This is a genomic window from Stenotrophomonas sp. GD03930 (assembly GCF_029839665.1).
GTDB lineage: Bacteria > Pseudomonadota > Gammaproteobacteria > Xanthomonadales > Xanthomonadaceae > Stenotrophomonas > Stenotrophomonas forensis.
Genome location: NZ_JAOCAV010000004.1, coordinates 1 through 57671 on the forward strand (window position 1 = coordinate 1; position 57671 = coordinate 57671).

Below are 57671 nucleotides of genomic sequence, written 5' to 3' on the forward strand. Positions count from 1 at the left end.
CAGGCAGCGCCCGCGGCCGCCGCCGCAAAGGAAACCCCTTAGATCTTCTTCGCCAGCGACTCAGCCAGGCCGGTGTAGCTGCCCGGAGTCATCTCCAGTAGGCGCTGCTTCGCATCCGCCGGCAGCTCCAGCCCCTGCACGAACGCCCGCATCGACTCGGCGGTGATGCCCTGGCCACGGGTCAGCGCCTTCAGCTGCTCGTACGGGTTCGGCAGGCCGTGGCGACGCATCACCGTCTGCACGGCCTCGGCCAGCACTTCCCAGGCCGCGTCCAGATCGGCGTCCAGGCGCTGCGGGTTCACTTCCAGCTTGCCCAGGCCCTTGGCCAGCGAATCCAGCGCCACCTGGCTGTGGCCGAACGCGGTGCCCAGCGCACGCAGCACGGTGGAGTCGGTCAGGTCACGCTGCCAGCGGCTGATCGGCAGCTTCGCGCTGAAGTGCTCGAACAGCGCGTTGGCGATGCCGAAGTTGCCTTCGGCGTTCTCGAAATCGATCGGGTTGACCTTGTGCGGCATCGTCGACGAGCCGACTTCGCCTTCCTTCAGGCGCTGCTTGAAGTAGCCCAGCGAGATGTAGCCCCAGATGTCGCGGGCCAGGTCGATCAGGATGATGTTGGCGCGGCGCGCGGCATCGCCGATCTCGGCGACGTTGTCGTGCGGCTCGATCTGCGTGGTGTACGGGTTGAACACCAGGCCCAGGCCGGTCACGAAGCGCTCGGCGAAGGCCGGCCAGTCCACGTCCGGGTAGCTGGCCACGTGCGCGTTGTAGTTGCCGACCGCGCCGTTGATCTTGCCGGTCAGTTCGACTGCGGCAATCTGCCTGCGCTGGCGTTCCAGGCGCGCGACCACGTTGGCCAGCTCCTTGCCCAGGGTGGTCGGCGACGCGGTCTGGCCATGGGTGCGCGACAGCATCGGCTGGCCGGCCTGGGCGTGGGCCAGGGTGCGCAGGGAGGCGGCGATGCCGTCCAGGGTCGGCAGCAGCACTTCGCGGCGGGCCTGTTCCAGCATCAGGCCGTAGCTGAGGTTGTTGATGTCTTCGCTGGTGCAGGCGAAATGCACGAATTCCAGCGCCGGAGCCAGCTCGGCGTCGTCCTTCAGCTGTTCCTTGATGAAGTACTCCACCGCCTTGACGTCGTGGTTGGTGGTGCGCTCGATCTCCTTCACGCGCGCGGCCTGGGCCGGGCTGAAGTTGGCGGCCAGCGCGCGCAGGCGGGCGACGGCGGCGTCGGAGAACGGGGCCAGTTCGACGATGCCCGGCTCGGCGGCCAGGGCCAGCAGCCATTCCACCTCGACCACGATGCGGGCCTTGATCAGGCCATATTCGGAGAAGATCGGGCGCAGGGCGTCGACCTTGCCGGCGTAACGGCCATCAAGCGGGGACAGGGCGAGCAGGGCGGAATCGGACATGTCGGCAGGGCGGGGACGAGCGGCGGGGGCCATATTCTACGACGTGCCGGCGTGGTGGTGCCGGCCGCCGGCCGGCAATCACGCCCGGCCAGCGATTCCATGCGCTGCCGGCCAGCGGCCGGCACTACCCTGGAGCGTGCAGAACGGCCGTGCAGGCGGAACGATCTGGCCCGCCCTCGTCATCCCACGCTGCAGGCAAGGGAGTATCGTTGTCGCAGCCGCCAGCCCGGGAAGCGACACCCTGCCAGCCGCCGCTTCCCTTTCCCCAACTGAAGTAGTGCGGAGTTGATGCAATGAGCAAAGCTGCAAGCAAGGGTGCCACCCCGGGATTCCGGATCGAACATGACAGCATGGGCGAGCTGCAGGTGCCTGCCGATGCCCTCTGGGGCGCGCAGACCCAGCGCGCCGTACAGAACTTCCCGGTCTCGGGCCAGCGCATGCCGCGTGGTTTCATCCGCGCGCTGGGCCTGGTCAAGGGCGCTGCCGCCGGCGTCAACGCCGAGCTGGGCCACCTGCCCAAGACCGTGGCCAAGGCGATCCAGATCGCGGCCGCCGAAGTGGCCGCCGGTGACTGGGACGCGCATTTCCCGATCGACGTCTACCAGACCGGTTCGGGCACGTCCTCGAACATGAATGCCAACGAGGTCATCGCCACCCTGGCCAACCGCGCCGGCAAGGCGGGCAAGACCACGGTGCATCCCAACGACCACGTCAACCAGGGGCAGAGCTCCAACGACGTGATCCCGACCGCGCTGCGCGTGTCGGCGGTGCTGGCGGCGCATGAACAGCTGCTGCCGGCGCTGGTGCACCTGCGCAAGACCCTGGACAAGAAGGGCCGCAGCCTGCGCAAGGTGGTCAAGACCGGGCGCACCCACCTGATGGATGCGATGCCGCTGACCTTCGAGCAGGAGTTCGGCGCGTGGTCGGCGCAGCTCGCCTCGGCGCAGGAACGCATCGAGGACAGCCTCAAGCGCGTGCGCCGCCTGCCGCTGGGCGGTACCGCGATCGGCACCGGCATCAATGCCGACCCGCGCTTCGGCGCGCAGGTGGCCAAGGCACTGAAGCAGCAGACGTCGGTCAAGTTCGACAGCGCCGAGAACAAGTTCGAGGGCCTGGCCGCGCAGGACGATGCGGTTGAACTGTCCGGCCAGCTCAATGCGCTGGCGGTGGCACTGATCAAGATCGCCAATGACCTGCGCTGGATGAACGCCGGTCCGCTGGCCGGGCTGGGCGAGATCGAACTGCCGGCGTTGCAGCCGGGCAGCTCGATCATGCCGGGCAAGGTCAATCCGGTGATTCCGGAGGCGACGGTGATGGCCTGCGCACAGGTGATCGGCCACCACACCGCGATCACCGTGGCCGGGCAGACCGGCAACTTCCAGCTCAACGTCACCCTGCCGTTGGTCGCGGTGAACCTGCTCGATGGCATCGGTCTGCTGGCCAATGTGTCCACGCTGCTGGCCGACAGCGCCATCGCCGGCCTGAAGGTGCGCGAGGACCGTGTGGCCGAGGCGCTGGCGCGCAACCCGATCCTGGTCACCGCGTTGAACCCGATCATCGGCTACGAGAAGGCCGCGGCGATCGCCAAGCGCGCCTACAAGGAACAGCGCCCGGTGCTGGACGTGGCGCTGGAGGACAGCGGCCTGGACGAGGCCGAGCTGCGTCGCCTGCTGGACCCGACCGCGCTGACTGCCGGCGGCATCCAGGCCGGGGGCGGTGGCGCCGGCGGTTGATCGAACGGCGTGCGGACCACGGTCCGCACCCACCACGCGCACGAACGCCGCCCTCGGGCGGCGTTTTTCTTCAGCGGCGGTCGGCGACGATGTTGCCGAAGGTGTCGGTGTAGTCCTTGAATTCGGGGATGCGCTGGATCAGGTCTGCCGGAATCACCTCCATGCCCTCCGGCGGCTGGATCTTCACCGGCTGCATGTTCGGGTCGGCCGGCGCGGCGACCAGGGTGTTCTGGCGCAGCACCTGCAGCTTGCCGAACATGGTCTGCAGCATCTGCTTCTGTCCGTCGTCCAGCGGGATCTGGATCTCGTCCACCTTCATCGTGCCATCGCCGAGGATGATGATGTTCGGTGCCGGCGGGCGACGCACGGTGACCATGCCTTCGCTGACGGAAATCTTCGGCTTGCCGCGCTCGGCGCGGTGGTTGCGGTAATCCTTGTCACAGCCGACCAGGCCCAGGCAGAGCAGGGCGGCCAGCAGCAGGAACAACTTCTTCATGGCATTCGGTTCGGGGGCGTCCGGGGCCGCCATTGTAAGCCCGCCAGCGCAGCCCGGCCGACCGTGGAATGCCAGGGGCGGCCGGGTGCGCTGATTTGTCTCACTTCGAGAACGTGACCGAGTTGTTCTTGCCGCAGTCGTCCACGTCGCTCTGGTCCATGGTTGCGTACGGCTTGAAGGCCGGCAGTTCACGCGCCAGTGCCTGCTGGCTGGCCAGCATCGCCGGCAGGCGTTCGCAGATGCGCTTGGCCTGGGCCTCGATCTTTGCGGCTTCGGCGTTGATGCGCTTCTCCACGCCTTCGCTGTCGCCGCTGAAGATGCCCTTCAGTGCTTCACCGGCCGCATTGGCTCCCAGCTTGGCGCCGGCCAGGCCGACATCCATGCCGTCCATCGCGATGGCCACAACGTGGCCACGGTATTCCTGCAGGTGGCGGCGCTGGGTGTCATTGGCGGTGATTTCCTTGCCCGCGATCAGCAGGCGGCCATCCGGGGTGATTTCAGCGCGTGGCTGCTGGTCGGCGGAGATCTTGATGTTGCCCTCGATGATCTCCTTATGGGCATCTTCAATGGCCTGCTTGACCGTATCGCCGACACCGCTGGTGGCTTCGGCGACGCTCTTGCCGACGGTCTTGTCGGATGGGGAGGAGGTGCCACCGCAGGCGATCAGCGGCAGGCACAGCAGGGTGGCAGGCAACAGGCGCAACAGCTTCATGGTGATCCCCTGGACGTGTCTGGAAGAGATTACTTGCCGCGCGGCAGGGTGACCCTGCCACTGACATTGCGGTGCTCGACGTCGCCGCTGCCGCTGTGGTCGACGGTCAGGCTGCCACGCACGCCGTCGACCTGGATGTCGCCCGAACCGTGGCTGCGGACATGCACATCGCCACCGATGTCGGCCAGGTCGACGCCACCGGAGCCGACCACGCCGACTTCAACGCTGCCCTGCACGCGCTTGAACTCGATATCGCCCGAACCGACGGTATCCAGCCGGGCATTGCCGCGCACATCGCTGATCTTCAGGTCGCCGGAGCCGACCGTACCGGTGCTGGCGTTACCGCTGATGTTGCGCACGTTGACGTCGCCGGAGCCCAGCGACAGCAGGTTCAGCGAACCACCGCCATCGATGTTGAGGTCGCCCGAGCCCACTGCCGCATGGATGTCGCCGCGGGTGCCGCGGGCCACCGCATCACCGGAGCCGACATCCACGCTGAGCGACTGTGCGTTCTCCACGCTGGCGTCGCCGGAGCCGACCTTGAGCTGCAGCGGCAGGTTGTCCGGCACGCTGCCGCGGATATCCAGCCAGGCGTAGCTGTTGCCGAGGCTGATGCCGCTGTTGCGGCCCTCGCGGCGCAGGCTCACCACCAGCTTGTCGCCCACCTTGCGCTGGTCCAGCACCAGCTGATCAAGCCACTCCTGGCTGGAGGCACAGGCACGACCGTCAAGCTGGCCGCCGCCCTTGCTGGCGACGATCTTCAGGTCATGCTGGTTGACTTCGAACACCACCGCCCGGGCACCGCCCACATCCAGCTTCAACGTGCGCGCGGCAGTGAACTTGCAGTTCGGGGCATCGGCGGCGAGTGCCGACAGCGGCAACAGCAACAACGCGGAACAGGCGAGCAGGGAACGCATGGGTGGTGCCTCCAGGTGGATGGAATCAGATCTCGCCGGCGCGCTTGCGCAGGCGGATGGCGAGGAAGATGAACACTGCACCGACGGCGGCACCGATCCACAGTTCCGGCATCGCCAGGGATTGCAGCTGTGCTCCGGGGCCAAGCAGTGAGGCGATGGACTTCAGGTCGCTGTGCGAATTGTTCACACCGACGCGGTACACCAGGTCCATGCCCGGAACGGCACCCAGCAGCAGGCGGCCGACGATGTTCTGCCAGAACCAGCCGGTGGTCAGGCCGATCAGCGGCATGACCTTGGTGGTGCTGATGATGACGCCGGCGAACAGTGGCAGCATCACCGCCCACAGGAACGGCTTGGTGCGTGCCCAGGCCGAGCACAACAGCAGCCAGCCGGCGGTGGGCAGCGCCCACAGGGCGTAGACCGGGATCCAGGCCAGATGGCCGGCGACCAGGGTCAGCGGGCTGGCCGGCCCCCAGATCAGCGTCATCGGGCTGCCGCCGTGGGCCAGCGCAACGAGGCTGATCACCAGCATGAAGCCGAACATGGTGATGATGCCGGCAATCACCGCGATCAGCGGTGCGACGACCAGTGCACTGATCACCTTGGACAGCACGGTCTGGGTGTCCGACAGCGGCAGCGACTTCCAGAACAGGATGCTGCGGTCGCGACGGTCGTCGTAGAGCGCGCCCAGGCAGTAGAAGAACACCACGAAGGCCAGCACCAGGAACGGCCAGGCCGAGCTGAGCACCAGGGTCAGGTCGAGGCCGTTGCCAAGGTCGGCCAGGTCCTTGCCATTGATGTTGCGGGTGAGCAGTGCCAGGTCCAGGCCATTGACGTTGACGCTTTCGCCATCGACGTGCAGCCCGCCACTGCGTGCCGCGCGGTTCAGCGCGAACAGGCCGAAGGCGATGCCGATGCTGCTCATCACCAGCGAGATGAGGCCGGCGATCAGCGGCGCGTAGAGGAAGCCGCCGCGGTTTTCCCAGTACTCGCGCTTGAGCAGCCAGCGCAGGGTGCCCAGCGGACTGACGGGGTGGTTGACGGCATTCATGCGTAGGTCCCCTTCATGATGGCGACGAACAGGTCGGCCAGGCCCGGGATGCGGGTCTCGCCAAGGGTTGAAAGCTGGTCGCGTGGTACGCCATCGAACAGCATCACGGTCTTGCCGAACGCCAGGCTGCGCTCGTCGATCGGCTTCAGCGCGCGGGCGGTTTCCAGCTGGTCGGCATTGACCAGCAGCTCGGTGTAACGCTGGCCGACGTCGTCCATTTCCGCATCGAGCACGATGCGGCCATCGCGGATGAACATCACGTCGCTGAGGATGTGCTCGATCTCTTCCACCTGGTGGGTGGTGACGATGATGGTCTTCTGCTCGTCGAAGTAGTCTTCCAGCAGGCGCTGGTAGAACTCCTTGCGGTACAGGATGTCCAGGCCCAGGGTGGGTTCGTCCAGCACCAGGATGCGGGCATCGATGGCCATCACCAGTGCCAGGTGCAGCTGCACGATCATGCCCTTGGACAGTTCGCGCACGCGCTGCTTGGGCTGCAGCTTGGTGTTGGCCAGGAAGCGCTCGCAGCGGGCGCGGTCGAAGCGCGGGTGGACGCCGGCCACGAAATCGATCGCCTCGCGCACCTTCAGCCAGCGCGGCAGCACGGCAACGTCGGCGATGAAGCAGATGTCGTTCATCAGCTCGTCGCGGTGCAGCCGCGGGTCGCGGCCGAGCACGTTGAGTTCGCCTTCCACCGAGGTCAGGCCGAGGATGGCCTTCAACGCGGTGGTCTTGCCCGCGCCGTTGGGGCCGATCAGGCCGATGATGCGCCCGCTCGGAATGCTGAAACTGGCATCGTCGAGGGCGACCGTGGTCTTGTAGGCCTTGCGCAGGCCTCGGGCGGTGATGACCGATTCACTTGTAGTGCTATTCATCAGACTTTCCCCTGGGGCAGCAATTCGTCGAGGCTCAGGCCCAGGCGCTGGATGCGCTCCAGCACCGCCGGCCATTCTTCGTTGAGGAAGCGGTCCCGCTCACTGCTGCGCAGCTGCGTGGCCGCCTGCTCGGTCATGAACATGCCCAGGCCGCGGCGCTTCTCGACCAGGCCTTCATCGGCCAGTTCCTGGTAAGCGCGCGAAACGGTGATGGGGTTGAGTTGATAGTCGGCGGCCACCTGGCGCACCGAAGGCAGGGCATCGCCCGGCTTGAGGATTCCGTCGAGCATCATGGCGATCACACGCTCCTTCAACTGACGGTAGATGGGAGCGCCGTCGCTCCACTGGATGTCGCTCATATTCAGCTCCGTGGGGTCAGCGGCTGGGCGAACGAGAAATACGGCATGGACAGGGAGCTGTGCAGCCGACGCGGGGGAGGGGGGGAGGAGTCGGCGTTCCCTGCCGGCGAAGCGGTTGTGTCCTGTGCACTGCCGGAGGGCAGTGCGGTGGCGGGAGAGGCGGGCACGGCCAGCCAGGTGAGCACGAGCAGGGTGGAAACTGCAGTGACCGCAGGCGCGGTGAGCGTGCGACGCATCCGGGTGTTCATGGCTTCCCCCTGTCTCAGGTGACTGGTGTTGTATGCAACTATAACACCGGCACGCCGCCGTGCAAGTCCTTGCCGGCCCCAACTGATGGCAGGGGTGGTCATATCGCCGAAATATCCCATCAAGCAGTTGATTCTAAAGAGAAATAAATCTGTTGTGCGGCGAGGGGGCGATCGGGCTTCCATTCAGTGATGTCCATGCCATGTCATCACTGCGGTGCGCCGGCAGGCTGGGCCAGGCAAACGCCATGCCGCGCAAAGCCATCCGGGGCCTGTGCCATCAGGGCGGCAGGGGCCCGGTGCTATAGTTCGGCCGATTCCCGGCCGGTAGCGGCCGGGCCCTGTGAATGGCTACCGCGGACTGTTCCTGATGCCTCTGTCGACCGTTTCCCCGCGCCGCATGCGCGGCCTGTCCCTGCTGGTCCTGATCGTGGCTGGTGTCGCTGGTTCGGCCAGTGCCCTGGCGGCCGATCTGCTCGACCTCGAGTACCGGCCGCTGGCCAGCAAGCAGCAAGTCAACCTGCAGCAGCGCTACCACGGGCAGGTGCTGCTGGTGGTCAACACCGCCAGCAAATGTGGCTACACGCCGCAGTACGAAGGCCTGGAGGCGCTGCAGAAGCGCTATGCCGGCCGCGGCTTCGCCGTGCTCGGGTTCCCGTCCAATGATTTCAAGGGCCAGGAGCCGGGTGACGAAAAGCAGATCCAGGATTTCTGCACGCTTACCTATGGCGTCAAGTTCCCGATGTTCGAGAAGGTACACGTGGTCGGGACCGAGGCCACGCCGCTGTACCAGCGGCTGACCGCTGCAACCGGCGTCGCGCCGGGCTGGAACTTCCACAAATATCTGGTCGGCCGCGATGGCAAGGTCATCGCCCAGTTTGCCAGCAAGGTCACGCCGGACGATCCGCAGCTGACCGCGGCCATCGACAAGGCCCTGGCCGCAGCGGCCACGCATTGATATCCGCCACGCATGCCTCGACATCTCCGGCATGCGTGCGACAATGTTTCTTTTCGCGCCGACGTCGGCGCCCAGACACTTCCAGGAATGCAGCGAATGAAGATGGGAATGCGCGGCGCCGCGGCGTCGGTTCTGATTCTGGCGATGGGCACTTCGGGTGTCGCTCTGTCGCAACAACCGGCTGCCCCCGCAGCCGCCAAGGAGACCGCAACCTTGAATTCCCCCAAGCAGAAGCTCGGCTATGCCATCGGCCTGGACGTGGCCAAGTCGTTCACCCCGATTGCCGATGAGATCGACGTTGCCGCCCTGCGTACCGCGGTGGAGCGTTCGTTCGAAGGCCTGCAGCCGCAGATCACCCAGGAACAGGCCAAGGCCACCGATGCTGCCCTGCGCCAGGTCGTGATGGCCCGCAGTGGCCAGCAGGTACCGGGCGTTGCGCCGGGTTCGCAGCCGCCGAAGGTCGATCGCGTCAAGGTGTCGCAGATGATCGGTTCGTACTCGGTCGGTCCGTCGCTGGCGCAGCTGAAGGACGACATCGACGTCGCCTCGCTGTTTGACGCGATCAGCACCGGTCTGAACAAGGGCCAGCCCAAGATGACGGAAGCTGACGCGACCGCCACCATCCAGGCCTTCATGGGCAGCAAGCAGGCTGAAATGCAGGCCAAGGCCGCCGCCGCCGCCCAGACCAACCGCGAAGAAGGCAATGCCTTCCTGGCCAAGAACAAGACCCAGCCGGGCGTGGTGACCACCGCGTCGGGCCTGCAGTACCAGGTCATCCGCCCGGGTAGCGGCGAGCGTCCGCTGCCGAGCAGCAAGGTGCGCGTGAACTACGAAGGCAAGCTGCTCAACGGCACCGTGTTCGACAGCTCCTACGGCCGCCAGCCGGCCGAGTTCGGCCTGGACCAGGTGATCAAGGGCTGGACCGAAGGCGTCGCGCTGATGCCGGTGGGCTCGAAGTACCGCTTCTGGATTCCGGGCAACCTGGCCTACGGCGAAAACGGCACCCCGGGTGGCCCGATCGGCCCGAACGCAACTCTGACGTTCGACGTCGAGCTGCTGGGCGTCCTGCCGTAAGCGACCACGGAGCCTGCACGGACATGCGCGTTGCGATTTTCGGTACCGGTTATGTAGGGCTGGTGACCGGCACCTGCCTGGCCGACGTTGGTCATCAGGTGGTCTGCGTCGACATCGACCAGGCCAAGGTCGATGGCCTCAACCGGGGCATCATCCCGATCTATGAGCCGGGCCTGGAGCCGATGGTGAAGGCCAACCATGCCGCGTCGCGGCTGGCGTTCACCACCGATGCCGCGGCCGCCATCGAGCATGGCCAGGTGGTGTTCATCGCGGTGGGCACGCCGCCGGACGAGGATGGCAGCGCGGACCTGCAGTACGTGCTGGCCGTGGCCCGTACCATCGGCCGGCACATGAGTGTGCCGACCGTGGTGGTCAACAAGTCGACGGTGCCGGTCGGCACGGCCGACAAGGTGCGTGCCGCCATCGCCGAGGAACTGGCCGCACGTGGCGCGGACATCGCCTTCGACGTGGTGTCCAATCCGGAATTCCTGAAGGAAGGCGACGCGGTCGCCGACTGCATGCGCCCGGATCGCATCATCATCGGTGCGACCAGCGAAGAGTCGGTGGCGGTGATGCGCCGCCTGTATGCGCCGTTCAACCGCAACCACGACCGCGTTGTGGAAATGGACGTGCGTTCGGCCGAGCTGACCAAGTACGCGGCCAACGCGATGCTGGCGACCAAGATTTCGTTCATGAACGAAATCGCCAACATCGCCGAACGCGTCGGTGCCGACGTCGAGCAGGTCCGCCAGGGCATTGGCTCGGACCCGCGCATCGGCTGGCACTTCATCTACCCGGGTGCCGGCTACGGCGGCTCGTGCTTCCCGAAGGACGTGCAGGCACTGGCCCGCACCGCCCAGCAGCATGGCCTGGAGCCGAAGCTGCTGAACGCGGTGGAGGCGGTCAACGAATCGCAGAAGGGGCATCTGTTCGCCCTCATCCAGCGTCACTACGACCGGGGCGAGGATGAAGGCGTGCGCGGCAAGACCTTTGCCGTGTGGGGCCTCGCATTCAAGCCGAATACCGACGACATGCGCGAGGCATCCAGCCGTCGCCTGCTGGCACAGCTCTGGGAAGGGGGCGCCACCGTGCGTGCCTACGACCCTGAAGCCATGCATGAATCGCAGCGGATCTTCGGCGAGCGCGACGACCTGGTGTTCTGCAGCAGTGCCGATGACGCGCTGCAGGGGGCCGACGCGCTGGTGGTGGTGACCGAGTGGAAGCAGTTCCGCAGCCCCGATTTCCAGAAGCTGCGCGAGCAGCTGAAGGACGCGGCGGTGTTCGACGGGCGCAACCTGTATGACCCGGCTGAAGTGGAAGCGGCAGGCCTGGCCTACTACGGCATCGGCCGGGGGCGCTCGCTGCATGTCTGATCTGCTGCCGACCGAACGTGAGCAGGCGCTGGAAGCGCGCCTGGTCGAGCTGGAAATGCGCGTGTCCTTCCAGGAACAGGCGCTGGCCGAACTGAGCGATGCGCTGGCCGATGCCCGCATGCAGGGCATGCGCAACGCCGATGTGTTGCGCGTGCTGCTGGAAGACCTGGGCAAGGTCCGCAACGCACTGAACTCTTCCGATCCGGCGAGCGAACCGCCGCCGCCGCACTACTGATCCGAACCCTATGAGCGATACCCTCCGCGACCAGCTGATGGGCCTGGGCTTCAAGCCCGCCCCCAAGCCCGAGCGCAAGAATGATGGCCCCCGCCGCGATGGCCGCCCGCAGGGCAAGGGTGGCAATGGCAATGGAAAGCCGCAGGGCGCTGGCAAGGGCGAACACAAGCCCGGCGAGCGTCGTGGCCATGGTCATGGCGGCGCCGGCAAGCCCGGCCCGTCGCGTGGCCCCGGCCAGCAAGGCCCGCGCAAGCCGCGCAGCGCCGAAGAGATGGACCTGGCCAAGGCCTACGCCATCCGTGCGCAGAAGGAAAAGGAAGAGCGCATCGAGACCGAGCGCCTGAAGCAGGAAGAAGCACGCGTCCGCCGCGAGGCGAAGGCAAAGCTGGAAGAACTGCTGAAGGACAAGAGCCTCAATGCCGAAGCGGCGGACATTGCCCGCCACTTCCCGTATGGCGGCAAGATCAAGCGCATCTACGTCACCGCCGAACAGCTGACCGCACTCAATGCCGGTGAACTGGGCGTGGTGCAGCTCAATGGCCGTTACCTGCTGGTGACCGCCGAGGTGCTGGCACAGTCCGAAGCGGTGTTCGCCGCGTCGGTCGCGCTGAAGGTCGACCCGAATGCGCCCGCCGAGGAAGATCCGTACGCGGATCCGCAATACCACGTGCCGGACGACCTGGTCTGGTAAGCGGAACTGCAGGATGAGGAAAACGCCGGGCATTGCCCGGCGTTTTCGTTACGGGGCGTGCACGGCGCTGCGGCGCGCGCGGATCAGCGGCAGGCTCAGCGCGAAGAAGCACAGCAGCGCACCGACCAGAGCGAAGCCACTGCCGGCCAGGAATGCGGTGCGGCCATCATCGATTTTCCACAGCTGGCCGGCGATGAGTGCGCCCAGCACGCCGCCGACACCGGACGAAAAGCCGTACAGCAGGCCCTGGCCATGGCCATTGAGGCGGCCGGGGAAGTAGGTTGCCAGCATCTGCATCGCGGCCGCGAAGAAGGCAGCAAAGCCCAGCGCATGTGCGCTTTGGGCGACCAGCATCACCGGCAGATTTTCCGGGAACAGCGCGGTGACGGCCCAGCGCAGGCAGGAACTGACCAGGGCGATCAGCAGCATCCAGCTGGCGTCATAGCGGCGGAAGAAGCGGCCGATGATGAAGAACACGCCGACTTCGAACACCACGCCGACGGTCCACAGCAGGCCGAGCGTGGACGTGCGGTAGCCGTGATGGTCCATGTAGACCGAGAAGAACGTGTAATACGGGCCGAATGACAGCTGCTCCATGAACGCGGCCAGGAAGAACGCCAGCACCGGCGGGCGCCGCACGATCTGCCAGAAGCCGCTGGCATCGCCATCGGCCTTGCCGATGCCGCGCGCATACTGGTTGCTGAAGGCCGACGCCACCAGCAGGACGAACAGCGGCAGCATCATCCAGGGCAGCAGTCCGGCACGGCTGGCCGAGCCGTCACCTTCGATCAGCCAGCCGAACAGGGTGACGATGGCGATGAAACCGAGCGATCCCCAGACCCGGATCAGCCCGTAGCGATGGCTGTCGCTGCCGAGGTGGGTGAGGGTGATCGATTCGAACTGCGGCATCACCGCGTTGTAGAAGAAGCAGAACACCACCATCGCCGGGTACATCCATGGCTGCGGCAAGGGCAGCAGGAAGGCGGCAAAGCTGAGCAGGGTCAGTACGCAGCCGATGCGCAGCAGGCGGATCGGCCGTGGCGAGGCCGCTGCCAGTGAGGTCCAGGTGCTGGGCGCGACCACGCGGGTGGCGTACCACAGCCCCATCATCACGCTGATCGCGGTCACGCTCATGCCGCGCGCGGTCAGGAACAGGCTCCAGTACGGAGTGAACGCGCCGAGCGCCGCGTAGTAGAACAGATAGAAGCTGGAGAGGCGGGCAACGGGAACGGTCATCGCGGAATGATGAAGCAAAAAGGGGACGGAGGGGATCAAGTCGCTTGTGCCACAAACGACTTGATCCCCTCCGTCCCCTTTGTGTGTCATTCGGGGTCGTAGTCGAGGTTGGAGGCCAGCCAGCGTTCGGCCTGGGCGCGGTCCACGCCCTTGCGCCGGGCGTAGTCGCCGACCTGCTCGCGGCTGAGCCGGCCGACCACGAAGTACTGGCTCTGCGGATGGCTGAAGTAGTAGCCCGAAACGGCCGCCGTAGGCAGCATCGCGAAGCTCTCGGTCAGTTCCATGCCGGCGTTCGCTTCGGCCTGCAGCAGGTCGAACAGCCGGCGCTTCTCGCTGTGCTCGGGGCAGGCCGGATAGCCGGGCGCCGGACGGATGCCGCGGTACTGCTCGTCGATCAGGGCTTCGTTGTCCAGCGTCTCGGCGTGGTCGTATCCCCAGAATCCGGTACGCACGCGCTGATGCAGGCGCTCGGCCAGCGCCTCGGCGAAGCGGTCGGCGAGCGCCTTCAGAAGGATCGCGTTGTAGTCGTCATGCTCGGCCTCGAAGCGCGCGACGTGCGCGTCGATGCCGATACCGGCGGTGACCGCGAACGCGCCGATCCAGTCCTGCTTGCCGCTGTCGGCCGGGGCAATGAAATCGGCCAGGCAGAAGTCCGGGCGCTCGGCCGGCTTGTCCACCTGCTGGCGCAGGAAGTGCAGCGTGGTTTCGCCCTGCGGGTGCTGCACGCGCACGTCGTCGCCGATGCTGTTGGCCGGCCACAGCCCGAACACCGCCTTGGCGGTCAGCCACTTCTCATCGACGATGCGGGTGAGCATCGCGCGGGCGTCCTGGTACAGGTCGCTGGCCTGGGTGCCGACGATCTCGTCGGTGAGGATGGCCGGGAACTTGCCGGCCAGTTCCCACGCCTGGAAGAACGGGGTCCAGTCGATGTAGTCGACCAGCTCCGCGAGCGGATAGTCGTCGAACACATGCAGCCCGGGCTGGTTGGGCACAGGCGGCGTATAGGTGTCCCAGCCGCCCTGGAACTTCTGCCCGCGCGCATGCTCCAGCGTGACCAGGCGCTTGGCGTCGCCGCGGTTGCGATGGCGCGCGCGGATCTCGGCGTAGTCGGCCTCGTTGGCTGCGACGAACGCCTCGCGCAGGTCGCGCGAGATCAACGACTGGGCCACGCCCACCGCGCGCGAGGCGTCCTTCACCCAGATCGTGGGGGCCTGGTAGTGCGGGTCGATCTTCAGCGCGGTGTGCGCGCGGGAGGTGGTCGCGCCGCCGATCAGCAACGGAAGGTCGAAGCCCTGGCGCTGCATCTCGCGTGCGACGTGGCTCATTTCTTCAAGCGATGGGGTGATCAGCCCGGACAGGCCGATGATGTCGGCATGATGCTCGCGTGCGGCATCGAGGATCTTCTGCGCCGGTACCATGACGCCTAGATCGATCACCTCGAAATTGTTGCAGGCCAGGACCACGCCGACGATGTTCTTGCCGATGTCGTGCACATCGCCTTTCACCGTGGCCATGATGATGCGGCCATTGCTCTTGGCCGAATCGCCGCTGCGTGCCTTCTCGGCCTCGATGTAAGGCAGCAGGTAAGCCACCGCCTTCTTCATCACGCGTGCGGACTTCACCACCTGCGGCAGGAACATCTTGCCGGCACCGAACAGGTCGCCGACCACGTTCATGCCGTCCATCAGCGGCCCTTCGATCACGTCCAGCGGGCGGCTGGAGGCCTGCCGCGCCAGCTCGGTGTCCTCTTCCACGAAGGCATCCAGGCCGTGCACCAGTGCATGCGCCAGGCGCTGCGCCACCGGCTTTTCGCGCCAGGTGAGGTCTTCGGTTTTCGCCGCGCCCTTCTTGCCCTTGTAGCGCTCGGCAATCTCCAGCAGGCGCTCGGTCGCATCGCTGCGGCGGTTGAGGATCACATCCTCCACGCGCTCGCGCAGGTCCGGCTCCAGCTCATCGTAGATCGGCATGGCACCGGCGTTGACGATGCCCATGTCCATGCCGGCGGCAATCGCGTGGTACAGGAACACCGAGTGGATGGCCTGGCGCACCGTTTCGTTGCCGCGGAACGAGAAGGACACGTTGGAGACGCCGCCGGAGACATGGCAGTGCGGCAGCGTCTGCTTGATGATGCGGGTGGCCTCGATGAAGTCCACCGCGTAGTTGTCGTGCTCTTCGATGCCGGTGGCGACGGCGAAGATGTTCGGGTCGAAGATGATGTCCTGCGGCGGGAAGCCGATCTCGTCGACCAGGATGCGGTAGGCGCGGGTGCAGATCTCGACCTTGCGCGCGCAGGTATCGGCCTGGCCGCTTTCGTCGAAGGCCATCACCACTGCGGCGGCGCCGTAGCGAAGCACCTTGCGTGCGTGCTCGCGGAACAGGGCCTCGCCTTCCTTCAGCGAGATCGAGTTGACCACGCTCTTGCCCTGCAGGCACTTCAGCCCGGCCTCGATCACGCTCCACTTGGACGAGTCGACCATCACCGGAATACGCGCGATGTCCGGCTCGGACATGATCAGGTTGAGGTAGCGGGTCATCGCCGCTTCCGAATCGATCAGGCCCTCGTCCATGTTGACGTCGAGGATCTGCGCGCCGCTGGCCACCTGCTGGCGGGCCACATCGACGGCTTCCTCGTAGCGGCCTTCCTTGATCAGCTTGCGGAACTGGGCGCTGCCGGTGACGTTGGTGCGCTCACCGACGTTGACGAACAGCAGGTCCGGGGTGATGACCAGCGGTTCCAGGCCGGACAGGCGGGTGTATGACGGCGTGCTCATGCGGCCTGCTGCTCCTGGTTGCCGGGCAGGGCGCGCGGCGGCAGGCCGGCCACAGCCTCGGCAATGGCGCGGATGTGGTCGGGGGTGGATCCGCAGCAGCCGCCGACCAGGTTCAACAGGCCATCCTCGGCGAAGCCACGCAGGGTGGCCGCCATCTCTTCGGGCGTTTCGTCGTACTCGCCGAAGGCATTGGGCAGGCCGGCATTGGGGTGGGCGCTGACGTGGCAGCCGGCAACCTGCGAAAGGGTTTCCACGTGCGGTCGCATCGCAGCGGCGCCCAATGCGCAGTTCAGCCCGATCGACAGCGGCCGCGCATGCGCCAGCGACGCATGGAAGGCCTCGGCGGTCTGCCCGGACAGGGTGCGTCCCGAGGCATCGGTGATGGTGCCGGAAATCATCACCGGCAAGCGTGCACCGCGTGCGTCAAAGGCCTCCTCCAGCGCGTACAGCGCGGCCTTGGCATTGAGCGTGTCGAAGATGGTTTCGACCATCAGCGTGTCGGCGCCACCGTCGATCAGGCCCTCGATCGCTTCGCGGTAGGTGTCGCGCAGTTCGTCGAAGCTGGTGTTGCGGAAGCCGGGATCGTTGACGTCGGGGCTGATGGAAGCGGTGCGGCTTGTCGGGCCGATCACCCCGATGACGAAGCGTGGCTTGTCCGGCGTGGTGGCTTCGACCGCATCGCAGCACGCGCGTGCCACTGCAGCCCCCGCCTTGTTCAGCTCGTACACCAGGTGTTGCAGGTGATAGTCGGCCTGGCTGACCGAAGTTGCGTTGAAGGTATTGGTCTCGACCAGGTCCGCACCGGCTTCCAGGTAGGCCGTGTGGATGTCGGCGATGACCTCCGGCCGGGTCAGCAGCAGCAGGTCGTTGTTGCCCTTCAGGTCATGGCCTTCCGGCACGCCGTGGTCGCAGCCGGGGCCATGGGCATGGTCGTAGCCACCCGCGAAACGCTCGCCACGGTAATCGTCCTCCTGCAGGCCGTGGCGCTGGATCATCGTGCCCATCGCACCGTCGATGATCAGGATCCGCTCGCGCAGGGCGTCGAGCAGGGCATTGGCACGATCAGGATGCAACCACGGCAGGGCGGACATGCGGTCTCCAGCTCAGGGCTTGTTGGCGATCAGCGAAATCACTTCGAAGTGTGGCGGACGCTTCTCGCGGGTGACTGTTTCCAGGCTGGACACCTGCAGCCCGGCCTTGTCGACGAACCTGCGCAGTTCCTTGTCGCTGAAGCCGAGGTTGACGTGGCCGTAGGCCTCCACCGCCGCCTTGTGCTCGTGGCGGGCCAGGCTGCACAGCAGCAGGCGGCCGCCGGAGCGCAGCACGCGTGCGGCTTCGGTCACCGCCTGCGCCGGTTTGCTGGCGTAGGTCAGTGCATGCATCAGCACCACCAGGTCGAAGCTGCCGTCCTTGAACGGCAGGGCATGCATGTCACCCTCGCGCACTTCCACGTTGGGCAGGCGCCGCAGCCGTTCGCTGGCCGCGGCGACCACGCGTGCGCTGGTGTCGATGCAGATGTAGCGCTTGGCGTGGGGGGCGACGAGTTCGGCCAGTACGCCGTCGCCGGACGCGATATCCAGTACGTCGCCGGTCTCCAGCAGCGGCAGCGCGGTCCGGGCCAGTGCCTCCCAGGTGCGTCCCGGAGAGTAGTGGCGTTCCATGTCGCCGGCCACGCTGTCGGCCCAGTTCTGGTCGGCGGCGCGGTGGGCCAGCACCGCGGCCACCCGTTCGGCATCCTGGCGCAGCAGCGGGTCATCGCTTCCGTTGCTCAAGGCGTGCCACAATGCGCGCTGCGCCGGGTCCAGCTGGGCCTCGTCGAAGCGGTAGTAGGCCGACACGCCCGCGCGGCGGTCGCGGACCAGGCCGGCTTCCTTCAGGCGTGCCAGGTGCGTGGACACGCGCGGCTGCGCCAGGCGGGTGATCGCCGACAGCTCGGCCACGGTCAGCTCTTCCTGCTCCAGCAGCGCCAGCAGGCGCACGCGGGTCGCATCAGCGAACACCTTCAGGCGAGTCGACCAGTCTTCAAGATCCATAAATATCTACCTATCGCGATATAGAGATATATTCGCTGAGTGAGCCTGCCGCGGTCAAGTCGCTGGCGTACGGAAGCCGTCGCGCCCCGGTACAATCAGGCCATCCGGGCACGCCTTGCGTGGCCCACTTCATCATGTACCTGGGAGGGTGTTGTGGATTTCAGCTTTACTGAAGAGCAGTTGATGCTGCAGGACGTGGCGCGGCGCATCGCGCAGGAGAAGATCGCCCCGAGTGCGGAGCATCACGACCGTACCGGCGAGTTCCCGCTGGACAACATCCGCCTGCTCGGCGAGAACGGCCTGATGGGCATCGAAGTGCCGACCGAATACGGCGGTGCGGGCATGGACCCGGTTGCGTACGTGCTGGCGATGGTAGAGGTCGCCGCCGCCGACGCAGCCCATTCGACCATCATGTCGGTCAACAATTCGCTGTTCTGCAACGGCATCCTTACCCACGGTACCGAGGCGCAGAAGCAGACCTATGTGCGTGCGATCGCCGAGGGCGAGGCCATCGGTGCGTTCGCGCTGACCGAGCCGCAGTCGGGCTCGGACGCGACCGCAATGCGTTGCCGCGCGGTGAAGCAGGCCGATGGCAGCTTCGTCATCAACGGCAAGAAGAGCTGGATCACCTCCGGCCCGGTGGCCAAGTACATCGTGCTGTTCGCGATGAGCGAGCCGGACAAGGGCGCGCGTGGCATCACTGCCTTCATCATCGATACCGACAAGGCCGGCTTCGGTCGTGGCAAGACCGAACCGAAGCTGGGCATCCGTGCTTCGGCCACCTGCGAGATCGAGTTCAACGACTACGTGGCCGCGGCCGATGATGTGCTGGGCCAGGAGGGCGAGGGCTTCAAGATCGCCATGAGCGTGCTCGACGCCGGCCGCATCGGCATTGCCTCGCAGGCCATCGGCATCGCACGGGCCGCCTATGAAGCGACCCTGGAATACGTGAAGGAGCGCAAGGCCTTTGGCGCGGCCATCGGTACTTTCCAGATGACCCAGGCCAAGATCGCCGACATGAAGTGCAAGCTGGATGCAGCCCTGCTGCTGACCCTGCGCGCGGCATGGGTGAAGGGCCAGGGCAAGCGCTTCAGCACCGAAGCGGCGGTGGCCAAGCTGACCGCCTCGGAAGCGGCGATGTGGATCACCCACCAGGCGGTGCAGATCCATGGCGGCATGGGCTATTCGAAGGAAATGCCGCTGGAGCGTTACTTCCGTGATGCCAAGATCACCGAGATCTATGAAGGCACCTCGGAAATCCAGCGCCTGGTGATCGCCCGCAACGAGACCGGGCTGCGCTGATCCGCTCTGGTAGATGCCAACCTTGGTTGGGATCCAGCGGTGCCAACCAAGGTTGGCGACTACCGGCTTCATGGCACGAATGAAAAAGGCCCCGGATCGCTCCGGGGCCTTTTCGTTTCAACCCAGCGCCGGATCAACGATCCGGGCGGTGGGCACTTTCGGCGTCGCGCTGGCGTTCCATGAACTCCTTGGAGGGTTCATCCAGCTTGTCGCCCAGCATGCGCCGCACGACCACGAAGAACACCGGGATCATCAGCAGGCCGAGCAGGGTGGCGAACAGCATGCCGCCGATCACGCCGGTACCGATGGCGTGGCGGGAGTTGGCACCGGCGCCGGTGGAGATCGCCATCGGGATCACGCCCATGATGAACGCGAACGACGTCATCAGGATCGGGCGGAAACGCAGGCGTGCCGCCTCGATGGTGGCATCGCGCAGGTTCTTGCCCGCTGCACGCTGCTCCACCGCGAACTCCACGATCAGGATCGCGTTCTTCGCCGCCAGGCCGATCACGGTGATCAGGCCGATCTTGAAGAACAGGTCGTTGGGCAGGCCACGCAGCATCGACAGGCCCAGTGCGCCGAGCACGCCCAGCGGCACCACCAGCAGCACCGCCACCGGAATCGACCAGCTTTCGTACAGCGCCGCAAGGCACAGGAACACCACGACGATCGACAGCACCAGCAGCAGGGTGGCGGCGTTGCCGGCCAGGATTTCCTGGTAGGACATGCCGGACCAGTCGTAGCCGAAGCCGGCCGGCAGGTCGTCGTTGACGATCGCCTCCATGGTCTGCATCGCTTCACCCGAACTGGTGCCCGGGGCCTGCGAACCGACGATGTTGATCGCCGAGTAGCCGTTGTAGCGGCTCAGCGATGGCGATGCCGACACCCATTCGGACTTGACCACCGTGTTGAGCGGGATCATCGCGTTGGTGCCATCGGCATTGGTGGTCAGGCTGGACGGGCTGTAGAAGCTCTTCAGCGACTCCTGGCCCGTGCGGTACGGGCCATCGGCCTGCATCGTGACGCGCTTGATGCGGCCCTCGTAGAAGAAGTCGTTGACGTACACCGGGGCCAGCATCAGCTGGATGGTGCTGTACACGTCCGACACCGACATGCCCATCGACTGCGCCTGCACGCGGTCCACGTGCAGCTGCAGCTGCGGGGCGTTTTCCAGCCCGTTCGGACGCACGCCGACCAGTGCTTCGGGCTTCTGCGCGGCCTTGCCCAGCAGGATGTTGCGCGCCTGGGTCAGCTGTTCGTAGCCGGCACCGCTACGGTCCTGCAGCCACATGTCGAAGCCACCGAACTGGCCGAGGCCCTGCACGGTGGGCAGGTTGACCACGAAGATCTGCGCTTCCTTGATGCCGTAGAACGCGCCGTTCATGTTCTGGATGAACTCCGGCGCGGTGAACTTGCGTTCTTCCCACGGCTTCAGGCGGATGAAGCCCATGCCCACGTTCTCGCCGGAACCGACGAAGCTGAAGCCGGCCACCTGCAGCATGCCTTCATAGCCATCCTGCTTTTCCAGGATGCCACGCATCTGCGCGAACACTTCGTTGGTCTGGCCCTTGGTCGAGCCCGGCGGCAGCTGCACGATCGCCAGTGCGTAGCCCTGGTCCTCTTCCGGCAGGAAGCTGCCCGGCATGCGGGTGAACAGGAAGCCGCACAGCGCGGTCAGCACCACGAACAGGATCATCCAGCGCGGCGCGTGGCGCACCGCCGAGGTGATGTGGCCCACATAGGTGTGGCTGATCTTGTCGTAGTACTTGTTGAAGGTGCGGTAGATGATGTTCGGGTTGTCGTTGTGCGTCGGCTTGAGGAAGGTCGCGCACAGCGCCGGGGTGAAGCCCAGGGCCAGGAACGCCGAGAACGCCATCGAGATGGCGATGGTCAGCGCGAACTGCTTGTAGATCTCACCTGCCGCGCCGCCCTGCAGGGCGGACGGGATGAACACCGCGGCCAGCACCACGGTGATCGCCACCACCGCGCCGGTGATCTGGGTCATCGCCTTCTGCGTGGCCGGCTTCGGCGCCAGGCCTTCCTCGGACATGATGCGCTCGACGTTCTCGATCACCACGATCGCGTCGTCGACCACGATGCCGATCGCCAGCACCATCGCGAACAGGGTCAGCTGGTTGATCGTGAAGCCGATCATCCACATGCCCAGGAAGGTGCCGAGCAGGGCCACCGGGATGACCAGGGTCGGGATCAGGGTGGCGCGGAAGTTCTGCAGGAAGATCAGCATCACCAGGAACACCAGCAACACCGCTTCGAACAGGGTCTTGACCACTTCCTGGATCGAGATCTTGACGAAGGTGGTGCTGTCGTACGGCGAGAACCAGGTCACGCCGGACGGGAAGCTGGGCTGCAGCTCGTCCATCTTGCCGCGCACCGCTTCGGCAACGTTCAGGGCGTTGGCGCCCGGCAGCAGCTGGATGGCGAAGGCGCCGGTCGGCTTGCCGTTGTACTGGGTATCGAAGCCGTAGTTGTTGGCACCGAAGGCGACCCGGGCGATGTCCTTCAACAGCACGCGCGAGCCGTCAGCGTTGGCGCGCAGGATGATGTTCTCGAACTCCTGAGGCGAACTGAAGCGGCCTTCGGCCGAGACCGTGGCGGTGAAGTGCTGGCCCTCCGGCGACGGGTCCGAACCCAGCGCACCGGCGGCGAACTGCACGTTCTGCGCGCGCACCGCCGCCAGCACCTGGCTGGCCGAGAGGCCGTAGCCCTGCATCTTTTCCGGGTTCAGCCAGATGTTCATGGCGTACTCGGAACCGAACTGCTGGGTGCTGCCGACGCCGGGGATACGCGAGACCTGGTCGAGCACGCGCGAACCGACGATGTCGTTCAGGGCATCACGGTTGATGGTCGGTGTATCGGACTGCAGTGCCACCACCATCAGGAAGCCGGCGTTGGCCTTGGCCACCACCACGCCCTGCTGGGTCACTTCCGAAGGCAGGCGTGGCGTGGCCAGCGATACCTTGTTCTGCACCTGCACCTGGGCGATGTCCGGATCGGTACCGGTCTCGAAGGTCAGGGTGATCTGCGCCCGGCCGTTGGAGGACGAGGAAGAGCTGAAGTACAGCAGGTGATCGATACCGGTCAGCTGCTGCTCGATCACCTGGGTGACCGACTTCTCGGTGGTGTCCGCGCTGGCGCCCGGGTAGGTGGCCGAAACGGTCACCTGCGGCGGGGCGATGTTGGGATAGGACTCCACGCCCAGGTTGAGGATCGCGATCACGCCGCTGAGCGAGATCAGGATCGCAACCACCCAGGCGAAGACTGGATGCTCGATGAAAAATTTAGGCATGACGGAAGGTTCCCGTTACTGCTTGTTCGAATCGGTGGCGGCCGGCTTGGCCGCATCGGCCTGCTCGGGCTTGGCGGCGTCGGCCGGAGCCTTGCCCGCGGCCGGCGCAGCGCCTGCCGGAGCAGCGCCACCTGCGGCAGGCTTGCCGTTGGCGTCCTGCCCCGGGGTCCACGGCTTGGCCACCGCCGGTGCACCTTCCTTGACCTTCTGCACGCCGGCCACGATCACCTTGTCACCGGCGGCCAGGCCGTCGCTGACCAGCCAGTTGCCGTTCTGCGCGCCATCGGTCTTGACGTTCTTGCGCACCACCTTGCCGTCGGTGCCTACCACCATCACGTAACCGCCGGTGGTGTCGCGCAGCAGCGCCTGCTGCGGCACCAGGTAGGCATTGTTGCGCTCGCCCAGGTTGGCCTGGAAGCTGACGAAGGCGCCTGGCAGCAGGATCTGCTGCGGGTTCGGCAGCAGCGCGCGCAGCGAGACCGCGCCGGTGGCCGGATCGACCGTGGTCGAGGAGAAGTCCAGCGTGCCCGGCTCGCTGTAGGTGGTGCCGTCGGCCAGCTTGACGCTGACGGTAGCCTTGCCATCGCCGGACAGGGCCAGTGCGCCCTTGGCCTGCTGCGCACGCAGCTGGGTCAGCTCATCGACGCTCAGCGAGAAGTTCACGTACAACGGGTCGAGCTGGTCGACGGTGGTCAGCAGGGTCACATCGCCCTGGCCGACCAGCGCACCTTCGGTGACCTGCTGCTTGTTGGCCACGCCGCTGATCGGGGCGGTCACTTCGGTGTAGCCCAGATTGATGCGCGAGGAGGTCAACGCGGCCTCGGCCTGCTTGACCGCAGCCAGGGCGGTGCGCTCGGCCGACTCGGCGTTGTCCAGGTCGGACTTGGAGACGAACTGCTGCGGGGCCAGCGAGCGCGCACGGTCGGCGGCGACCTTGGCGTTGGCATAGGTGGCACGGGCCGAGGCCAGCTGGGCTTCGGAGGCGTTGAGCGAGGCACGCAGCGGCGCCGGGTCGATCAGGAACAGGGTCTGGCCCTGCTTGACCTGGGAGCCTTCCTGGTAGACGCGCTTGAGCAGCACGCCCGGAACGCGCGCGCGCACGTCGGCGCTGCGGAACGGCGACAGGCGGCCGACCAGCTCGCGCTGCAGCGGCAGGGTCTGCGGCTTGGCGTCGATGACGCCCACCTCCGGCGGCGGGGGCGTCTGCTGTTCCGGCTTCTTGCAGGCGGCCAGAGCGACAGCAACGGCGCACGTCAAGGCAAGGGTGCGGAGTGGGGCGGTCATCAGGAGGAACTCCGGGGTTGGTTTGTAGACGGGGCCGGCGACGGCTGTGGCGCGAACGCGCGCAGGAAGCTGTCGACGGAGAACTCTGCCCAGCGCCGACGCAGCAGCGCGTCATCACGGTGGGGGGTATGGAAGCGCTGTTTGTCGAAATCCTGACCGGCGATCATGCTCAGCAGCAGCTCGGCCATGAAGTGCGGGTCGTCATGCCGTAGCTGGCCTTGCATGCAAACGGTTTCAATCCATTCAGCAAGATGAAGCGTCAGCGCGCCGGCGCCATGCCGGTACAGCGTACGCGCCTCTTCGGGAAACTGGGACGCGTCGGCGGCGATCAGCCGACAGGCCTGTCCTACGTGCGGTTGGCTGAAATGCTCCAGGAAGTCGGTGGCGAACTGGAGCAGGCTGGCACGCAGGTCGTCAGTGCGGAGTGCACGGACCATGGCCCCGGTGGCGTGGCCGACGTGGCGCTGCATCACCCGGCGCAGCAGTTGCTGCTTGTTGCCGTAGCGCGAATACAGGGTCTGCTTGGAACAGCCGGCCTGCTGGGCCACCGCGTCCATGCTCATCTGCATGCCCTGCTGCGCCAGCAGTTCGCGCACGGCGTCGAACACGCGCTCATCGCGTGCGTCGAGGGCAACGGGAAGGTAGGCCGGATTCACGCGGTGGACTATACCGTCCAGTTCAGGATTGTGGAATCGCATCGGCGTCGCCGCGTGTGTCTTCCGGTAACACGCTTTGCCGATCCTGTCTGCAGTGCTGAAACGGGTGCCACGACCATACCGGTACGAACTGAATAGGCGTCTAAACCGCAGCAAACCCGAATCTGCTTATTCCGTCCTGCAGCAAGGCCTTTTCGCGCGGTAGGGCTACAATTTCATTTTCCCAACTGAGCAAGCGCATCGCTCTGCCATGAAACCGCAAAAAACCGCAGCCAAGACCGTGAAAAACAAGACCAAACCAGCAGAGTCGGAGGTCGCAGTGACCGCTGGTTTCTCCCTGGAGCCGGTGTACACGGCCTTGCGCAAGCGCTACCCCGCGGCCGCACAGGCCGAAGCAGTGGCCTTCGCCACTGACTTCTACAAGCGCATGGAGTCGGACGAGTTTCCGCACCACAGCGCTGAAGAGTGGGCCGCTCTCGCGGCTGAGACGCTGGAATTCGCCCGTGCCCGCAAGGCCGGCAAGGCCAACGTCCGCGTGTTCAATCCGACCACGAAGGCCAATGGTTGGGAATCGCCGCACACGGTGCTGCAGATCGTCAACGACGACATGCCGTTCCTTGTCGACACCGTCACCATGTCGCTGGCCGAGCAGGGCGTGGGCGTCCACGTGCTGGGCCACCCGGTGCTGCGCTTCACCCGCGACAAGGCCGGCAAGCTGGTCAAGGTCGGCGAGGGTGATGCCGAATCGGTGATGCTGCTGGAGATCGACCGTCAGCCGGCCGAAGCCATGGCCGCCATCGAGCAGGCCATCAACAAGGCGCTGGATGAAGTGCGTGCGATCGTGCGCGACTGGCAGCCGATGAAGGACAAGGCGCTGGCGCTGGCCGACGACCTGGGCAAGCGCCAGCTGCCGGTCGACGATGCCTCGCGCAAGGAAGCACAGGAGTTCCTGCGCTGGGCCGCCGACAACCACTTCACCTTCTTCGGCTACCGCGAGTACCGCGTCGAGAAGCAGGGCAAGGAAGAGGTGCTGGCACCGCTGAACGACACCGGCCTGGGCCTGATGCGCGGCAAGGACAAGTCCGCCGCCCGTCCGGTCAAGACGCTGGCCGCGCAGGGCCTGAACGCCACCTCCGGGCTGAAGGACGCGCTGATCCTGACCAAGACCAATGCCCGTTCGCGCGTGCACCGCGCCGGCTACATGGACTACATCGGCGTGCTGGAATTCGACGCCAAGGGCAAGATCATCGGCGAGCAGCGCTTCCTCGGCCTGTTCACCTCCAGCGCCTACAACCGTCGCCCGTGGGAGATCCCGCTGGTGCGCCAGCGCCACGAGCATGTGATGAAGCAGTCGGGCCTGGCCCCGGCCAGCCACAGTGGCAAGGCGCTGCGCCACATCCTGGAAACCCTGCCGCGCGAAGAGCTGTTCCAGTCCAGCGAGGACGAACTGTTCCGCACCGCGATGGGCGTGCTGGGCCTGCAGGAGCGCGTGCGCAGCCGCCTGTTCCTGCGCCGTGACAAGTACAGCCGTTTCATTTCCGCACTGGTCTACCTGCCGCGCGAGCGCTTCAACACCGACGTGCGCCTGCGCATCGAAGCGATGCTGAAGGACGCGCTGCACGGCGAGTACGTCGACAGCTCGGTGGTGCTGGGCGAATCGCCGCTGGCCCAGGTGCACCTGATCGTGCGTCCGAAGCCGGGTGAAATGCTCGACGTCGATACCGCCGAACTGGAGCAGAAGCTGGCCCAGGTGCTGCGCAACTGGCAGGACGACCTGCGCGAAGCGCTGGTGACCCGCCACGGCGAAACCGAAGGCCTGCGCATCGCCGCCCGCATCGGCAAGGCGCTGCCGGCCGGCTACATCGAAGACAACAGCACCGCCGTTGCCGCCAACGATGTCAGCCAGCTCGATGCCCTGACCGGCCCGGACGACCTGCGCCTGAGCCTGCAGGCGGTGCCGCGCGAAAGCGGCGATGGCCTGCGCCTGAAGCTGTACCGCCAGCTGGACGACATCCCGCTGTCGGACGCGCTGCCGATGATGGAAAACATGGGCCTGCGCGTGATCGCCGAGCGTCCGTACCGCCTGTCGGTCGACAACGCCCCGGTGTACGTGCAGGACTTCGAGGTCGAATCGACCGCCGGCGCGATCGATGCCGCCAGCGTCGATGAAGCCTTCGGCGAGACCTTCGCCCGCGTCTGGCACGGCGATGCCGAGAACGACGGCTTCAACCGCCTGGTGCTGGCTGCCGGCCTGCACTGGCGCCAGGTCGCCATGCTGCGTGGCTACTGCAAGTACCTGCTGCAGACCGGCGTGCCGTTCTCGCAGGCGTATGTGGAAGGCACCTTTGCCCGCTACCCGCTGCTGGCCCGCCTGCTGGTGGAACTGTTCGAAGCCCGCTTCGATCCGGCCACCGGCCACGAGAGCAAGGACGACATCGCCGCCGGCCAGGTGCAGCTGAAGGCCCACCTCGATGTGCTGGCCGCCGGCGACGACGCCACCCTGAAGGTGCTCAAGACCGTGGTCGACGCCCGCAAGGGTGACCGCGAGGCGCAGATGCAGGCCGCGCGCGATGCGCTGCTGAAGCTGATGGACCGTGTGTCCAGCCTGGACGAAGACCGCATCCTGCGTTCTTTCATGGGCGTGATCGACGCGACCCTGCGCACCAGCTACTACCAGACCGATGCCAACGGCCAGCACGGCCACGTGATCAGCTTCAAGTTCGATTCGGCGCTGGTGCCGGACCTGCCGAAGCCGCGCCCGTACCGCGAAATCTTCGTCTACGGCCCGCGCGTGGAAGGTACTCACCTGCGCTTCGGCGCGGTCGCCCGTGGTGGCCTGCGCTGGTCGGACCGTCGCGAAGACTTCCGTACCGAAGTGCTGGGCCTGGTCAAGGCGCAGATGGTCAAGAACACCGTCATCGTGCCGGTCGGCGCGAAGGGCGGCTTCTTCGCCAAGACCCCGCCGGTCAATGGTGACCGCGACGCGGTCTTCGCCAATGGCGTGGCCTGCTACAAGCTGTTCATCCAGGGCCTGCTGGACATCACCGACAACATCGTCAACAACAAGATCGTGCCGCCGGTGGATGTCGTGCGCCACGACATGGACGATCCGTACCTGGTGGTGGCCGCCGACAAGGGCACCGCGACCTTCTCCGACATCGCCAACGGCCTGGCCATCGCGCACGGCTTCTGGATGGGCGATGCATTCGCCTCCGGTGGTTCGGTGGGTTACGACCACAAGGGCATGGGCATCACCGCACGCGGTGCGTGGGAGTCGGTCAAGCGCCACTTCCGTGCGCTGGGCCGTGACAGCCAGACCCAGGACTTCACCGCGGTCGGCGTCGGCGACATGTCCGGCGACGTGTTCGGCAACGGCATGCTGTTGTCGCGCCACATCCGCCTGGTCGCAGCCTTCGACCACCGCCACATCTTCCTGGACCCGAACCCGGAGGCGGCCACCACGTTCGTCGAGCGTGAGCGCCTGTTTACCGTGCCGCGTTCGAGCTGGGCGGACTACGATGCCAAGCTGATCAGCAAGGGTGGCGGCATCTATCCGCGCAGCCTGAAGTCGATCGAGATCACCCCGCAGGTGCGTGAAGCGCTGGGCCTGGACGACAACGTCAAGGCGCTGTCGCCGAACGATCTGATGAGCGCGATCCTGAAGGCACCGGTCGACCTGCTGTGGAACGGCGGCATCGGTACCTACGTCAAGGCCGCCAGTGAGCAGCACAGCGATGTCGGCGACCGCGCCAACAACGCCCTGCGCGTGAACGGTGGCGAGCTGCGCTGCAAGGTGGTGGGCGAGGGCGGCAACCTGGGCATGACCCAGCTGGGCCGCATCGAAGCCGCCCAGGCCGGCGTGCTGCTCAACACCGACTTCATCGACAACTCGGCCGGTGTCGACACCTCCGACCACGAAGTCAACATCAAGATCCTGCTCAACGATGTGGTGCGGGCCAAGAAGCTGACCGTCGAGCAGCGCAACAAGCTGCTGGCCTCGATGACCGACGAAGTCGCCGAGCTGGTGCTCAACGACAACTACCGCCAGAACCAGGCGCTGAGCCTGATGGAGCGGATGGCGGTCAAGCGCCTGGGTTCCAAGCAGCACTTCATCCGCACCCTGGAACAGCAGGGCCTGCTCGATCGCCAGATCGAGTTCCTGCCGTCCGATGCCGAGCTGTCGCAGCGCAAGGCACGTGGCCAGGGCCTGACCCGTCCGGAACTGTCGGTGCTGCTGTCCTATTCCAAGCTGGTGGCGTTCGCCCAGCTGCTGGATTCGGACATTCCGGAAGATCCGTACCTGTCCAAGGAACTGCAGCGCTACTTCCCGACCCCGCTGCAGAAGAAGTACGCCGACGCGATGGAGCGTCACCGCCTGAAGCGTGAAATCATCGCCACGGCCGTGACCAACCAGACCATCAACCGCATGGGCGCCACCTTCCTGATGCGCATGCAGGAAGACACCGGCCGTTCCATCGCCGAGGTCGCCAAGGCCTACACCATCAGCCGTGAGACGCTGGATGCACGCGCGCTGTGGGCGCAGATCGATGCCCTCGACGGCAAGGTGCCGGAGTCGGTGCAGATCGATGCACTGGAAGTGATCTGGAAGCTGCAGCGTTCGTTCGTGCGCTGGCTGCTGTCGCGCCCGGGCGCGATGCCGGGCATCACCGAAGCGGTCAACCGCTACCAGGGTCCGTTCAACGACATCCGCGTCGCGTCGGGCGTGCTGCCGGATTCGCAGCGTCCGACCTACGAAGCCCTGGTGGCCGAGTGGAAGGAAAAGGGCCTGCCGTCCGCGCTGGCGCAGCAGCTGGCCGAACTGCACTTCCTGGAGCCGGCGTTCGACATCATCGAACTGGCGCGTACCCGCAAGCTGAAGCCGGTGGACGTGTCCAAGGTCCACTTCCGCCTGGGCGACGCCCTGCAGCTGCCGTGGCTGTTCGAGCAGGTTGATGCGCTGGAGGTCAACGGCCGTTGGCATGCGGTGGCACGTGGCGTGCTGCGCGACGAGCTGGCGGCCAATCACCGCAACCTGGCCGGCCAGGTGCTGGGCACCAAGGGCAGCAGCGCTGAAGCCAAGGTCGCAGCCTGGATGGGCCGTGACGACAACAGCCTGCGCTTCACCCTGGCGATGCTGGCCGAATTGGCCGAGCAGAAGACCCTGGACTACCCGACCGTCTCGGTCGCGGTGCAGCGCCTGGGCCAGCTGGCTGCGCATGGTGCGTAAGCGCATTCGCGCTGACGCCCCACGGTTTGCTCTGCAAACCGTGGGCCCCATGCCAACCATGCTCCCAGACCCCCGCGCCGTTGGCGCGCCCCCCTGACTCAGGGGGGCTCCTGATCTGCAGCAGTTGGAGGAACGGCCCCGCGAAAGCGGGGCCGTTCTGTTTCTGCCTGTTTTTCTGCGATCACTGACCCGACGCCGGCCGGCAACCTGTCAGGTGGATGACCGGCCCGTCCGCCGGGACCGTGAGCGCCATGGATGGCGCGACCGAGCCCCCATGGATGGGTTTATGGCGTGTCCCGGCGGACGGGCCGGTCATCCGCCCAGCGGGGTCCAACCCCCGGCGCTCGGTTATGCTCTCCCTCATGCCTCCCCCGGATCCACCGATGAGCGACTCCCCCCGCATCGCTTTCCTGGCCAGCACCACCGAACCGGCGCAGATGGCCCGCGCGGCGATGGTCTCGCGCTATGGCGACTACGCGCCCGAGCAGGCCGACGTGCTGTGCCCGCTGGGCGGTGATGGCTTCATGCTGCAGACCCTGCACCGGCACGGGCACCTGGGCAAGCCGGTGTTCGGCATGAAGCTGGGCACGGTCGGCTTCCTGATGAACCAGTACCGCGGCGACGATGACGTGCATGCGCGCATTGCCCGCGCCGAGCCGGCCAACCTGCGCCCGCTGGAAATGGTGGCGCTGACCGAGTCGGGCACCAGCACCGGTTCGCTGGCCTACAACGACGTGTCGCTGCTGCGCCAGACCCGGCAGGCTGCGCATATCGGCATCGATCTGAACGGCCAGGAACGCGTGGCCGAGCTGATCGGCGACGGCGTGCTGGTGGCCACCCCGGCCGGCAGCACCGCCTACAACTATTCCGCGCACGGCCCGGTGCTGCCGCTGGGCTCGCACACCATCGCGCTGACGCCGCTGGCCCCGTACCGGCCGCGACGCTGGCGCGGGGCGATCCTCAAGGCCGATACCGAAGTGCGCTTCCGTGTGCTCGATCCCTACAAGCGCCCGGTCAGCGTGACCGCCGACTCGCACGAGACCCGTGACGTGGTCGAAGTGACCATCCGCGAGTCGAAGGACCGCCGCGTAACCCTGCTGTTCGACCCGGAGCACAACCTGGAAGACCGGATCCTGAGCGAACAGTTCGTTTTTTGAAGACAATGGGCGGCCGGCCGTGCCGACCGCTTGAAGGACCCCACCGATGGGCGACAACTCCCCCCGTTTGCTGACCGTCGCGGTGACCTCGCGCGCCCTGTTCGACCTCGAGGAAAGCCATGCGCTGTTCGAGAGCGATGGCGTGGCGGCCTACGCCGAATTCCAGCGCCAGCATGAGGACGACATCCTCGGCCCCGGCGTGGCCTTCCCGGTGGTGCGCAAGCTGCTGGCGCTGAACCAGGGCGCCAGCCCGGAAAATCCGCGCGTCGAGGTGATCCTGCTGTCGCGCAATTCGGCCGATACCGGCCTGCGCATCTTCAATTCGATCCAGCATTACGGTCTGGGCATCATCCGCGCGACGTTCACCGCCGGCGAGCCGACCTGGCCCTACGTGAAGCCGTTCGGCACCGACCTGTTCCTGTCGGCCAACCCGGAATCGGTGCGCAGCGCATTGCGCCATGGCATCGCAGCGGCGACCATCCTGCCCAAGCCGCCCGGCGAGACTGCCGCTGCGGCGGCCGACCAGATCGACACCGGTCGACCGGCCGGGCAGCTGCGCATCGCCTTCGACGGCGACGCGGTGATCTTCGGCGACGAGAGTGAGCGCATCTCGCGCGAACAGGGCGTGGAGGCGTTTGGCCGCCATGAACGCGAACGCGCCCGCGAACCGCTCAGTGGCGGCCCGTTCCGCGGTTTCCTGTCGGCCCTGCATACATTGCAGGAAGTGTTCCCGGCCGGCGAGAGTGCGCCGATCCGCACCGCGCTGGTCACTGCGCGCTCGGCACCGGCCCACGAGCGGGTGATCCGCACCCTGCGTGAGTGGGGCGTGCGCCTGGACGAGGCGCTGTTCCTTGGTGGCCGCCACAAGGGCCCATTCCTGCAGGCGTTCGGCGCCGATATCTTCTTCGACGATTCACAGCACAACATCGACAGTGCGCGTGAGCATGTGGCCGCCGGTCACGTGCCGCACGGCGTCGCCAACGAGGGATAAGGCGGACTTGATCGGTAGGTGCCAACCGTTGGTTGGCACGGCCATGCATCGGCGCCCACCAAGGTGGGCAGGTACCGGTCAATGCGTACCTGACATCCCCAGCTGCAGGTCCACCACCTTCCAGCGCAGGCCCTGCGGCTCCAGCACCACCTTCAGTGGCGGTTGGCCAGGGCCGCGGTCGATGTCGACCACGAAGCGGTCCAGTGCTTCGAAGCGATGCTCGGCATTCTTCAGCGGCCGTGCCGGCTCGGTCGGACCGAAGGCATCGCCGCCCTGCAGTTCATTGCGGCCGCGCTTCCACAGCACGTGGCCCTGCAGCATCGCGCCGATTCCGGTCGGGGTCACCATGGTGTCCACCGCGGCGCCGCCGAGCTGGTCACCCAGGCCGTAGAGCAGGGCGCCGAACGGGCTGGCCGCCACATCCGGGCCGGCCTGGCGCACCAGGTAGTCGTTGAGCTGCGCGCGCAGGCTGCTGCGCACACGTGGGAAATCGACGTAGCGCTCCAGCCGCTCGGTGTCGCGCTGCTCGATGGCCCTGGACAGGCCATGCACGGTCACGTACGGGCCGCCGAACCACCACGCGGACAGCGCGAGAACCACCGGGACCAGCACTGCGATGAGCTTCTTCATGCCGCCCAGACTGCCGCAAGTGAGGCGGCCAGTGGTGAATGGCGGGTGATGTGGCTCAGAACTCCAGGTCCAGCGCGGCGCACAGGTAGTCAACGAACGGGCCGAGTGCCGCCAGATCCTTGCCCAGCGTGGACAGCAGGCGCGGGCCAGTCATGGTGGCGTCGTCCAGCGAGCGCCACATCACCCAGTTGCGGTGCTTGAGGTCGTCGATGAACTCGAAATCAGCCGGGAAACCGCGCGGCGGCCGCACCAGCTTCTCGCTTTCCTCGAAGTCGAAGCGCCTGCGCAGCGCGGGCGCATGCGCGGCGGCCTTCCAGCTGCCCGGGTTGTCGAGGATGAAGTGGCGCACGCGACGCTGGGTTTCAGGCTCCGGATGCCACAGCCCGGCGCCGACGAAGCTTTCGCCCGGCTGCAGGTGCACGTAGAACGAGGGCGCGGCCACTTCGCGGCGACGCTCATGGAACAGCCGCGCACCCTGCCAGGTCTTGTAGGGCGATTTGTCGTTGGAAAAACGCGCGTCGCGATGGATGCGGAACAGCGAGCCACCGACGCCGCGGGTATCGGCGCGGAAATGGTCGCTGACCTCGGCCAACGCCGGCTGAAGGTCGCCGAGCAGGCGCAGGAACGGCTGCCGCACGTGGTCTTCGTACTGCTGGCGGTGGTCGTTGAACCATGCCTTTTCGTTATGCCGCGCCAGGCTGCGCAGGAACCTGAAGCTGGCGTCCGAGAAATAGGTACTCACAACGTCTCCTGCAGATGCTGGCCCCAGTCGCGCAGCGATTGCAGCAGGGCCTGGCGCCGCGCATCGTCGGGTGCATCGGCGGCCAGTGCATCAAGCTGCTGCTGGTACTGGGGCAGGTTGAGTTCACCCAGGCCGCCGTCTCCGAGCAGGCGCTGGCGGCGGTAATCCTGCCAGCGCTGGCGTTCAGCCGGTGCGAGGCTGCCGGGATGGTTGCGCGCACGGTAGCGGAACAGCAGCTCGGGCAGGCGCGGGTCGCGGAAGCGGCCTTCCAGCTCGGCCAGCTGTTCCGGTGCGGTGGTGCGCGCCAGGGCAAGCAATGGCTTGTCGCCGTTGCCGAGGAAGCCGTCGTACAGCGAGGCGTCGACGTCGGCCACGGTGGCGGCGCGGGGCTGGTTGTAGACCTGGCGTGCCTTTTCGGCCAGCTGCGCGGCGAAAGGACGCAGCCGTTCGACCTTGGCCTCGATAGCCGCCACGTCCAGGCCCAGGCGATCATGGTCGTCGGCGCGCAGGTGGTTCCAGGCGATCAGCGCCGGCACCTTGTTCAGGTGCACCTCCTTCAGCGGCACCCGCGCCACGCCTTCGGGCAGCTCGCTGGCACGCATGTACAGGCGCTGCGCGATCACCTCGGCCGGCAGTTCCAGCAGGTCGTCGATGTCGCCGTCGAGGTCGAATACGATCACCCGGTTGTTGATGGTCGGGTGCACCGCCAGCGGCAGCACCGGCGCCGCGCACAGGCGGCTGGCCGGGTAGCGCATGGAGATGTGCAGTACCGGCTTCAACGCGGCGATGTCCAGCAGGCCACCGACGAAACGCTTGTCGCGCAGCTTCAGCGCATACTCCCACAGGCGCGGCTGCGACTGCTTGAACAGGCGCGCCATGCCGATGGTGGCGCGCACGTCGGACAGTGCTTCGTGTGCATCGCCTTCGCGCACGTTGTTGGCTTCGGCCAGATGTTCGAGCTTGAACGAGGTGGCGCCGTCTTCGCGCAGCGGCCACTGGATGCCGTCCGGGCGCATGGCGCGCATCAGCCGCAGCATGTCCAGCAGGTCCCAGCGCGAATTGCCGTTGCGCCACTCGCGTTCGTACGGGTCATGGAAATTGCGGAACAGGCCGTAGCGGATGAACTCGTCGTCGAAGCGCAGCGTGTTGTAGCCCAGTGCGCAGGTGCCGGGGCGTGACAGCTGTTCGTTGATGCGGTCGAAAGCCTCGGCCTCGCTGATGCCTTCGGCCATGGCCTGCTGCGGCGTGATGCCGGTGACCAGGGTCGCCATCGGTGAGGGCAGCAGGTCGTCGGCCGGGCGCACGAAGAAGCTGACCGGCGTTTCAATCTCGTTGAGGTCAGCGTCGGTGCGGATCGCCGCGTACTGCGAGATGCGAGTGCGGCGCGGATCCTGGCCGAAGGTTTCCAGGTCGTAGAACAGGAAGCTGTCGGCCATCAGTGCGCGCCCTCCAGGACCGGCAACTGCGCGTGGATCCGTGTTTCCAGCGCGGCCCAGTCGATGTTGTCCAATGAATCGTGGCCGGCGGTGGCGGCCACCAGCATGTCGCGCTGCAACTCGGTGCGGCGCAGCGCTTCGGCGTAGGGCGTGTGCAGGAAGGTGACCATCGTGTAATGCGGCACGAAGCGGGTCGGCCAGCGCCGCTGCAGTTCCTGCTCCAGTTCGCGCTGCAGCAGGAAGGCCGGGTCGGCCACGCGGTCACGCATTTCCAGGTAGTTTTCCAGCGCCATCTGCTGGATGGCGCGCGCGTTCGGCTTGCGCTCGGCCTCGAACGCGGCGAACGCACCTTGCAGATCATCCGCTTCCATCAGGTGGCGGGCCAGCGCCACGCAGTCCTCGAACGCGCAGTTCATGCCCTGGCCATGGAATGGCACCATCGCATGCGCGGCGTCGCCGATCAGCACGGCGCGGCCGCCCTGGTGCCAACGCTCCAAGGTGAGCGTACCGAGCAGGCCGGGTGGATGCTGTTCCCAGTCCGCACGCAGGTTCGGGATCAACGGCAGGGTGTCGGCGAACTCGCGCGCGAACAGCGCCTCTGCCTGCGCGCCGGTGTTGACGGTGGCAAAGCTGGGATCGCCCTGGTTCGGCAGGAACAGGGTGACAGTGAAAGTGCCTTCGTGGTTGGGCAGGGCGATGCACATGTAGTGGCCGCGTGGCCAGATGTGCAGTGCATTGCGCTCGATGCGGAAGCTGCCGTCGGCGGCCGGCGGGATCTCCAGCTCCTTGTAGGAATGGTCGAGGAAGGCGATGTCCTCGCCCAGCGGCGCGCGCCGGTTCATCGCTGCGCGCAGGGCCGATCCGGCGCCGTCGGCACCGATCAGGGTGTCGAAGCGGATGTCGTGCGGGCTGTCGTCGCGGTCATCGATGAAACGCGCGTAGCCTGCGTCGAAATCGACGGTGTGCAGGCGGCGATGGAAGTGCACGGTGGCGCCAGCCTGTTCGGCCAGTTCCAGCAGCGTGGTGTTCAGGTCGCTGCGATGGATCGACCAGATCACCTCGCTGTCGTCGCGGCCGTAGCGCTGCAGCTGCGGTTCGCCCTCGCGCGGATGCACCATGCGCCCGCGCATCATCACCGCGCGCGCCATCACCTCGTCTTCCACGCCCGCCTGGCGCAGCGCGTTGCGCCCGCGCTCGGCCAACGCCAGGTTGATCGAACGGCCGCTTTCATAGTCGGCCACGCGCGGATCGCCGCGGCGCTCGTACAGGGTGATGCGCCAGCCCTGGCGTGACAGCAGGATGGCCAGCAGAGAACCGGCGAGGCCGGCACCGATGATGCTCAACGAGCGGGAGGCATGTGCGATCAACGAACTGTCCAGCAGTAGGGAAGGGGCGGGCTCAGAGGCCAGCCCAGGCTTCCACTTCCTCGACGAAATGGTGCACGTCCAGGTAGCGGTTGTAGAGCGGGGTGGGCGAAATCCGGATCACGTCCGGTTCGCGCCAGTCGCCGAGCACGCCGATGCCGCGCAGGTGCTCGAACAGGGCGCGGCCGCGCTCGCGGCCACCGATCACGCGCAGCGACAACTGGCAGCCACGGCGTTGCGGTTCGGCCGGGGTGATGATGTCCAGAACGCTCGACAGGCGCGCGCGCACCAGCGCTTCGAGCATGCCGGTCAGCGCCACCGATTTGCTGCGCAGGGCGTCCATGCCGGCGCGCTCGAACAGGTCCAGCGACGCACGCAGCGGTGCCAGGCCGAGGATCGGCGGATTGCTCAGCTGCCAGCCCTCGGCACCCGTGGCCGGGATGAACTGCGGCGCCATCTGGAAGCGGGTGGCTTCCTCATGGCCCCACCAGCCAGCGAAGCGTGGCAGGGTGGTGTCGCGATGGTGCCGCTCATGCACGAACGCGCCAGCCACCGCTCCCGGTCCGCTGTTGAGGTACTTGTAGTGGCACCACACGGCGAAATCAGGTGCGACGTCATGCAGGCGCAGCGGCAGGTTGCCGATCGAATGTGCAAGATCGAAGCCGATCCGCGCACCGTGCAGGCGTGCGGCGCGGGTGATCGCATCGAGGTCGAAGGCCTGGCCGGTGCGGTACTGCACGCCGGGCCAAAGCACCAGCGCCAGGCGCGGGCCATGCTCGGCGATGGCACGCTCGATCGCCGTGAGCGAGATCGTGCCATTGGCTTCGTCCGGCTGTACTTCCACCAGGCACTCGGCGGGGTCGAAGCCATGGAAGCGGATCTGCGCCTCCACGGCGTGGCGATCGGTGGGGAACGCGCCGGCTTCCATCAGGATCACCGGGCGCTGCGCGGTCGGCCGGTAGAAGCTGACCATCATCAGGTGCAGGTTCACGCTCAGGGTATTCATCGCCACCACTTCGCTGGGCAGCGCACCGACCACGCGGGCCAGTTGTGCGCTCACCAGGCGGTGGTAGGACAGCCACTGCGTCGGGCCGGTGAAGTGGCCTTCCACGGCCAGTTCGCCCCACTGCTTCATCACTTCCTGCACGGCTGCCTGCGCACCGCGCGGCTGCAGGCCCAGCGAGTTGCCGACAAAGTAGGTCTGCTCGCCGCCACCATGGCGCGGAATCAGGAATTCGTTGCGCAGCGGACGCAGCGGATCGGCGGCGTCCAGGGCAATGGCGTGGGTGCGGCTGAGCAGGTCGGACATGGTCGGGCAACAGGCTGCAACGGGGCTGCCAGTGTAGCGCCTGGGGGAAGGCCCGGTAGCGGTCAAGCCGCTACCAGCACCACGTGATCCGCTGGTCGCCACCCCAGGTTGGCGCACGTGTGACGAAGCGCCCACCAAGGTGGGCATCTACCAGAGCGGGAACGAGCAAGCGCCTACCAGGGTGGGCAACCACGGATCGATGGTTCAGCCCGCCGCCGGTGCCGGCAGCGGGTCCACATGCCCGCAGGCGCTGCAGGTACGCAGATCCAGGCTGGAGTGGTAGCGCGCGAAGACCTTGGGCAGGTCGGTTTCGATGTTCTGCAGCGGGAAGAACTCTTCGTGCAGCTTGTGATTGCAGCGCTCGCAGTGCCAGATCACGCCGTCCAGCTCATGCGGCAGGCGCTTGCGCTCGACTACCAGGCCGACGCCGCCGGGCGGGCGCCGTGGCGAGTGCGGCACCTTTCCCGGCAGCAGGAAGATTTCGCCGGCGCGGATCGGAATGTCGCGCACCGCGCCATCCTCCTGCACCTTCAGCACCATCTCGCCCTCCAGCTGGTAGAACCACTCCGGGCCTTCGTCGTAGTGGTAATCGGTGCGCGAGTTCGGCCCGCCGACCACCATCACGATGAAGTCACCGTTGTCGATCATCTTGTTGCCCACCGGGGGCTTCAGCAGGTGGCGGTGTTCTTCGATCCAGGCGTGCAGGTTGATCGGCGAAGCGAGCATGATCGGTTTCCCTTGGAGGTCAGTCGCGCTTGCCCTTGCGCGGCACGTAGGACAGCGCCTTTTCGTAGGCGGGCTGCAGCTCTTCCGGCGCGCCGACGTCGATGCCCATTTCGCGCACGCGGCCGTCCTTGAGGCTGTAGACCCAGCCGTGCACCATCAGCTTCTGGCCACGGGCCCAGGCATCCTGCACGATGGTCGAGCGGCACAGGTTGGCGACCTGCTCGATCACGTTCAGTTCGCACAGGCGTGCGTGCTTGAGTTCGTCGGTCTCGATGGCGTCGATGATCGCGGTGTGCTTCTGCATCACGTCACCGACGTGGCGCAGCCAGTTGTCGGCCAGGCCGACGCGGGTGTTGTGCAGGCAGGCGTGCACGCCACCGCAGCCGTAATGGCCGACGATCAGGATGTGCTTCACCTTCAGCTGGTCCACTGCGTACTGCACCACGCTCAGGCAGTTCAGGTCGGTGTGCGCGACCACGTTGGCCACGTTGCGGTGCACGAACACCTCACCCGGGGCCATGCCGATGATCTGGTTGGCCGGCACGCGCGAATCGGAGCAGCCGATCCACAGGTATTCCGGGTGCTGCTGCTTGGCCAGCTGGTGGAAGAACTCGGGGTCTTCCTTCTCGATGCGGTCGGCCCAGTCGCGGTTGTTCTGCAGCAGCTTGTGGATGTCTTTCATGTTCGGGTCCCTGGCGTCGGGTAGGGGCTCGCCGCAACCCTCCGGCTGCGTCGTCGCGGGAATCTGTTGCGCTCAGTCGCTGCGGGCGGCCTGTTCGCGGTGCCAGCGCATCCACTGCGCCAGTTCCTGGGAAGATGGAGTGGCCAGCGCGTCCAGCGCGGCGACCACTGCCTGCTGGTTGGCGTCGGGATGATTCTGGCTCAGCTTGAGCTTCAGCTGCACGTGCTCGACCTGGAAACGGAAACCGATGATGGCGCGCAGTTCCGGGCCATGCTCGGTGCGCGCGCCATCGAACTGCCAGGCCTGGCCGACGCTGGCTTCGAAGCGGTCGCTGATGGCGCCGACCAGCTCGGCCAGCGCAGCGGTATCGTCAAAGGTATGCAGCTGGCCGCGCAGTTCCGCCGCAGCGTAGTTCCAGGTTGGCACCCGCGCAGCGGGCTCCTTGTCCGGGTACCAGCTGGCCGAGATGTAGCCATGTGGGCCATCGACCAGCACCTTGGCCGCGCCACGATGGCGTGACTGCGGGTTGGCACGGGCCCAGTGCCCGCGCAGCTCGATACGATCACCGTCACGCCGGTACAGCACCGGCATCCGGGTCAGCTCCGGCAGGCCATCGCTGCCCGTGGTGAGCACGGTCACGAACGGATCGCGCGCCAGCAGGCGGTCCAGCCAGAGCAGGTCGGTCTCGGCGAAGGCGCGCGGGGTGAACATGCGCGGGTCAGGCGCGCCCGCCCAGCGACTGGATCATGCGTCCCCGCAGGCCTTCGTCGCTGTCGGCCTGCGGCGGCTGCACTTCATGCAGGCTGAAGCCACGCACCAGTGCGTCTTCCTCGTCCAGGCCGTCGTACTCGACGAACTCGGCATCGAACAGCTGCGAACGGGCGGTGTCTTCGCTGTCATAGCTCAGCGTGTTGCCATCGCTGTCGAGCACTTCAGCGGTGCCGGCCGGGCGCACGCGCAGGCGCGCCCAGATCAGGGTGTTGCCGAGGCTGGCCAGCCACCAGCTGTCGCGCGAGGCGGTGATGTCATTCATGGATGTGTTACCAGAGCGAGGCCAGCCAGAGCAGGGCGGCCATGCCCAGTCCGGCCAGCAGGGTCAGCAGCGATACCCAGGCCGGGGTCGCCAGCCCGGACAACGAGCGGTCCGGTTGCTGGCGATAGTCGCGGCGCAGCAGCCAGGCCAGGGCATCGGGCTTGAGGAAGGCGCCACTGCCGAAGCGCTCGGCGAGCGCCGGATGGCGATCGCGCACGTGCACCAGGGTCAGTGGCCAGAAGATCACGAAGGCACTGAACCCGGCCACTGCAACGCCGACGAAACAGAGGGCGAAGAACAGGGTCATGGGGGCAGTACCTCCGTGGTCGTGTGAAGTGGCTTAGAAGTCCGCGCTGCCCGGGGCGCGCGGGTAGGGGATCGCATCGCGGATGTTGGACAGGCCGCAGACGTACACCACCAGGCGCTCGAAGCCGAGGCCGAAGCCGGCGTGCGGCACCGAGCCGTAGCGACGGAAATCGCGGTACCAGCTGTAGTGCTCGCGGTCCAGGCCGAACTGGGCCATGCGCGCGTCCAGCACGTCCAGGCGCTCTTCGCGCTGGCTGCCGCCGATGATCTCGCCGATGCCCGGGGCCAGCACGTCCATCGCGGCGACGGTCCTGCCGTCGTCGTTCAGGCGCATGTAGAAGGCCTTGATGTGCTCCGGATAGTTGGTCACCACCACCGGGCGGCCGACATGTTCCTCGGTCAGCCAGCGCTCGTGCTCGGTCTGCAGGTCCAGGCCCCATTCGACCGGGAAGTCGAACTTCTTGCCGGACTTCTGCAGCAGGCTGACCGCATCGGTGTAGTCGATGCGTTCGAACGGTGCGTTGATGAAGTCTTCCAGCTTGGTGATCGCGTTCTTGTCCACGCGCTCGGCGATGAAGGCCAGGTCGTCGCTGCGCTCGTTCAGCACGGCGCGGAACAGGTACTTCAGGAACTCTTCGGCCAGGCGTGCATCTTCGGCCAGGTCGGCGAAGGCGATTTCCGGCTCGATCATCCAGAACTCCGCCAGATGGCGGGTGGTGTGGCTGTTCTCGGCGCGGAAGGTCGGGCCGAAGGTGTAGACCTTGCTCAGCGCCAGGCAGTAGGCCTCGACGTTCAGCTGGCCGGACACGGTCAGGAAGGTTTCCTTGCCGAAGAAGTCGCGGCTGAAATCGATCGCGCCCTTCTCGTCACGCGGCAGGTTCACCATGTCCAGGGTGGACACGCGGAACATCTGGCCGGCGCCTTCGGCGTCGGAGGTGGTGATGATCGGCGTGCTGATCCAGTTGAAGCCGTTCTCGTGGAAGAAACGGTGCACGGCCTGGGCCAGGCAGTTGCGGATGCGGGTGACTGCGCCGAACAGGTTGGTGCGCGGGCGCAGGTGCGCCACTTCACGCAGGAACTCCGGCGACATCGGCTTGGGCTGGATCGGGTAGGTGAGCGGGTCTTCGACCCAGCCGACCACTTCTAGCGCGCTGGCCTGGATCTCGAACGACTGGCCCTTGCCCTGCGACTTCACCAGGGTGCCGGTGGCGATGACCGAGCAGCCGCTGGTCAGGCGCTTGATCTCGTCGAAGTTGGCCAGGGTGTCGTTGGCCACGACCTGGATCGGGGCGAAGCAGGAGCCGTCGCTCACATTCACGAAGGCCAGATTCGCTGAACCGCGCACCGTGCGCACCCATCCGCGTACCGTGACTTCGCCGCCTTCCGGGATCTTCCCGGCAAGCGCATGTTCAACGCTGACCACCGTCATGACTTGAATCCTCTGCTGATCGACTCGATCTGTGAACACGGGAGTTTACCGGTTGCAGTGTTCCGCTTGCGAGGCATTTTTCGCGGCAACGGCTCCTTATAATGTCCCCGTACCTCTGGAGTAGCCCCATGGCCGTCAGCCTGACCCCCATTGCCTTCGAGCGCGTGCAGCGCTTCGTCGCCCAGACCCCCGGCGCGCTGGGTCTGCGTTTCGGCGTGACCAAGACCGGCTGTTCCGGCTGGGGCCACGTCACCGACCTGGCCCGCGACGAGCGCGAAGGCGATACCGTGTTCGACCAGGACGGCGTGAAGATCTACGTCGATGCCAAGAGTCTGGCGCTGGTGGACGGCACGGTGATCGACTTCGGCAAGCACGGCCTGAGCGAGACCTTCACGTTCAGCAACCCGAACGCCACCGCCGAGTGTGGCTGCGGCGAGAGCTTCACCACCGACGCCGACAAGGCCTGACGCCTGCGCCTTGGTGGTCGCTGACCTTGGTCGGCAGGGGGGAGGGGCGCCCCGGTTCAGCTTCGTCCGGCCCCGCCCCGGTTGCCCGGCACCCCCATCTGCGCCATAATGCGCGGCTTCCTGCCTTCCTGGCGGGAATCCTTGCCCCACCGCGGTCTCAACGGCGGGGGGCTGTCCGGCCGCAAGGCCACATCCGAAAGGTAGAAAAAACATGAGTCGTCATTACGAAATCGTGTTCATGGTCCACCCGGACCAGAGCGAGCAGGTCCCGGCCATGATCGAGCGCTACAAGTCGCTGGTCGAGAACGGCAACGGCACCATCCACCGCCTGGAAGACTGGGGCCGCCGCCAGCTGGCGTACCCGATCCAGAACCTGGTGAAGGCGCACTACGTGCTGCTGAACATCGAAGCCGACCAGGCCGTGCTGAACGAGCTGACCGAAAGCTTCCGCTTCAACGACGCCGTGCTGCGCAACCTGGTCATCAAGCGTGACGAGGCTGACACCGAGCAGTCGCTGATCATGAAGAGCAAGGACGAGAAGGGTGACAAGCCGGAGCGCGGTGAGCGCCGTCGTCGTGACGACGAAGAAGGCGAGTCCACCACCACCGCTGACAACGAAGCCGGCGACGACGCCGCTTCCGCCGCCTAAGGAGCCTTCCCATGTCCAAGTTCTTCCGTCGCCGCAAGTTCTGCAAGTTCACGGCTGAAGGTGTGAAGGAGATCGACTACAAGGATCTCAACACCCTGCGCCAGTACCTGACCGAGAACGGCAAGATCGTGCCGAGCCGCGTCACCGGTACCAAGTCGAAGTACCAGCGCCAGCTGGCGACCGCCGTCAAGCGCGCTCGCTTCCTGGCCCTGATCCCGTACACCGACAACCACGACGTCTGATGCCCGGCGGGGCGGCCCGGTGCCGCCCCCGCTGTGCCAGCTATTCGGACAGCCTTTGTTGCGGGGCGTCGCCTCGCTAACGAATAACTCATCTGGAGCAATACCATGCAGCTGATCCTCCTGCAGAAAGTCACCAACCTCGGCAACCTGGGCGACCTGGTCGACGTGAAGCCGGGCTACGGCCGTAACTTCCTCGTGCCGCAGGGCAAGGCCGTTCCGGCCACCGAGAGCAACAAGGCCGAGTTCGAAGCCAAGCGCGCCGAGTACGAAGCCAAGGCCCAGGCCATCCACGCCGACGCTGACGCCCGCAAGGCCAAGCTGGAAGGCGCGAGCGTGACCATCGCCGCCAACGCTTCGACCGAAGGCAAGCTGTACGGCTCGGTCGGCGCCCGTGAAATCGCCGATGCCTTCACCGCTGCCGGCCTGCCGGTCAGCAAGAGCGAAGTCATCCTGGGCGAAGGCGCCTTCCGCAACATCGGCGAATACGACGTGCTGGTCCACCTGCACGCCGACGTCGAGACCACCGTCAAGGTCGTCGTCGTCGCCGAAGCCTGATCCCGCGCCGCAAGGCCTGGAATCACCGCAGAACGGGCGCCCGCAAGGGTGCCCGTTTTGTTTTATGGCCCGCTTTCTCAGCGTTGCGCCACGCCTGGCCGGCGGGGCGGGGCCGGACAATGTTCCACGCCCATTCGTAGAACACGGCCACATCGGTATACTCAGGGCGTCACACCCGTTCCACGGGCATCGATCCCAACAGGATCAATGACTTGGAGGGTAAACGCAGGCCGCTTGCCGGCCCCAGTCCGGAACCCCTATGCGTCTTTCCACGATCAAGCTGTCCGGCTTCAAGTCGTTCGTCGATCCGACCACCCTGCACCTGCCGACCAACATGACCGGCGTGGTGGGGCCCAATGGCTGCGGCAAGTCGAACATCATCGACGCCGTGCGCTGGGTCATGGGCGAAAGTTCGGCCAGCCGCCTGCGCGGCGACTCGCTGACCGACGTGATCTTCTCCGGCTCCAACGCCCGCAAGCCGGTCTCGCAGGCCACCGTCGAGCTGATCTTCGACAACTCCGACCATACGATTTCCGGCGAATACGCCTCGTTCAACGAAATCTCGGTCAAGCGCACGGTCAGCCGCGACGGCACCAGCAACTACTATCTCAACGGCACCAAGTGCCGTCGCCGCGACATCACCGACCTGTTCCTCGGCACCGGCCTGGGCCCGCGCAGCTACTCGATCATCGAGCAGGGCATGATCAGCCAGATCATCGAGGCGCGCCCGGAAGACCTGCGCGTGTACCTGGAAGAGGCGGCCGGCATCTCCAAGTACAAGGAGCGCCGCAAGGAAACCGAGACCCGCATCCGCCATACCCGCGAGAACCTGGACCGGCTGGGCGACCTGCGCGACGAGATCAGCAAGCAGCTCGAGCACCTCAAGCGCCAGGCCCGGCAGGCCGAGCAGTACCAGGCCCTGCAGGAAGAGCGCCGGGTCAAGGACGCCGAGTGGAAGGCCCTGGAATTCCGTGGGCTCGACGGCCGCCTGTCGAAGCTGCGCGAAGGCCTGTCGCAGGAAGAGACCAAGCTGCAGCAGCTGATCGCAGACCAGCGCGATGCCGAGGCCCGCATCGAGACCTCGCGCGTGCGTCGCGAAGAGGCCGCCGATGCGCTCAATACCGCGCAGGCCGCGGTCTACCAGGTCGGCAGCACGCTGGCGCGCCTGGAACAGCAGATCCAGCACCAGCGCGAGCTGTCGCAGCGCCTGCACAAGGCGCGCGACGAGACCCGCCAGGCATTGGCCGAGCTGGGCCAGCACATCAGCGGCGATGAGGCCAAGCTGATGGTGCTGCGCGAGGCGGTGGAGGCCGCCACCCCGCAGCTGGAGGAGCTGCAGGAAGAGAACGAGATCAAGCAGGAAAGCCTGCGCGAGGCCGAGGACCGGCTGGCCAGCTGGCAGCAGCGTTGGGAACAGCACACCTCGCAGAGTTCGGAAGCCTCGCGCGCCGGCGATGTCGAGCGTACCCGCGTGGACTACCTGGACAAGCAGGTCCTCGACGCCGACCGCCGCCGCGAAGCACTGGCCGCCGAGCGCGCCGGGCTGGACGTGGACGCGCTGGAAGAAGCCTTCGAGCAGCTGCATCTGCAGCACGACACGCAGAAGACCGCGCTGGACGAACTGGGCGAAGAGGTCGAACACCGCAAGCAGGGCGTGGCAGCCGTGCAGGAGCAGCAGCGCAACGGCCAGAACGAACTGGCCGAACTGCGCAAGCAGGCCAATGGGCTGCGCGGCCGCCTGGCATCGCTGGAAACCCTGCAGCAGGCCGCGCTCGGCCAGGAGCAGGGCGCCGCCGTGGCCTGGCTGAAGGCGCATGGACTGGATTCGGCGGCGCGTGTCGGCGAACGCCTTGATGTCGATGCTGGTTGGGAAAATGCGGTCGAAAGTGCGCTCGGCCAGTTGATCGAAGGCGTGCTGGTCGATGACCCGGACGGGCTGGTCGATGCGCTGGGTGAGCTGGGCGAAGGTCACATCGCGCTGGTTGCCGACGATGATGCGGACCTGAAGGTTGCCCCGACCTCGCTGGCGGCACGCGTGCGTGGCCCGGCCGCGATCCGTCGCCTGCTGGCGCACCTGCACGGTGCACGTGATCTGGCCGAGGCGAAGACGCTGCAGGCCAGCCTGCCCGAAGGCGATTCGATCATCACCCAGGGCGGCGAGCGCCTGGGCCAGGGCTGGCTGCGCGTTTCGCGCTCGGGTGCGGCCCAGCAGGGCGCATTGCTGCGCGAACGTGAGATCAACGAACTGCGCGAGCAGATCGAGCAACTGCAGGATCGCGAGGCTGAGCTGGAAGAGCAGCTGGCCGGCTTCCGCGAGCAGTTGCAGGCCGCCGAGCAGCAACGCGAAGACGCGCAGCGCACGCTGTACCAGGCCCATCGTGCGGTGTCCGAGCTTGCCGGCCAGCTGCAGGGCCAGCAGGGCAAGGTGGAAGCCGCTCGTACCCGCATCGACCGCATCGAAGGTGAACTGAAGCAGCTGCAGGAAACGCTGGAAGCCAACAACGCGCAGGCGCGTGAAGCGCGCTCGCGGTTGGAGAATGCGGTCAGCAGCATGGGGGATCTGGAATCAACCCGGCAGCGCTTGGAGGGCGAACGCCGCCAGCTGACCGAGGCGCGCGACCTCGCCCGTGATGCTGCGCGTGCGGTGCGCGAACGCTCGCATTCGCTGGCGCTCACCCTGGAATCGCAGCGTGCGCAGCTGGCGTCACTGAGCCAGGCACTGGAGCGCATGGGTACCCAGCGCGGGCAGCTGGATTCGCGCCTGGGTGAATTGCACTCGCAACTGGATGAAGGTGATTCGCCGGTTGAATCGCTGCAGGCCGAGCACCAGAACGCACTGGAAGAACGTGTGCGTGCCGACCGCGCGCTGACCGAGGTGCGCACGCTGCTCGATGGCATCGATGCCGAGCTGCGCAACTACGAGCAGACCCGTCATCAGCGCGACGAGCAGGCGCTGGCCCAGCGCGAGCGTATATCGCAGCGCAAGCTGGACCAGCAGGCGCTGGTGCTCAGCGCGGACACCCTGCAGGGCGCGGTGGAGAAGGCCGGTTTCGTGCTGCAGGACGTACTCAACGCACTGCCCGAGGACGCCCGCCTGGGCGACTGGGAGCAGGCCGTGCACCAGATCGACGGCCGCATGCGCCGGCTGGAGCCGGTCAACCTGGCGGCCATCCACGAGTACGGCGAGGCTTCGCAGCGTTCGGAGTACCTGGATTCGCAGCACACCGACCTGACCACGGCGCTGGAAACACTTGAGGACGCCATCCGCAAGATCGACCGCGAAACCCGTGGCCGTTTCAAGGACACCTTCGACCGCGTCAACGCAGGCGTGCAGGCGCTGTATCCGCGCCTGTTCGGTGGCGGCCATGCTTATCTGGAACTGACCGGTGAAGACCTGCTCGACACCGGTGTGACCATCATGGCGCGTCCGCCGGGCAAGCGTGTCTCCAGCATCTCGCTGCTGTCCGGTGGCGAGAAGGCGATGACCGCGGTGGCGCTGGTGTTTGCCATCTTCCAACTGAACCCGGCGCCGTTCTGCCTGCTGGACGAGGTGGACGCGCCGCTGGACGAAGCCAACGTCGGCCGCCTGGCCAACATGGTCAAGGAAATGAGCGAGAAGGTGCAGTTCCTGTTCGTCAGCCACAACAAGGCCACGATGGAAGCCGCCCACCAGCTGTCGGGCGTGACCATGCGCGAGCCGGGCGTCAGCCGCCTGGTCAGCGTGGACCTGGAAGAAGCTGCGCGATTGGCGGGCGCGGCCTGACGTGCCATCCTAGTTACCTGAATGAACTAGCCGGAGAACCTATCGAATGTCCGACACGGCACTGTTGCGCATCGGCATCCTGGCCGCCGGCCTGCTGTTGATCGCCGCGATCTTCCTGTTTGGCCGTCCGAAGAAGAAGCCCCAGGGGCGCCGCGTGGAAAGCGCGGAGCCAAGCAGTGGCGAGCGCCGCGAGCCGGTGATGGGCGAGGATGGCGTCGCCGTGGCCGATGGCCGGGTCGAACCGGGCATGGGCGGCGAAGGCGAGCAGGCCGAACTCGGCCTGGCCGACACCGACGCCGGGGCCAGCGATCTCGGCAAGCGCGCCACCCAGGACTTCGACAAGATCGTCTCGTTGTTCGTGGCCGCCCGCGCCGGCGAGCAGCTGCGCGGCGAGGACATCGTGGTCGCGGCCGAAAAGACCGGCCTGGTGTTTGGCCACATGAATGTCTTCCACCGCCTGGTGGAGGCCCATCCCGAGCGCGGCCCGATCTTCTCGATGGCCAGCATCATGAAACCGGGCAGCTTCGACATGGCCAACATCCGCGCCATGGAAACCCCGGCGATTGCCTTCTTCCTGACCCTGCCTGCGCCGCTGACCGCGCTGGACGCCTGGGAGAAGATGCTGCCGACCGTGCAGCGGATGGCCGAACTGCTGGATGGCGTGGTGCTGGATGACAGCCGCAATGCCCTGGGCCGCCAGCGCATCGCGCACATCCGCGATGAGCTGCGTGCCTACGACCGCCAGCACCAGGCACCGCCGCTGACCAAGACCCCGCGCTGGTAAAACCGGATGTGCCGACCAACGGTCGGCACCCACCGTCGGCCGTTGTTCGGTATCCCCGGGTAGATCCACGCCATGCGCGGATGGCGTTGTGTAGAGTCGAGCCATGCTCGACTGGGGCCTTCCCTACACATCTGACCGCATTCAAGCGATATCCGACCGGACCCGGTCCGGTAATGCTCAGGCATGCCCAGCCCACGTCTCCTGAAAGGTCGTTGGTCGCAATCCCGGAATGTCTACGCGATCACCACGATCACTCACCGCCGTCAGCGATTCTTCGATGACGCCGATCTGGCGGCACTCGCGGTGGCGACGCTGCAGCGCCTCCAGCAGGAGGGCCGATGTATCAACCTCGCTTGGGTGGTCATGCCGGACCACATTCATTGGTTGATGCAGCTTCGCGGAGGAACGCTTGCTGCTTCGGTGCAGATCATGAAATCCCGGTGCAGTAGGTTGTCAGGAACCGACGGGCCACTTTGGCAGCGGGGGTATTACGACCACGCTGTGCGATGTGATGAGTCCCTGCGGAGTCAAGCACTGTACATTGCCGCCAACCCTGTCCGTGCGGGCCTGGCGGAACAGTTGGGCGAGTACCCGTTTGCGTGGTGCCGATGGTTTGATCGGGCCCCGTAGGGTATGAGTCGAGCATGGCTCGACTCTACAAATGGCCCTGTCTGGCGTGCCGACCAACGGTCGGCACCCACCCGGCGGGGTTATGCCGGTACGCCGGCCACCTTCGCGAACGCTTGGCGGAATGCCGCCATCTCCTCTTCGGTGCCCACGGTGACGCGCACGCGCTGCGGCCAGATCGGCCAGCTGCGCCCGATCACCACGCCGTTCTCCGCCATGGCCTTGGCGAAGGCGCCACCGTCGCGCTGGACATCGACCACGAAGCAGTTTGCCTCCGAGGGCAGGCAGCTGAAGCCGCGCTTGCCCAGCCATGCAAGGGTGGTCTGTCGTGCCTTCGCATTCTGCAGTCGTCGCTGCGCGATCAGTTGCGGGTCGCGAAGGCTGGCCAGTGCCGCCGCCAGTGCGGGCACCGGCAACGGGTTGTCGCCGAGGCTGGCCAGCTCACGCAGGCGGTCGGGATGGGCCGCCGCAACGCCCAGTCGCAGGCCGGCCATGCCGTACAGCTTGGAGAACGTGCGCAGCACGATCAGGTCATCGCGCTGTGCAACCTGTGTGATCAGGCTCGGCTGCTCGCTGTACTGCAGGTAGGCCTCGTCGACCAGAACGCGGGTCGACGCCGGCTTGTGGGCCAACAGCCAGACAAGCTCATCCGGCGGGCTGATCGAGCCGGTCGGATTGTTCGGGTTGCACACATACAGCAGCCCGGTGGGGCGTGCATGCGCGGCGGCGACCATCGCGCGCAGGTCGTGTGCGCCGTCGTCGCGCAGCGGAACCTTCTGCACGTGCGCACCGTGCGCGGCGGCGACTTCACCCAGCGTCTCGAAAGTGGGGTCGGCCACCACCAGTCCCGCCTGCGGACCGGTCCACAGCGTGGCAGCACGGTTCAGTGGTTCACTGGAGCCGGGGTACAGGCGCACGTGGTCGGCGGAAATGTGCGCCTGCTCGATGAAGGCGTCGCGGACCTGGCCCGCCAGCGCGAAGCGATAGCGGCCGCACTGGGCGATGCTGTCGCGCGCCGCCAGCTGTGCTGCAGGCGAGGGGCCGTAGGGGCATTCGTTGAAATTCAGCAGCACGGCGCCGTCGGCAGGGGCAGGCGCCGCGACAGCGGCGGGCTGTGCCTGGCCGAGGCGGGGCAGGCCGCTGCCCGCCAAGGCGAGGCCGGCACCGGCCAGCTGCAGGAAGTGGCGGCGGGAGGCAGGCAGGGTCACGGGCGGGATTCCAGAGGGCAACCGACGCACGCTAACGCTGGTGGTGATGGGCGGCAAGCCCGCTTGTTGTGGATTCGAGCCATGCTCCATTGGAGATGTGCCAACCAAGGTTGGCACCTGCCAGGGCGGGGGAGCGCCAGTCGAGCATGGCTCGACGCTACAAAGGGCGCCGGCGTTACAGGGCCTGACGGCCGGGCGCGGTAGAATTCCCGGCCATCCCAGAACCACCGGATCCCGATGAGCCCCAGCCCCGCCGAACGCGCCGAAGACCTTCGCCGGCAGATCGCCCAGGCCAACCGCGCCTACCACGAGCTGGATGCGCCGGAGATCCCCGACGTCGACTACGACCGGCTGGTGCGCGAGCTGGAAGCGCTGGAGCGCGAGCATCCGGAGCTGGCACGTGCCGACAGCCCGACCCAGCAGGTCGGCGCCCGTCCCTCCGGCCGTTTCCCGGAAGTACGCCACGCGGTGCCGATGCTGTCGCTGTCCAATGCCTTCAGCGATGAGGAAGTGGCCGATTTCGTGCGCCGCATCGATGAGCGCCTGGGCCGTCGCAGCCTGCAGTTCTCGGCCGAGCCGAAGATGGATGGCCTGGCGATCAGCCTGCGCTACGAAGAAGGTCATTTCGTGTTGGGCGCCACCCGCGGCGATGGCAGTACCGGCGAGGACGTGACTGCCAACCTGCGTGAGATCGGCGACATCCCCAAGCGCCTGCATGGCAAGAGCTGGCCCGACGTGCTGGAGGTGCGCGGCGAGGTCTACATGGCCCGCGCCGACTTCGAGGCCTACAACGAACGTGCGCGCCAGCAGGGTGGCAAGGTGCTGGCCAACCCGCGCAATGCCGCCGCCGGTTCGTTGCGCCAGCTGGACCCGAAGATCAGCGCGCAGCGCAGGCTGAGCTTCTTCGCCTACGGCACCGGCGAGGTGCAGGGCGGCGAACTGCCCGACACCCATTCGGGCACGCTGGCCCAGCTTGGCGCCTGGGGCTTCCCGGTCAGCGCGCTGTGCAAGGTGGTGGAAGGCACCGACGGCCTGCTCGGCTATTACCGCGATATCGGTGAGCGCCGCGATGGCCTGCCGTTCGACATCGATGGCGTGGTCTACAAGCTGGATGATCGCGCCGGCCAGCAGGCGATGGGCTTCGTCTCGCGTGCGCCGCGCTGGGCCATCGCGCACAAGTTCCCGGCGCAGGAACAGAGCACCACCGTGGAGGCGATCGAGATCCAGATCGGCCGCACCGGTGCCGCGACGCCGGTCGCGCGGCTGGCGCCGGTGGCGGTGGCCGGTGTGATCGTGTCCAACGCCACCCTGCACAACGCCGACCAGATCGCACGGCTGGATGTGCGCGTGGGCGATAGCGTGATCGTTCGCCGCGCCGGTGACGTGATCCCGGAAGTGGTCAGCGTCATCCTCGACCGCCGCCCGCCGGGCACCGCGCCATGGCAGATGCCGACGCGCTGCCCGGTGTGCGGTTCGGAGATCGTGCGCGAGGAAGGCGCTGCAGCATGGCGTTGCTCGGGCGAACTGTCCTGCCCGGCACAGCGCAAGGAAGCCATTGCCCATTTCGCCTCGCGCCGCGCGATGGACATCGATGGTTTGGGGGACAAGTACATTGAAACCCTGGTCGACGCGGGCATCGTCAAGAGCGTGGCCGACCTGTACCGCCTCAACCGCGACCAGCTGCTGCACCTGAAGCTGGTGCTGGATGCTGAAGACCCTTCCGCACTGGCCGCCGCGCTGAAACTGCACCTGCCGGCCGAAGGCAGCGGTGCGGTGCTCAACGCGGTGCTCAAGCTGGATGGCACTGATCCGGGCTGGCGCGCACAGGCGCTGGTACAGCCGGCCAGCTTCGATTGGAACACGAAGAAGATCGCCACCAAGTGGGCCGACAACCTGATCGCGGCGATCGATGCAAGCCGCGCCGCCACGCTGGAGCGACTACTGTTCGCGCTCGGCATCGAACACGTGGGCGAGAGCACGGCCAAGGCGCTGGCGCAGTGGTTCGGTGATCTGGAGCTGATCCGCCACCTGCCGTGGCCGTTGTTCAAGCGCGTGCCCGACATCGGTGGCGAAGTGGCCCGCTCGCTCGGCCATTTCTTCGAGCAGCAGGGCAACCAGCAGGCCATCGATGACCTGCTGAAGGTCGGCCAGGTGCGCATCAGTGATGTGCATGCACCCAGTGCAAAGCTGCGCGAAGGCCTGGATCTTGCGCAGCTGCTGGTTGAATCGGAAATCCCCGGAATCACGCGCCTGCGCGCGGAGAAGCTGGTGGCGGCGTTGCCGGGCGCCCAGGCGGTGCTGGATGCCGAACATGGCCAGTTCGTCAACGCGGGCCTGCCGGACGACACCGCGCGCGGCCTGGCGCAGTGGCTGGACGCCGAAGGTCATGGCGTGATGCTGCTGGCGGCCGAAAAGGCGATGCAGCTGATCCTGGCCAAGGCGCCGGCGCTGGCCGAGATCGTGGCCGGCCCGCTGGACGGGCAGACCGTGGTGCTGACCGGCACCCTGGCCCAGCTCACCCGCGATGCCGCCAAGGAGCGCCTGGAGGCACTCGGTGCCAAGGTCTCCGGCAGCGTCTCGAAGAAGACCAGCTTCGTGGTGGCCGGTACCGAGGCGGGCTCCAAACTGGACAAGGCGCAGTCGCTGGGCGTGCCGGTGTGGGACGAGGACCGACTGCTGGCCTACCTCGCCGAACACGAATGATGACTTCGCCGGGTGCCTCGCGCCCGGCCTGAAACACAAAGGAACACCGATGCAGACCGCCCCGCTGGATTTCCGCCTCGCCACCCGCGCCGACGAGGAACGGTTGATCGCGTTGATGCGCGAGTTCTATGCCGAAGACAGGATCGACTTCGATGATGCGCGCGTGCGTCGCGGCGTGGATGCACTGCTGGCCGACCCGCGCAACGGCGAAGTGCTGCTGTGGTTGGACGAGGCGGCTGACGTGGTGGGCTACGCGGTGATCGCGATGGGCTTCAGCCTGGAACAGGGCGGCCACTTCATGCTGCTGGACGAGCTGTACCTGAGCCATCGCGCGCGCGGTCGTGGCCGTGGCAAGCAGGCGCTGGCCATCTGCGAACAGCGCGCCCGCGGGCGGGGCGTCAGCCGGCTGCGCCTGGAAGTGAACCACCACAATGAACTGGCGCGCCGCCTGTACCTGGCCAGCGGCTACATCGATGACACCCGTGACCTGCTGACCCTGCCGCTGGACCATCCGCGTCCGGAGGGGATCCTGTGAGCGCGGCCCTGCTGCGCACGCTGCAGCAGCGCGCGTCACTCAATGCGCTGGTGCGTCGCTTCTTCGCCGAGCGCGATGTGCTGGAGGTGGAGACGCCGATCCTGTCGGTGGCGGGCAACACCGAACCGAACATCGACAGCTTCCATACCGATTTCACCGGCCACGTCGATGCCGGCGGCCGCCGCCGCTGGCTGCGCACCTCGCCGGAGTATCCGCTCAAGCGCCTGTTGGCGGCCGGTGTTGGCGACTGCTATGAGCTGGGCCGGGTGTTCCGCAACGGCGAGGCCGGTGGCCGCCACAACCCGGAGTTCACCATGCTGGAGTGGTACCGGGTCGGCTGGGACCACCACCGGCTGGTGCAGGAAACCGCCGAGCTGGTCGGCCAGGCGCTGGCCCTGGTCGGGCGCAGTGCATCCCTGCGCGTTCTGAGCTACTGCGAGCTGTTCCAGCAGCATGTGGGCGTGGACCCGTTCGACGCCGATGAGGCCGCACTGCGCGCCGCACTGGGCGATGTGCATATCGATCCGGTCGGCCTGACCCGCGATGACTGGCTGGATCTGTTGATGACCCACCATATCCAGCCGCATTTCGATGACGCGGTGATGACCGTGGTGCATGACTGGCCCGCCAGCCAGGCAGCATTGGCCCGCATCCGCCCCGGCACGCCGCCGCTGGCGGAACGCTTCGAGTTGTACCTGGGGCCGGTGGAGCTGGCCAACGGCTATCACGAACTGAACGATGCCCACGAGCAGCGTGCGCGTTTCCAGCGTGACCTGCAGCGTCGGCATGAGCGCGGCCAGGTGCAGCCGGCGCTGGACGAAGCGTTGCTGGCCGCATTGCCGTCGTTGCCGGCCTGTGCCGGCGTCGCCGTCGGCGTCGACCGCCTGCTGATGGCGATGAACCGCACGCCACGCATTGCCGATGTGCTGGCCTACGACTTCGCCCATGCGTGAGCGCAGCGCTTTGCTGAACATCGAAGACTGAACGGATTGCTGCGTTCGCGCGCTTGCTTCGGCAAGCAGGATGATGCTCTTATCACGGCAGATGCGAGACACTGGCATCGGAATTCGTCCACTCCTGTTGGGGAAGGCATTGGTCAAGTGGTTTGCGGTCGTCGCTGCTCCGGTGTACTCCATCGCGCTCTGGGGTGCCTGGCTGCCGTCCTCGGCGTCTGCCCAGCAGGTTGGCTACGACGATGCAGTGGTGACCTGCGAATCGCGTGACATGGCGTGGGTGCATTGCGATATCGATGTCAGCAATGGCGTCGACCTGGTCCGCCAGCTGTCCAACAGCAGCTGCATCCGTGGCAGCGAGTGGGGGACCGACCGCAGTGGCGTCTGGGTCACCCTGGGCTGCCGCGCCGAGTTCCGCGCGCGTCGCGCTGCCGGCGCCACGGCTGCGGCCACTGAAGGCAAGCGCCTGGTCCGTCGCGTGGTGCGGTGTGAATCCAACGGCCGCCCGCAGAGCTGCCCGGTGCGCCTGGATGGCGCCCCGGTCCGCCTGCTGCGACAGCTGTCGGCGCTGCCGTGCCGGGAAGGGCAGGGCTGGGGCTACAAGCGCAATGAGGTGTGGACCAGCCGCGGTTGCCAGGGTGATTTCGAGGTGGCCGATGATGAGGGCCGCTTCGTCGACGTGCCGCGCAGGCTGACCTGCGAATCGAAGTCGAAGAAGCGCCGCTTCTGCGGCGCCAGCATCTCGGTGGGGGCTGCCGTCTCCGAGCAGCTGTCCAACACGCCGTGCGAGGAGGGCAGCACCTGGGGCTGGAACCGCAACGGGATCTGGGTGGACGGCGGCTGCCGCGCCGAATTCCTGGTGAACTGAGCCGGGCAGGCTCCAACGCTGCCGGGCGTGGCCCTACAATGGGCCCATGAACCCTGCCTCCGACATCGATTACGCCCGCTACGACCACATCCGCCCGATCCTGTGGACCGGCGATGCCCTGCAACTGCTGGACCAGCGCAAGCTGCCGTTCGTGGTCGAGCACGTGGTCTGCCATGACAGTGACGAGGTCGCCTCGGCCATCCACGCACTGACCGTGCGCGGTGCGCCGGCGATCGGTATCGCGGCTGCCTGGGGCGTGGTGCTGGCGGCACGTGACGTGCAGGCGGCCGATGGCATGCAGGCACTGCAGCAGCTGGAGCCGGCGCTGCAGCGCTTGAACGCTTCGCGTCCGACCGCAGTCAACCTGGCCTGGGCGCTGGCACGCATGCGCCGTTGCCTGAACGCTGCCGGCCCGGACTGGAAGGCATTGCTGGCCGCGGAAGCGCAGGCCATTGCCGAGGAAGACCTGGCCGCCAACCGTCACATGGGGGCGCTGGGCGCGGGCCTGATCGACGCTGGCAGCGGCGTGCTGACCCATTGCAATACCGGCTCGCTGGCCACCGCCGGCTTCGGTACCGCACTGGGCGTGATCCGTGCCGGCATGGCCCAGCACCGCATCGCCCGTGTCTTCGCCGGCGAAACGCGGCCGTGGCTGCAGGGCGCGCGCCTGACCGTGTGGGAGCTGCAGCAGGATGGCATCGACGCCACCCTGATCGCCGACTCGGCAGCCTCGCACCTGATGAAGACCGGTGCCGTGCAGTGGGTGATCGTCGGTGCCGATCGCATCTGCGCCAATGGCGATACCGCCAACAAGATCGGCACCTACCAGCTGGCCATTGCGGCCCGCCACCACGGCGTCAGGTTTATGGTCGTGGCACCGTCCTCCACCGTGGACATGGAGACCGTGGACGGCAGCCAGATCGAGATCGAGCAGCGCGATCCGGGCGAGCTGTACGGCGTGGGCGGCACCCGCACCGTGGCCGAGGGCATTGCCGCCTGGAACCCTGTATTCGACGTCACCCCGGGTGAGCTGATCGACGCCATCGTGACCGAGCGCGGGGTGATCCTGAACCCGACCGTGGAGAGCATGCGCGCCGCCTTCGGCGGTTGAAGCGCAGGGGAGGGGCAGCGTGACCTCCACCCCGGGTCGTGCCGGCCGCTGGCCGGCAACCCCTAAGTTCCTGATTTGTGCCGGTAAAATCCCCGTAAAGGGAGGCGGAAAACGGCCTGTTGTGGTAGTATCCACAGGTTGAATCGAGGTTCCGGCACGACCCCCTCCCGCAGAGGGCTGCGCCGGACTGGACCGCTACCAGACAACGGAACCCGAATGGCAGAAACCGCCAAGGAAATCATCCAGGTCAACCTGGAAGACGAGATGCGCAAGAGCTACCTCGATTACGCCATGAGCGTGATCGTGGGCCGCGCGCTCCCGGATGCGCGCGACGGCCTCAAGCCGGTGCATCGTCGCGTGCTGTTCGCGATGAACGAGTTGAACGCGCACAGCAACAAGCCCTACTTCAAGTCGGCGCGTATCGTCGGTGACGTCATCGGTAAGTACCACCCGCATGGCGATCAGTCGGTGTACGACACGCTGGTGCGCCTGGCACAGCCGTTCTCGCTGCGTTACATGCTGGTCGATGGCCAGGGTAACTTCGGTTCGATCGACGGCGACTCCGCCGCGGCGATGCGATACACCGAGGCGCGCATGTCGCGCCTGGCGCATGAGCTGATGGCGGACATCGACAAGGAAACTGTCGATTTCCAGCCCAACTACGACGAAAAGGAACTGGAGCCGACGGTCATGCCGACCCGGTTCCCGAACCTGCTGGTCAATGGTTCGGCCGGTATCGCGGTGGGCATGGCGACCAACATCCCGCCGCACAACCTGAGCGAATCGATCAACGCCTGCATCGCGCTGATCGACAACCCGGACATCGATGTCGACGGCCTGATGGAGTACATCCCGGGCCCGGACTTCCCGACCGCCGGCATCATCAACGGCACCGCCGGCATCGTCGCCGGCTACCGCACCGGCCGTGGCCGCGTGCGCATCCGTGCCAAGGCTGATATCGAAGTGGCCGACAACGGCCGCGAATCGATCATCGTCACTGAAATTCCTTACCAGGTGAACAAGGCGCGTCTGATCGAGAAGATCGCCGAGCTGGTCAAGGAAAAGAAGATCGAAGGCATCAGCGAGCTGCGCGATGAGTCCGACAAGGACGGCATGCGCATCTACATCGAGATCAAGCGCGGTGAATCTGCCGAGGTTGTGCTGAACAACCTGTACCAGCAGACGCAGATGGAGTCGGTGTTCGGCATCAACATGGTGGCGCTGGTCGATGGTCGCCCGCAGTTGATGAACCTCAAGCAGATGCTGGAGGCGTTCGTCCGCCACCGCCGCGAAGTGGTCACCCGCCGCACCGTGTTCGAGCTGCGCAAGGCGCGCGCCCGTGCCCACGTGCTGGAAGGCCTGACCGTCGCGCTGGCCAACATCGACGAGATGATCGAACTGATCAAGACCTCGCCGAACCCGAACGAAGCCCGCGAGCGCATGCTGGCACGCGTGTGGGAGCC

50 protein-coding genes (1 of these 50 running past the window's edge) are annotated in these 57671 nt (G+C 66.6%); 23 read left to right on the forward strand and 27 right to left on the reverse strand.

The window, feature by feature from the left end; all coding sequences use genetic code 11:
* Positions 1-38 precede the first annotated feature (38 nt).
* Positions 39-1406, reverse strand: a complete 1368-nt coding sequence (purB, locus tag N5C18_RS18355) for an adenylosuccinate lyase (protein WP_279945357.1) — start codon at positions 1404-1406, stop codon at positions 39-41.
* A 293-nt stretch (positions 1407-1699) separates the two neighbouring features.
* On the opposite strand from purB, the gene N5C18_RS18360 reads away from it, so the two are divergent.
* Positions 1700-3139, forward strand: coding sequence for a class II fumarate hydratase (locus N5C18_RS18360; RefSeq protein ID WP_279945358.1), 1440 nt, complete (start codon positions 1700-1702; stop codon positions 3137-3139).
* Between the two features lie 70 nt (positions 3140-3209).
* Here N5C18_RS18360 and N5C18_RS18365 read toward each other — a convergent pair whose 3' ends face one another.
* The 6 genes from N5C18_RS18365 to N5C18_RS18390 all read right to left on the reverse strand — a co-directional run bounded on the left by N5C18_RS18365 (position 3210) and on the right by N5C18_RS18390 (position 7546).
* Complete coding sequence (locus N5C18_RS18365) at positions 3210-3635, reverse strand: hypothetical protein (protein ID WP_033833950.1); 426 nt, start codon at positions 3633-3635, stop codon at positions 3210-3212.
* Positions 3636-3735: 100 nt separating this feature from the next.
* Positions 3736-4347, reverse strand: coding sequence for a YggN family protein (locus N5C18_RS18370; RefSeq protein WP_164240934.1), 612 nt, complete (start codon positions 4345-4347; stop codon positions 3736-3738).
* 29 nt (positions 4348-4376) lie between these two features.
* Positions 4377-5264, reverse strand: a complete 888-nt coding sequence (locus N5C18_RS18375; protein ID WP_279945359.1) for a DUF4097 family beta strand repeat-containing protein — start codon at positions 5262-5264, stop codon at positions 4377-4379.
* A gap of 25 nt (positions 5265-5289) precedes the next feature.
* A complete protein-coding gene (locus tag N5C18_RS18380; protein WP_279945360.1) occupies positions 5290-6315 on the reverse strand; it encodes an ABC-2 transporter permease in 1026 nt (341 codons plus the stop codon).
* Positions 6312-7187 carry an ABC transporter ATP-binding protein gene (locus tag N5C18_RS18385; RefSeq protein ID WP_164240936.1) on the reverse strand — a complete coding sequence of 292 codons (876 nt, stop codon included), beginning with the start codon at positions 7185-7187 and terminating at the stop codon, positions 6312-6314. The genes N5C18_RS18380 and N5C18_RS18385 overlap by 4 nt, the downstream gene beginning before the upstream one ends.
* On the reverse strand, positions 7187-7546 hold the full coding sequence (locus N5C18_RS18390; RefSeq protein WP_006453095.1) for a GntR family transcriptional regulator: 360 nt from the start codon (positions 7544-7546) through the stop codon (positions 7187-7189). The genes N5C18_RS18385 and N5C18_RS18390 overlap by 1 nt, the downstream gene beginning before the upstream one ends.
* 615 nt (positions 7547-8161) lie before the next feature.
* Between N5C18_RS18390 and N5C18_RS18395 the strand changes: the two genes are divergently transcribed.
* From N5C18_RS18395 to N5C18_RS18415, 5 genes are all read left to right on the forward strand, one after another.
* On the forward strand, positions 8162-8749 hold the full coding sequence (locus N5C18_RS18395; protein WP_164240937.1) for a glutathione peroxidase: 588 nt from the start codon (positions 8162-8164) through the stop codon (positions 8747-8749).
* A 96-nt stretch (positions 8750-8845) separates the two neighbouring features.
* Positions 8846-9823 (forward strand): FKBP-type peptidyl-prolyl cis-trans isomerase, encoded by a 978-nt coding sequence (locus tag N5C18_RS18400; RefSeq protein WP_053450241.1) that lies wholly within the window; start codon positions 8846-8848, stop codon positions 9821-9823.
* 23 nt (positions 9824-9846) lie between these two features.
* Positions 9847-11196 carry a UDP-glucose/GDP-mannose dehydrogenase family protein gene (locus tag N5C18_RS18405; RefSeq protein ID WP_271261916.1) on the forward strand — a complete coding sequence of 450 codons (1350 nt, stop codon included), beginning with the start codon at positions 9847-9849 and terminating at the stop codon, positions 11194-11196.
* Positions 11189-11431, forward strand: coding sequence for a SlyX family protein (locus N5C18_RS18410; RefSeq protein WP_005410256.1), 243 nt, complete (start codon positions 11189-11191; stop codon positions 11429-11431). Before N5C18_RS18405 ends, N5C18_RS18410 begins: the two co-directional genes overlap by 8 nt.
* Positions 11432-11441: 10 nt before the next feature.
* Complete coding sequence (locus N5C18_RS18415; protein ID WP_279945361.1) at positions 11442-12122, forward strand: DUF2058 family protein; 681 nt, start codon at positions 11442-11444, stop codon at positions 12120-12122.
* A gap of 48 nt (positions 12123-12170) precedes the next feature.
* On the opposite strand, the gene N5C18_RS18420 is transcribed toward N5C18_RS18415, so the two are convergent.
* From N5C18_RS18420 to N5C18_RS18435, 4 genes are all read right to left on the reverse strand, one after another.
* The gene (locus N5C18_RS18420) at positions 12171-13358 is read right to left on the reverse strand and encodes an MFS transporter (RefSeq protein WP_279945363.1); all 1188 of its coding nucleotides are present in this window, start codon (positions 13356-13358) and stop codon (positions 12171-12173) included.
* 86 nt (positions 13359-13444) lie between these two features.
* Positions 13445-16129 (reverse strand): methionine synthase, encoded by a 2685-nt coding sequence (metH, locus tag N5C18_RS18425; RefSeq protein WP_053511099.1) that lies wholly within the window; start codon positions 16127-16129, stop codon positions 13445-13447.
* Positions 16126-17220, reverse strand: a complete 1095-nt coding sequence (locus N5C18_RS18430) for a homocysteine S-methyltransferase family protein (protein ID WP_279945364.1) — start codon at positions 17218-17220, stop codon at positions 16126-16128. Before N5C18_RS18430 ends, metH begins: the two co-directional genes overlap by 4 nt.
* Positions 17221-17232: 12 nt before the next feature.
* The gene (locus tag N5C18_RS18435; protein WP_053511095.1) at positions 17233-18162 is read right to left on the reverse strand and encodes a metalloregulator ArsR/SmtB family transcription factor; all 930 of its coding nucleotides are present in this window, start codon (positions 18160-18162) and stop codon (positions 17233-17235) included.
* Positions 18163-18315: 153 nt separating this feature from the next.
* On the opposite strand from N5C18_RS18435, the gene N5C18_RS18440 reads away from it, so the two are divergent.
* Positions 18316-19464: an acyl-CoA dehydrogenase family protein gene (locus tag N5C18_RS18440; RefSeq protein ID WP_053511093.1), complete on the forward strand. Its 1149-nt coding sequence runs from the start codon at positions 18316-18318 to the stop codon at positions 19462-19464.
* Positions 19465-19597: 133 nt separating this feature from the next.
* On the opposite strand, the gene N5C18_RS18445 is transcribed toward N5C18_RS18440, so the two are convergent.
* The 3 genes from N5C18_RS18445 to N5C18_RS18455 are packed head-to-tail and all read right to left on the reverse strand — an operon-like array spanning position 19598 to position 24711.
* The gene (locus N5C18_RS18445; protein WP_008267324.1) at positions 19598-22771 is read right to left on the reverse strand and encodes a multidrug efflux RND transporter permease subunit; all 3174 of its coding nucleotides are present in this window, start codon (positions 22769-22771) and stop codon (positions 19598-19600) included.
* A gap of 15 nt (positions 22772-22786) precedes the next feature.
* Entirely contained in the window at positions 22787-24055 is a 1269-nt protein-coding gene (locus N5C18_RS18450) for an efflux RND transporter periplasmic adaptor subunit (RefSeq protein ID WP_049458761.1), read from the reverse strand.
* Positions 24055-24711, reverse strand: coding sequence for a TetR/AcrR family transcriptional regulator (locus N5C18_RS18455; RefSeq protein WP_008265285.1), 657 nt, complete (start codon positions 24709-24711; stop codon positions 24055-24057). Before N5C18_RS18455 ends, N5C18_RS18450 begins: the two co-directional genes overlap by 1 nt.
* A gap of 250 nt (positions 24712-24961) precedes the next feature.
* Between N5C18_RS18455 and N5C18_RS18460 the strand changes: the two genes are divergently transcribed.
* The 3 genes from N5C18_RS18460 (at position 24962) to N5C18_RS18470 (ending at position 32086) form a co-directional block, all read left to right on the forward strand.
* Complete coding sequence (locus N5C18_RS18460) at positions 24962-29938, forward strand: NAD-glutamate dehydrogenase domain-containing protein (RefSeq protein WP_279945365.1); 4977 nt, start codon at positions 24962-24964, stop codon at positions 29936-29938.
* A gap of 383 nt (positions 29939-30321) precedes the next feature.
* Positions 30322-31095, forward strand: coding sequence for an NAD kinase (locus N5C18_RS18465; RefSeq protein ID WP_053511333.1), 774 nt, complete (start codon positions 30322-30324; stop codon positions 31093-31095).
* Positions 31096-31141: 46 nt separating this feature from the next.
* Positions 31142-32086 (forward strand): 5'-nucleotidase, encoded by a 945-nt coding sequence (locus N5C18_RS18470; RefSeq protein WP_005410242.1) that lies wholly within the window; start codon positions 31142-31144, stop codon positions 32084-32086.
* Between the two features lie 78 nt (positions 32087-32164).
* Here the strand turns inward: N5C18_RS18470 and N5C18_RS18475 are convergent, their stop codons facing one another.
* The 11 genes from N5C18_RS18475 to asnS all read right to left on the reverse strand — a co-directional run bounded on the left by N5C18_RS18475 (position 32165) and on the right by asnS (position 41743).
* A complete protein-coding gene (locus N5C18_RS18475) occupies positions 32165-32716 on the reverse strand; it encodes a DUF2939 domain-containing protein (RefSeq protein ID WP_053511334.1) in 552 nt (183 codons plus the stop codon).
* 55 nt (positions 32717-32771) lie between these two features.
* Entirely contained in the window at positions 32772-33458 is a 687-nt protein-coding gene (locus N5C18_RS18480; protein WP_006453009.1) for a DUF2461 domain-containing protein, read from the reverse strand.
* A complete protein-coding gene (gene sbcB / locus N5C18_RS18485; protein ID WP_053511335.1) occupies positions 33455-34894 on the reverse strand; it encodes an exodeoxyribonuclease I in 1440 nt (479 codons plus the stop codon). Before sbcB ends, N5C18_RS18480 begins: the two co-directional genes overlap by 4 nt.
* Positions 34894-36261 (reverse strand): NAD(P)/FAD-dependent oxidoreductase, encoded by a 1368-nt coding sequence (locus N5C18_RS18490; protein ID WP_053511336.1) that lies wholly within the window; start codon positions 36259-36261, stop codon positions 34894-34896. The genes sbcB and N5C18_RS18490 overlap by 1 nt, the downstream gene beginning before the upstream one ends.
* Before the next feature lie 31 nt (positions 36262-36292).
* A complete protein-coding gene (gene kynU, locus N5C18_RS18495) occupies positions 36293-37567 on the reverse strand; it encodes a kynureninase (protein WP_053511337.1) in 1275 nt (424 codons plus the stop codon).
* 204 nt (positions 37568-37771) lie between these two features.
* Positions 37772-38293 carry a 3-hydroxyanthranilate 3,4-dioxygenase gene (locus N5C18_RS18500; RefSeq protein WP_053511338.1) on the reverse strand — a complete coding sequence of 174 codons (522 nt, stop codon included), beginning with the start codon at positions 38291-38293 and terminating at the stop codon, positions 37772-37774.
* Between the two features lie 19 nt (positions 38294-38312).
* The gene (can, locus tag N5C18_RS18505; protein ID WP_006453004.1) at positions 38313-38975 is read right to left on the reverse strand and encodes a carbonate dehydratase; all 663 of its coding nucleotides are present in this window, start codon (positions 38973-38975) and stop codon (positions 38313-38315) included.
* Positions 38976-39047: 72 nt separating this feature from the next.
* A complete protein-coding gene (locus N5C18_RS18510) occupies positions 39048-39686 on the reverse strand; it encodes an FMN-binding negative transcriptional regulator (protein ID WP_053511339.1) in 639 nt (212 codons plus the stop codon).
* 7 nt (positions 39687-39693) lie between these two features.
* Entirely contained in the window at positions 39694-40008 is a 315-nt protein-coding gene (locus tag N5C18_RS18515) for a hypothetical protein (RefSeq protein WP_006453002.1), read from the reverse strand.
* Between the two features lie 7 nt (positions 40009-40015).
* Positions 40016-40315: a hypothetical protein gene (locus tag N5C18_RS18520; protein WP_005417403.1), complete on the reverse strand. Its 300-nt coding sequence runs from the start codon at positions 40313-40315 to the stop codon at positions 40016-40018.
* Between the two features lie 33 nt (positions 40316-40348).
* On the reverse strand, positions 40349-41743 hold the full coding sequence (gene asnS, locus N5C18_RS18525; protein WP_053450222.1) for an asparagine--tRNA ligase: 1395 nt from the start codon (positions 41741-41743) through the stop codon (positions 40349-40351).
* Positions 41744-41871: 128 nt separating this feature from the next.
* Between asnS and N5C18_RS18530 the strand changes: the two genes are divergently transcribed.
* The 6 genes from N5C18_RS18530 (at position 41872) to zipA (ending at position 48203) form a co-directional block, all read left to right on the forward strand.
* Positions 41872-42210: an iron-sulfur cluster assembly accessory protein gene (locus N5C18_RS18530; RefSeq protein ID WP_006452998.1), complete on the forward strand. Its 339-nt coding sequence runs from the start codon at positions 41872-41874 to the stop codon at positions 42208-42210.
* A gap of 211 nt (positions 42211-42421) precedes the next feature.
* The gene (gene rpsF, locus N5C18_RS18535) at positions 42422-42859 is read left to right on the forward strand and encodes a 30S ribosomal protein S6 (protein WP_049445625.1); all 438 of its coding nucleotides are present in this window, start codon (positions 42422-42424) and stop codon (positions 42857-42859) included.
* A gap of 11 nt (positions 42860-42870) precedes the next feature.
* Positions 42871-43101 (forward strand): 30S ribosomal protein S18, encoded by a 231-nt coding sequence (gene rpsR, locus N5C18_RS18540; RefSeq protein WP_002804494.1) that lies wholly within the window; start codon positions 42871-42873, stop codon positions 43099-43101.
* A gap of 105 nt (positions 43102-43206) precedes the next feature.
* The gene (gene rplI / locus N5C18_RS18545) at positions 43207-43656 is read left to right on the forward strand and encodes a 50S ribosomal protein L9 (protein ID WP_006452981.1); all 450 of its coding nucleotides are present in this window, start codon (positions 43207-43209) and stop codon (positions 43654-43656) included.
* Between the two features lie 259 nt (positions 43657-43915).
* Positions 43916-47419, forward strand: a complete 3504-nt coding sequence (gene smc, locus N5C18_RS18550) for a chromosome segregation protein SMC (protein WP_279945367.1) — start codon at positions 43916-43918, stop codon at positions 47417-47419.
* Between the two features lie 46 nt (positions 47420-47465).
* Positions 47466-48203 (forward strand): cell division protein ZipA, encoded by a 738-nt coding sequence (gene zipA, locus N5C18_RS18555; protein WP_279945368.1) that lies wholly within the window; start codon positions 47466-47468, stop codon positions 48201-48203.
* Between the two features lie 177 nt (positions 48204-48380).
* Here zipA and N5C18_RS22800 read toward each other — a convergent pair whose 3' ends face one another.
* Complete coding sequence (locus N5C18_RS22800) at positions 48381-48584, reverse strand: hypothetical protein (protein ID WP_306463708.1); 204 nt, start codon at positions 48582-48584, stop codon at positions 48381-48383.
* Between N5C18_RS22800 and N5C18_RS18560 the strand changes: the two genes are divergently transcribed.
* Positions 48492-48833 carry a transposase gene (locus tag N5C18_RS18560; RefSeq protein WP_306463707.1) on the forward strand — a complete coding sequence of 114 codons (342 nt, stop codon included), beginning with the start codon at positions 48492-48494 and terminating at the stop codon, positions 48831-48833. The genes N5C18_RS22800 and N5C18_RS18560 overlap by 93 nt on opposite strands.
* A gap of 80 nt (positions 48834-48913) precedes the next feature.
* Here N5C18_RS18560 and N5C18_RS18565 read toward each other — a convergent pair whose 3' ends face one another.
* The gene (locus tag N5C18_RS18565) at positions 48914-50038 is read right to left on the reverse strand and encodes a pyridoxal phosphate-dependent aminotransferase (protein WP_279945370.1); all 1125 of its coding nucleotides are present in this window, start codon (positions 50036-50038) and stop codon (positions 48914-48916) included.
* 231 nt (positions 50039-50269) lie between these two features.
* On the opposite strand from N5C18_RS18565, the gene ligA reads away from it, so the two are divergent.
* The 6 genes from ligA to gyrA all read left to right on the forward strand — a co-directional run.
* Positions 50270-52741 carry an NAD-dependent DNA ligase LigA gene (gene ligA / locus N5C18_RS18570; RefSeq protein ID WP_279945479.1) on the forward strand — a complete coding sequence of 824 codons (2472 nt, stop codon included), beginning with the start codon at positions 50270-50272 and terminating at the stop codon, positions 52739-52741.
* A gap of 49 nt (positions 52742-52790) precedes the next feature.
* The gene (locus N5C18_RS18575) at positions 52791-53276 is read left to right on the forward strand and encodes a GNAT family N-acetyltransferase (protein ID WP_053450216.1); all 486 of its coding nucleotides are present in this window, start codon (positions 52791-52793) and stop codon (positions 53274-53276) included.
* On the forward strand, positions 53273-54229 hold the full coding sequence (epmA, locus tag N5C18_RS18580) for an EF-P lysine aminoacylase EpmA (RefSeq protein ID WP_279945371.1): 957 nt from the start codon (positions 53273-53275) through the stop codon (positions 54227-54229). The genes N5C18_RS18575 and epmA overlap by 4 nt, the downstream gene beginning before the upstream one ends.
* Before the next feature lie 139 nt (positions 54230-54368).
* Positions 54369-55097, forward strand: a complete 729-nt coding sequence (locus N5C18_RS18585; protein WP_053511315.1) for a DUF3011 domain-containing protein — start codon at positions 54369-54371, stop codon at positions 55095-55097.
* A gap of 46 nt (positions 55098-55143) precedes the next feature.
* The gene (mtnA, locus tag N5C18_RS18590) at positions 55144-56208 is read left to right on the forward strand and encodes an S-methyl-5-thioribose-1-phosphate isomerase (RefSeq protein ID WP_279945372.1); all 1065 of its coding nucleotides are present in this window, start codon (positions 55144-55146) and stop codon (positions 56206-56208) included.
* A 216-nt stretch (positions 56209-56424) separates the two neighbouring features.
* Positions 56425-57671 carry the 5' end (the start) of a DNA gyrase subunit A gene (gene gyrA / locus N5C18_RS18595; RefSeq protein ID WP_279945373.1) on the forward strand. 1468 nt of this gene lie beyond the right edge of the window, so 1247 of the gene's 2715 nt are visible here — the first part of the coding sequence; it begins with the start codon at positions 56425-56427; its stop codon lies off the right edge, out of view.

Excerpts from the sequence above, each read along its gene's own strand:
- asnS (WP_053450222.1), bottom strand. The coding sequence starts at position 41,743 with ATGACGGTGGTCAGCGTTGAACATGCGCTTGCCGGGAAGATCCCGGAA.
- N5C18_RS18375 (WP_279945359.1), bottom strand. The coding sequence starts at position 5,264 with ATGCGTTCCCTGCTCGCCTGTTCCGCGTTGTTGCTGTTGCCGCTGTCG.
- N5C18_RS18435 (WP_053511095.1), bottom strand. The coding sequence starts at position 18,162 with ATGGATCTTGAAGACTGGTCGACTCGCCTGAAGGTGTTCGCTGATGCG.
- N5C18_RS18460 (WP_279945365.1), top strand. The coding sequence starts at position 24,962 with ATGAAACCGCAAAAAACCGCAGCCAAGACCGTGAAAAACAAGACCAAA.
- N5C18_RS18430 (WP_279945364.1), bottom strand. The coding sequence starts at position 17,220 with ATGTCCGCCCTGCCGTGGTTGCATCCTGATCGTGCCAATGCCCTGCTC.
- N5C18_RS18575 (WP_053450216.1), top strand. The coding sequence starts at position 52,791 with ATGCAGACCGCCCCGCTGGATTTCCGCCTCGCCACCCGCGCCGACGAG.
- N5C18_RS18380 (WP_279945360.1), bottom strand. The coding sequence starts at position 6,315 with ATGAATGCCGTCAACCACCCCGTCAGTCCGCTGGGCACCCTGCGCTGG.
- mtnA (WP_279945372.1), top strand. The coding sequence starts at position 55,144 with ATGAACCCTGCCTCCGACATCGATTACGCCCGCTACGACCACATCCGC.
- N5C18_RS18385 (WP_164240936.1), bottom strand. The coding sequence starts at position 7,187 with ATGAATAGCACTACAAGTGAATCGGTCATCACCGCCCGAGGCCTGCGC.
- purB (WP_279945357.1), bottom strand. The coding sequence starts at position 1,406 with ATGTCCGATTCCGCCCTGCTCGCCCTGTCCCCGCTTGATGGCCGTTAC.
- N5C18_RS18475 (WP_053511334.1), bottom strand. The coding sequence starts at position 32,716 with ATGAAGAAGCTCATCGCAGTGCTGGTCCCGGTGGTTCTCGCGCTGTCC.
- kynU (WP_053511337.1), bottom strand. The coding sequence starts at position 37,567 with ATGTCCGACCTGCTCAGCCGCACCCACGCCATTGCCCTGGACGCCGCC.
- N5C18_RS18510 (WP_053511339.1), bottom strand. The coding sequence starts at position 39,686 with ATGTTCACCCCGCGCGCCTTCGCCGAGACCGACCTGCTCTGGCTGGAC.
- N5C18_RS18400 (WP_053450241.1), top strand. The coding sequence starts at position 8,846 with ATGAAGATGGGAATGCGCGGCGCCGCGGCGTCGGTTCTGATTCTGGCG.
- rpsR (WP_002804494.1), top strand. The coding sequence starts at position 42,871 with ATGTCCAAGTTCTTCCGTCGCCGCAAGTTCTGCAAGTTCACGGCTGAA.
- N5C18_RS18390 (WP_006453095.1), bottom strand. The coding sequence starts at position 7,546 with ATGAGCGACATCCAGTGGAGCGACGGCGCTCCCATCTACCGTCAGTTG.
- N5C18_RS18520 (WP_005417403.1), bottom strand. The coding sequence starts at position 40,315 with ATGACCCTGTTCTTCGCCCTCTGTTTCGTCGGCGTTGCAGTGGCCGGG.
- N5C18_RS18465 (WP_053511333.1), top strand. The coding sequence starts at position 30,322 with ATGAGCGACTCCCCCCGCATCGCTTTCCTGGCCAGCACCACCGAACCG.
- rpsF (WP_049445625.1), top strand. The coding sequence starts at position 42,422 with ATGAGTCGTCATTACGAAATCGTGTTCATGGTCCACCCGGACCAGAGC.
- N5C18_RS18405 (WP_271261916.1), top strand. The coding sequence starts at position 9,847 with ATGCGCGTTGCGATTTTCGGTACCGGTTATGTAGGGCTGGTGACCGGC.
- rplI (WP_006452981.1), top strand. The coding sequence starts at position 43,207 with ATGCAGCTGATCCTCCTGCAGAAAGTCACCAACCTCGGCAACCTGGGC.
- smc (WP_279945367.1), top strand. The coding sequence starts at position 43,916 with ATGCGTCTTTCCACGATCAAGCTGTCCGGCTTCAAGTCGTTCGTCGAT.
- N5C18_RS18420 (WP_279945363.1), bottom strand. The coding sequence starts at position 13,358 with ATGACCGTTCCCGTTGCCCGCCTCTCCAGCTTCTATCTGTTCTACTAC.
- N5C18_RS22800 (WP_306463708.1), bottom strand. The coding sequence starts at position 48,584 with ATGAATGTGGTCCGGCATGACCACCCAAGCGAGGTTGATACATCGGCC.
- N5C18_RS18450 (WP_049458761.1), bottom strand. The coding sequence starts at position 24,055 with ATGACCGCCCCACTCCGCACCCTTGCCTTGACGTGCGCCGTTGCTGTC.
- N5C18_RS18500 (WP_053511338.1), bottom strand. The coding sequence starts at position 38,293 with ATGCTCGCTTCGCCGATCAACCTGCACGCCTGGATCGAAGAACACCGC.
- can (WP_006453004.1), bottom strand. The coding sequence starts at position 38,975 with ATGAAAGACATCCACAAGCTGCTGCAGAACAACCGCGACTGGGCCGAC.
- N5C18_RS18530 (WP_006452998.1), top strand. The coding sequence starts at position 41,872 with ATGGCCGTCAGCCTGACCCCCATTGCCTTCGAGCGCGTGCAGCGCTTC.
- zipA (WP_279945368.1), top strand. The coding sequence starts at position 47,466 with ATGTCCGACACGGCACTGTTGCGCATCGGCATCCTGGCCGCCGGCCTG.
- N5C18_RS18445 (WP_008267324.1), bottom strand. The coding sequence starts at position 22,771 with ATGCCTAAATTTTTCATCGAGCATCCAGTCTTCGCCTGGGTGGTTGCG.
- N5C18_RS18370 (WP_164240934.1), bottom strand. The coding sequence starts at position 4,347 with ATGAAGCTGTTGCGCCTGTTGCCTGCCACCCTGCTGTGCCTGCCGCTG.
- metH (WP_053511099.1), bottom strand. The coding sequence starts at position 16,129 with ATGAGCACGCCGTCATACACCCGCCTGTCCGGCCTGGAACCGCTGGTC.
- N5C18_RS18395 (WP_164240937.1), top strand. The coding sequence starts at position 8,162 with ATGCCTCTGTCGACCGTTTCCCCGCGCCGCATGCGCGGCCTGTCCCTG.
- N5C18_RS18365 (WP_033833950.1), bottom strand. The coding sequence starts at position 3,635 with ATGAAGAAGTTGTTCCTGCTGCTGGCCGCCCTGCTCTGCCTGGGCCTG.
- N5C18_RS18515 (WP_006453002.1), bottom strand. The coding sequence starts at position 40,008 with ATGAATGACATCACCGCCTCGCGCGACAGCTGGTGGCTGGCCAGCCTC.
- N5C18_RS18415 (WP_279945361.1), top strand. The coding sequence starts at position 11,442 with ATGAGCGATACCCTCCGCGACCAGCTGATGGGCCTGGGCTTCAAGCCC.
- N5C18_RS18360 (WP_279945358.1), top strand. The coding sequence starts at position 1,700 with ATGAGCAAAGCTGCAAGCAAGGGTGCCACCCCGGGATTCCGGATCGAA.
- sbcB (WP_053511335.1), bottom strand. The coding sequence starts at position 34,894 with ATGGCCGACAGCTTCCTGTTCTACGACCTGGAAACCTTCGGCCAGGAT.
- N5C18_RS18470 (WP_005410242.1), top strand. The coding sequence starts at position 31,142 with ATGGGCGACAACTCCCCCCGTTTGCTGACCGTCGCGGTGACCTCGCGC.
- N5C18_RS18410 (WP_005410256.1), top strand. The coding sequence starts at position 11,189 with ATGTCTGATCTGCTGCCGACCGAACGTGAGCAGGCGCTGGAAGCGCGC.